52 protein-coding genes are annotated in these 57300 nt (G+C 69.1%); 13 read left to right on the top strand and 39 right to left on the bottom strand.

Annotated features, from left to right (window positions below; all coding sequences use genetic code 11):
* The first annotated feature begins 399 nt into the window (after nucleotides 1-399).
* From OG801_RS17100 to OG801_RS17090, 3 genes are all read left to right on the top strand, one after another.
* Nucleotides 400-573 carry a hypothetical protein gene (locus OG801_RS17100; RefSeq protein ID WP_160158737.1) on the top strand — a complete coding sequence of 58 codons (174 nt, stop codon included), beginning with the start codon at nucleotides 400-402 and terminating at the stop codon, nucleotides 571-573.
* A 161-nt stretch (nucleotides 574-734) separates the two neighbouring features.
* Nucleotides 735-2000 carry an MFS transporter gene (locus tag OG801_RS17095; RefSeq protein ID WP_406029986.1) on the top strand — a complete coding sequence of 422 codons (1266 nt, stop codon included), beginning with the start codon at nucleotides 735-737 and terminating at the stop codon, nucleotides 1998-2000.
* Between the two features lie 158 nt (nucleotides 2001-2158).
* Nucleotides 2159-2524 carry a hypothetical protein gene (locus tag OG801_RS17090; RefSeq protein WP_406029984.1) on the top strand — a complete coding sequence of 122 codons (366 nt, stop codon included), beginning with the start codon at nucleotides 2159-2161 and terminating at the stop codon, nucleotides 2522-2524.
* A gap of 12 nt (nucleotides 2525-2536) precedes the next feature.
* Here OG801_RS17090 and OG801_RS17085 read toward each other — a convergent pair whose 3' ends face one another.
* From OG801_RS17085 to OG801_RS17025, 13 genes are all read right to left on the bottom strand, one after another.
* The gene (locus OG801_RS17085) at nucleotides 2537-3412 is read right to left on the bottom strand and encodes a 1,4-dihydroxy-2-naphthoate polyprenyltransferase (protein ID WP_406029982.1); all 876 of its coding nucleotides are present in this window, start codon (nucleotides 3410-3412) and stop codon (nucleotides 2537-2539) included.
* Between the two features lie 197 nt (nucleotides 3413-3609).
* Complete coding sequence (gene mmsB, locus OG801_RS17080; RefSeq protein ID WP_355020695.1) at nucleotides 3610-4896, bottom strand: multiple monosaccharide ABC transporter permease; 1287 nt, start codon at nucleotides 4894-4896, stop codon at nucleotides 3610-3612.
* 6 nt (nucleotides 4897-4902) lie between these two features.
* Entirely contained in the window at nucleotides 4903-6435 is a 1533-nt protein-coding gene (gene mmsA, locus OG801_RS17075) for a multiple monosaccharide ABC transporter ATP-binding protein (RefSeq protein ID WP_406029979.1), read from the bottom strand.
* A gap of 76 nt (nucleotides 6436-6511) precedes the next feature.
* Nucleotides 6512-7579, bottom strand: coding sequence for a multiple monosaccharide ABC transporter substrate-binding protein (chvE, locus tag OG801_RS17070; protein WP_406029977.1), 1068 nt, complete (start codon nucleotides 7577-7579; stop codon nucleotides 6512-6514).
* Between the two features lie 259 nt (nucleotides 7580-7838).
* Nucleotides 7839-8459 (bottom strand): maltokinase N-terminal cap-like domain-containing protein, encoded by a 621-nt coding sequence (locus OG801_RS17065; RefSeq protein WP_355020698.1) that lies wholly within the window; start codon nucleotides 8457-8459, stop codon nucleotides 7839-7841.
* A 19-nt stretch (nucleotides 8460-8478) separates the two neighbouring features.
* The gene (locus OG801_RS17060; protein WP_406029975.1) at nucleotides 8479-8796 is read right to left on the bottom strand and encodes a DUF4229 domain-containing protein; all 318 of its coding nucleotides are present in this window, start codon (nucleotides 8794-8796) and stop codon (nucleotides 8479-8481) included.
* A complete protein-coding gene (gene ccsB / locus OG801_RS17055) occupies nucleotides 8793-9794 on the bottom strand; it encodes a c-type cytochrome biogenesis protein CcsB (RefSeq protein WP_355020700.1) in 1002 nt (333 codons plus the stop codon). Before ccsB ends, OG801_RS17060 begins: the two co-directional genes overlap by 4 nt.
* Nucleotides 9791-11377 carry a cytochrome c biogenesis protein ResB gene (locus OG801_RS17050; protein ID WP_406029973.1) on the bottom strand — a complete coding sequence of 529 codons (1587 nt, stop codon included), beginning with the start codon at nucleotides 11375-11377 and terminating at the stop codon, nucleotides 9791-9793. The genes ccsB and OG801_RS17050 overlap by 4 nt, the downstream gene beginning before the upstream one ends.
* Nucleotides 11374-12132, bottom strand: a complete 759-nt coding sequence (locus OG801_RS17045) for a cytochrome c biogenesis CcdA family protein (RefSeq protein ID WP_355229711.1) — start codon at nucleotides 12130-12132, stop codon at nucleotides 11374-11376. The genes OG801_RS17050 and OG801_RS17045 overlap by 4 nt, the downstream gene beginning before the upstream one ends.
* Nucleotides 12129-12692, bottom strand: coding sequence for a redoxin family protein (locus tag OG801_RS17040; protein ID WP_406029971.1), 564 nt, complete (start codon nucleotides 12690-12692; stop codon nucleotides 12129-12131). Before OG801_RS17040 ends, OG801_RS17045 begins: the two co-directional genes overlap by 4 nt.
* Nucleotides 12693-12727: 35 nt before the next feature.
* A complete protein-coding gene (locus OG801_RS17035) occupies nucleotides 12728-13390 on the bottom strand; it encodes a histidine phosphatase family protein (RefSeq protein ID WP_355020703.1) in 663 nt (220 codons plus the stop codon).
* Complete coding sequence (gene hemL / locus OG801_RS17030; RefSeq protein WP_406029968.1) at nucleotides 13387-14715, bottom strand: glutamate-1-semialdehyde 2,1-aminomutase; 1329 nt, start codon at nucleotides 14713-14715, stop codon at nucleotides 13387-13389. The genes OG801_RS17035 and hemL overlap by 4 nt, the downstream gene beginning before the upstream one ends.
* A 43-nt stretch (nucleotides 14716-14758) precedes the next feature.
* A complete protein-coding gene (locus OG801_RS17025; protein WP_406029966.1) occupies nucleotides 14759-16543 on the bottom strand; it encodes a LamG-like jellyroll fold domain-containing protein in 1785 nt (594 codons plus the stop codon).
* A gap of 242 nt (nucleotides 16544-16785) precedes the next feature.
* Here OG801_RS17025 and OG801_RS17020 point away from each other — a divergent pair, with 242 nt between their 5' ends.
* Both OG801_RS17020 and OG801_RS17015 read left to right on the top strand, forming a co-directional pair.
* The gene (locus OG801_RS17020; protein WP_355020704.1) at nucleotides 16786-17382 is read left to right on the top strand and encodes a TetR family transcriptional regulator C-terminal domain-containing protein; all 597 of its coding nucleotides are present in this window, start codon (nucleotides 16786-16788) and stop codon (nucleotides 17380-17382) included.
* Nucleotides 17383-17460: 78 nt separating this feature from the next.
* Entirely contained in the window at nucleotides 17461-19497 is a 2037-nt protein-coding gene (locus tag OG801_RS17015) for a discoidin domain-containing protein (protein ID WP_406029964.1), read from the top strand.
* A gap of 27 nt (nucleotides 19498-19524) precedes the next feature.
* Here the strand turns inward: OG801_RS17015 and OG801_RS17010 are convergent, their stop codons facing one another.
* Genes OG801_RS17010 through OG801_RS17000 form a run of 3 tightly spaced genes read right to left on the bottom strand, consistent with a single transcriptional unit; the run spans nucleotide 19525 to nucleotide 23531 of the window.
* Complete coding sequence (locus tag OG801_RS17010; protein ID WP_406029962.1) at nucleotides 19525-20910, bottom strand: GH1 family beta-glucosidase; 1386 nt, start codon at nucleotides 20908-20910, stop codon at nucleotides 19525-19527.
* A 10-nt stretch (nucleotides 20911-20920) separates the two neighbouring features.
* On the bottom strand, nucleotides 20921-22168 hold the full coding sequence (locus OG801_RS17005; protein ID WP_406029960.1) for an MFS transporter: 1248 nt from the start codon (nucleotides 22166-22168) through the stop codon (nucleotides 20921-20923).
* A complete protein-coding gene (locus OG801_RS17000; RefSeq protein WP_406029958.1) occupies nucleotides 22155-23531 on the bottom strand; it encodes a GH1 family beta-glucosidase in 1377 nt (458 codons plus the stop codon). Before OG801_RS17000 ends, OG801_RS17005 begins: the two co-directional genes overlap by 14 nt.
* Before the next feature lie 67 nt (nucleotides 23532-23598).
* Between OG801_RS17000 and OG801_RS16995 the strand changes: the two genes are divergently transcribed.
* Nucleotides 23599-24222 carry a TetR/AcrR family transcriptional regulator gene (locus tag OG801_RS16995; protein ID WP_406029956.1) on the top strand — a complete coding sequence of 208 codons (624 nt, stop codon included), beginning with the start codon at nucleotides 23599-23601 and terminating at the stop codon, nucleotides 24220-24222.
* Nucleotides 24223-24247: 25 nt separating this feature from the next.
* Here the strand turns inward: OG801_RS16995 and OG801_RS16990 are convergent, their stop codons facing one another.
* Genes OG801_RS16990 through OG801_RS16980 form a run of 3 tightly spaced genes read right to left on the bottom strand, consistent with a single transcriptional unit; the run spans nucleotide 24248 to nucleotide 28127 of the window.
* A complete protein-coding gene (locus OG801_RS16990) occupies nucleotides 24248-25741 on the bottom strand; it encodes an aldehyde dehydrogenase family protein (protein WP_406029954.1) in 1494 nt (497 codons plus the stop codon).
* Complete coding sequence (locus tag OG801_RS16985) at nucleotides 25738-26922, bottom strand: MFS transporter (RefSeq protein ID WP_406029952.1); 1185 nt, start codon at nucleotides 26920-26922, stop codon at nucleotides 25738-25740. The genes OG801_RS16990 and OG801_RS16985 overlap by 4 nt, the downstream gene beginning before the upstream one ends.
* Entirely contained in the window at nucleotides 26919-28127 is a 1209-nt protein-coding gene (locus OG801_RS16980) for an amino acid deaminase/aldolase (protein WP_406029950.1), read from the bottom strand. The genes OG801_RS16985 and OG801_RS16980 overlap by 4 nt, the downstream gene beginning before the upstream one ends.
* Nucleotides 28128-28236: 109 nt before the next feature.
* On the opposite strand from OG801_RS16980, the gene OG801_RS16975 reads away from it, so the two are divergent.
* Nucleotides 28237-29571, top strand: coding sequence for a D-arabinono-1,4-lactone oxidase (locus tag OG801_RS16975; protein WP_406029948.1), 1335 nt, complete (start codon nucleotides 28237-28239; stop codon nucleotides 29569-29571).
* Here OG801_RS16975 and OG801_RS16970 read toward each other — a convergent pair.
* Genes OG801_RS16970 through OG801_RS16940 form a run of 7 tightly spaced genes read right to left on the bottom strand, consistent with a single transcriptional unit; the run spans nucleotide 29565 to nucleotide 37006 of the window.
* A complete protein-coding gene (locus OG801_RS16970) occupies nucleotides 29565-30041 on the bottom strand; it encodes an SRPBCC family protein (protein ID WP_355020713.1) in 477 nt (158 codons plus the stop codon). The genes OG801_RS16975 and OG801_RS16970 overlap by 7 nt on opposite strands.
* Complete coding sequence (locus OG801_RS16965; RefSeq protein WP_406029946.1) at nucleotides 30038-31429, bottom strand: flavin monoamine oxidase family protein; 1392 nt, start codon at nucleotides 31427-31429, stop codon at nucleotides 30038-30040. Before OG801_RS16965 ends, OG801_RS16970 begins: the two co-directional genes overlap by 4 nt.
* 3 nt (nucleotides 31430-31432) lie before the next feature.
* Nucleotides 31433-32380: a carbohydrate kinase family protein gene (locus OG801_RS16960; RefSeq protein WP_406029944.1), complete on the bottom strand. Its 948-nt coding sequence runs from the start codon at nucleotides 32378-32380 to the stop codon at nucleotides 31433-31435.
* Nucleotides 32377-33033 (bottom strand): class II aldolase/adducin family protein, encoded by a 657-nt coding sequence (locus OG801_RS16955; RefSeq protein ID WP_406029942.1) that lies wholly within the window; start codon nucleotides 33031-33033, stop codon nucleotides 32377-32379. Before OG801_RS16955 ends, OG801_RS16960 begins: the two co-directional genes overlap by 4 nt.
* Nucleotides 33030-34082, bottom strand: coding sequence for an SGNH/GDSL hydrolase family protein (locus OG801_RS16950; RefSeq protein WP_406029940.1), 1053 nt, complete (start codon nucleotides 34080-34082; stop codon nucleotides 33030-33032). Before OG801_RS16950 ends, OG801_RS16955 begins: the two co-directional genes overlap by 4 nt.
* A 9-nt stretch (nucleotides 34083-34091) precedes the next feature.
* Nucleotides 34092-35024 carry a sphingomyelin phosphodiesterase gene (gene sph / locus OG801_RS16945; RefSeq protein WP_406029938.1) on the bottom strand — a complete coding sequence of 311 codons (933 nt, stop codon included), beginning with the start codon at nucleotides 35022-35024 and terminating at the stop codon, nucleotides 34092-34094.
* A gap of 2 nt (nucleotides 35025-35026) precedes the next feature.
* Nucleotides 35027-37006, bottom strand: coding sequence for a neutral/alkaline ceramidase (locus OG801_RS16940; protein WP_406029936.1), 1980 nt, complete (start codon nucleotides 37004-37006; stop codon nucleotides 35027-35029).
* Nucleotides 37007-37416: 410 nt separating this feature from the next.
* On the opposite strand from OG801_RS16940, the gene OG801_RS16935 reads away from it, so the two are divergent.
* Nucleotides 37417-38673: a lytic murein transglycosylase gene (locus OG801_RS16935; RefSeq protein ID WP_355020720.1), complete on the top strand. Its 1257-nt coding sequence runs from the start codon at nucleotides 37417-37419 to the stop codon at nucleotides 38671-38673.
* A gap of 183 nt (nucleotides 38674-38856) precedes the next feature.
* Here OG801_RS16935 and OG801_RS16930 read toward each other — a convergent pair whose 3' ends face one another.
* The 7 genes from OG801_RS16930 to OG801_RS16900 form a co-directional block, all read right to left on the bottom strand.
* On the bottom strand, nucleotides 38857-39576 hold the full coding sequence (locus tag OG801_RS16930; protein WP_406029934.1) for a TetR/AcrR family transcriptional regulator: 720 nt from the start codon (nucleotides 39574-39576) through the stop codon (nucleotides 38857-38859).
* Between the two features lie 66 nt (nucleotides 39577-39642).
* The gene (hemB, locus tag OG801_RS16925; RefSeq protein WP_406029932.1) at nucleotides 39643-40626 is read right to left on the bottom strand and encodes a porphobilinogen synthase; all 984 of its coding nucleotides are present in this window, start codon (nucleotides 40624-40626) and stop codon (nucleotides 39643-39645) included.
* Between the two features lie 95 nt (nucleotides 40627-40721).
* On the bottom strand, nucleotides 40722-42407 hold the full coding sequence (locus tag OG801_RS16920; RefSeq protein ID WP_406029930.1) for a uroporphyrinogen-III synthase: 1686 nt from the start codon (nucleotides 42405-42407) through the stop codon (nucleotides 40722-40724).
* Nucleotides 42404-43417 (bottom strand): hydroxymethylbilane synthase, encoded by a 1014-nt coding sequence (gene hemC, locus OG801_RS16915; protein ID WP_355021119.1) that lies wholly within the window; start codon nucleotides 43415-43417, stop codon nucleotides 42404-42406. The genes OG801_RS16920 and hemC overlap by 4 nt, the downstream gene beginning before the upstream one ends.
* Nucleotides 43414-44709, bottom strand: coding sequence for a glutamyl-tRNA reductase (locus OG801_RS16910; RefSeq protein WP_406029927.1), 1296 nt, complete (start codon nucleotides 44707-44709; stop codon nucleotides 43414-43416). Before OG801_RS16910 ends, hemC begins: the two co-directional genes overlap by 4 nt.
* A 79-nt stretch (nucleotides 44710-44788) precedes the next feature.
* A complete protein-coding gene (locus OG801_RS16905; protein WP_350665885.1) occupies nucleotides 44789-45514 on the bottom strand; it encodes a redox-sensing transcriptional repressor Rex in 726 nt (241 codons plus the stop codon).
* Between the two features lie 178 nt (nucleotides 45515-45692).
* Nucleotides 45693-45932 (bottom strand): glutaredoxin family protein, encoded by a 240-nt coding sequence (locus OG801_RS16900; RefSeq protein ID WP_091043131.1) that lies wholly within the window; start codon nucleotides 45930-45932, stop codon nucleotides 45693-45695.
* Between the two features lie 57 nt (nucleotides 45933-45989).
* Between OG801_RS16900 and OG801_RS16895 the strand changes: the two genes are divergently transcribed.
* The 3 genes from OG801_RS16895 to OG801_RS16885 all read left to right on the top strand — a co-directional run bounded on the left by OG801_RS16895 (nucleotide 45990) and on the right by OG801_RS16885 (nucleotide 49163).
* Nucleotides 45990-46889 (top strand): HAD-IB family hydrolase, encoded by a 900-nt coding sequence (locus OG801_RS16895; protein ID WP_355021121.1) that lies wholly within the window; start codon nucleotides 45990-45992, stop codon nucleotides 46887-46889.
* A gap of 191 nt (nucleotides 46890-47080) precedes the next feature.
* Nucleotides 47081-47830 carry a sigma-70 family RNA polymerase sigma factor gene (locus OG801_RS16890; RefSeq protein WP_350844849.1) on the top strand — a complete coding sequence of 250 codons (750 nt, stop codon included), beginning with the start codon at nucleotides 47081-47083 and terminating at the stop codon, nucleotides 47828-47830.
* Between the two features lie 142 nt (nucleotides 47831-47972).
* A complete protein-coding gene (locus OG801_RS16885; protein ID WP_406029924.1) occupies nucleotides 47973-49163 on the top strand; it encodes a DUF5667 domain-containing protein in 1191 nt (396 codons plus the stop codon).
* A 100-nt stretch (nucleotides 49164-49263) separates the two neighbouring features.
* On the opposite strand, the gene OG801_RS16880 is transcribed toward OG801_RS16885, so the two are convergent.
* From OG801_RS16880 to OG801_RS16860, 5 genes are all read right to left on the bottom strand, one after another.
* Nucleotides 49264-50220 carry a lysophospholipid acyltransferase family protein gene (locus OG801_RS16880; protein WP_355021123.1) on the bottom strand — a complete coding sequence of 319 codons (957 nt, stop codon included), beginning with the start codon at nucleotides 50218-50220 and terminating at the stop codon, nucleotides 49264-49266.
* A complete protein-coding gene (locus tag OG801_RS16875; protein WP_355021124.1) occupies nucleotides 50213-51262 on the bottom strand; it encodes an NAD-dependent epimerase/dehydratase family protein in 1050 nt (349 codons plus the stop codon). The genes OG801_RS16880 and OG801_RS16875 overlap by 8 nt, the downstream gene beginning before the upstream one ends.
* 14 nt (nucleotides 51263-51276) lie before the next feature.
* Complete coding sequence (locus OG801_RS16870; RefSeq protein WP_008356322.1) at nucleotides 51277-51378, bottom strand: 30S ribosomal protein bS22; 102 nt, start codon at nucleotides 51376-51378, stop codon at nucleotides 51277-51279.
* Between the two features lie 185 nt (nucleotides 51379-51563).
* A complete protein-coding gene (locus OG801_RS16865; RefSeq protein WP_008356311.1) occupies nucleotides 51564-51767 on the bottom strand; it encodes a helix-turn-helix domain-containing protein in 204 nt (67 codons plus the stop codon).
* 210 nt (nucleotides 51768-51977) lie between these two features.
* A complete protein-coding gene (locus OG801_RS16860) occupies nucleotides 51978-53183 on the bottom strand; it encodes an acetoin utilization protein AcuC (protein ID WP_406024721.1) in 1206 nt (401 codons plus the stop codon).
* A gap of 184 nt (nucleotides 53184-53367) precedes the next feature.
* Between OG801_RS16860 and trpS the strand changes: the two genes are divergently transcribed.
* A complete protein-coding gene (trpS, locus tag OG801_RS16855; protein WP_406029921.1) occupies nucleotides 53368-54345 on the top strand; it encodes a tryptophan--tRNA ligase in 978 nt (325 codons plus the stop codon).
* Nucleotides 54346-54436: 91 nt separating this feature from the next.
* Here trpS and OG801_RS16850 read toward each other — a convergent pair whose 3' ends face one another.
* Nucleotides 54437-55888, bottom strand: a complete 1452-nt coding sequence (locus OG801_RS16850; protein ID WP_355021127.1) for an MFS transporter — start codon at nucleotides 55886-55888, stop codon at nucleotides 54437-54439.
* 411 nt (nucleotides 55889-56299) lie between these two features.
* On the opposite strand from OG801_RS16850, the gene OG801_RS16845 reads away from it, so the two are divergent.
* Nucleotides 56300-57256 carry a ScyD/ScyE family protein gene (locus OG801_RS16845; protein ID WP_406029918.1) on the top strand — a complete coding sequence of 319 codons (957 nt, stop codon included), beginning with the start codon at nucleotides 56300-56302 and terminating at the stop codon, nucleotides 57254-57256.
* The last annotated feature ends 44 nt before the right edge of the window (nucleotides 57257-57300 follow it).

Genomic DNA, 57300 nt, shown 5'->3' with positions numbered 1-57300 from the left:
GGCGCAGCCCCATGCGGCACCGGTGGGTGGAGGCGCCTTGCCCCTCCCGCGGGCTGACGCAAACTCCCGGGCATCGGCATTTCTGGACAAACGCCACCGCCATGTGAGACGAGCGTAGTCGCCAGACCGCCGTAGCGCACCTCGTTCCACCTGACGACACGGGCACACCGCGCGCGTACCAGCGCTCGGCGGACCGCGTCACCGGGGCGTCATGCCGCACACCGGACCGCTGGATGCGACACTGTCCCGCTCAGCGGTCTCCTTCGCCGTATTCTTGCGAGTGGAGGCTAACTTCGGGGAATCTATATCCCGGAGCAACCTCGCGAGTTTCGCGCGCTTGCGTCCGGATTCGCGAATTCACTCCACATTCAATCGGATTTCTCGGGAGGACGAGCTCACATGGACAAGAAGAAGATCTTCATCGTCATCGGCGCCCTGTTCGTCGGGTTCTGGCTGTTCACCGATCCGCAGGGACTGACCAACACGGTCTCGGCTATCGCCGGCGGCATCTGGGGCGTCACGACCGACGTCTTCGGTGGCGTCATCGGCACGATCGAGGGCTCCACCCGCTGACCTCGGCCGCAACCTACGCCGACGCACGGGCGTCGGCGCGATGGACTCCTTTTTTCTCGCTGCCCGGTTTGGGGACCGATCAGCACAGATAACTGTTTGACGTCGGACACCGCGATGACAAGACTGCGCCTGTCTCGATGTCAAGATAGTTTGGAGTCGTCTTGTCCCCTCACTTCATCCGGTTGAGGGACAAGGTCCTCTCAGACGACCCGCTCATCCGGGCGATGTCGTACCAGTCGGTGTTGTCGGCCTTCGCCGAAGGCACCTTTCTCACCGGCTCGGCGGTCTTCTTCACTCAGATCGTCGGCCTCTCCGCCGCACAGGTCGGCCTCGGTCTCACGATCGCGGGCGCTGCAACCTTCTTGTTCGCCGTCCCCCTGGGCCGACTCGCGGACCGTCTCGGCACCCGATTCAGCTGGATCGCCGGTGCCGTTCTCCAGGCGCTGCTGTTCGGTGCCTGGGTCCTGGTCGGCAACTTCGCCGCGTACGTCGCCGTCGAGGTGCTCCTCGCACTCGCCTCCTCCTGGCAGAAGTCGGGTCGCGACGCCTACCGGATCTCGGTCTTCCCCGCGGCGACCCGAGTGCGCTCGTTCGCCTACATGCGTGCCGCCCGCAACGTCGGCTACACGCTCGGCGCCCTGGCCAGTGGTCTCGCCCTGGCCGCCGACTCCAACACCCTGATCAAGGCCGTCCCGGTGCTGACCGCCGTGGTGCTGCTGGTCAACGCCTACTGGATCTCGCGCCTCCCCCGCCTCGCCACCGCTGCCTCGCCCGGCGACATGAAGCCAGACGTACGCGATCGCCTCGGCGCCCTGCGCAACCGCGCGTTCCTCGCGACGACCTTCTTCGACGGCGTGCTCGGCACCCATCAGGTCCTGCTCAACGTCGTCATCCCGCTGTGGCTGGTCCAGGAGACCGACGCCCCGCGGGTGCTGCTGGCGTGGCTGTTCGGCACCAACACCGTCATGGCCGTCGGGCTGCAGGTCATCGCCGCCCGCGGGGTCACCGACGTGACGACCTCCCTCAAGGCCCAGCGCCGCGGCGCGCTCTGCTTCCTGGCCTCCTGCGCGATCATCGCGATCACCCACGACACCGTCGGCCTGATCACGATCGCCCTCGTCTGGATCGGCCATGTGACCGTCACCGGCGCCGAGCTCTTCCAGTCCGCCGGCGAGTGGGGCCTGGTCGCCGACCTCTCCGATCCGGAGCACCGTGGCGACTACCAGGGCGCCGCCCAGGTCGGCTACACCCTCGGCACCGTCTGGGCCCCCGCGGCGTACACCTTCCTCGCCATGGAGCTCGGCCACCTCGGCTGGGCCATCATCGCCGGGATCATCGTCATCGCCGCGATCGGCGTCCACCCCTCCGCCCGCGCCGCCGAGCGTTATCTGGCTCGACGGACCCAACCCGTCCCCACGCCGGCGTAGCCGCTCCGGAGGTGACTGCTGCGGCGGCCGCTTCGGTGTAACACGTCGTTCGTAGGACTACTCGCCCTATTAGAACGACCGGATAGTCCTACGAACAGCGTGTTACACGCGACCGTGCCGCCACCTCGGGCCACTCGCTCTCCACAGGCTCACCTCGTGTGGGGCTGGCAGGCATCGAGACCCAGTTCGAGATCACCGACGGAGTGCGTACTGCTCGATTCGATCTCCGGGTGGGCCGCCACATCTTCGAGTTCGACGGCCGGAGCAAGTATGTGCCCACCTCGGATGGAGGCCTGGCGCTCCGGTCGGTCGACGACATCCTCGCCGAGGAGAAGACCCGACAGGACTGGGCCCACGGCTTTCATCTCGGCATGTCACGAGTCGAATGGGCCGATCTCTTCGGCCGGCAGCGCGACTACCTCAAGGACCGTTTGGATCGGGAGTACGTAGCCACCTGCCGAGCCTTCGGCACCGACATCTCAGACCTGGAACGGTTCCGCGTACGTCGTTCGAGAGCCGCCTGAGGGCGCTATGACTCAGACGAACAGCAGAGGTACGCCGACGAGCAGGCCCCACACCAGCGTGGCCAGCCCGGTCTGCTGGAGGACAGGGATCAGGCGCGGGCCGAGGTTGGCGCGGTCGAGGACGGTGCGTACGCCCTGGGCGGCGACGGCGAGGAACCCGAGGCCGAGCAGCGCCCACCAGGACGTCGTCAGGGCCACGAGCACGACGGAGACGGCGGCGACGGCCACGAGGGCGACGTAGAGCCAGCGGGTGCGCGCGTCGCCGAGGCGTACGGCGAGGGTGATCTTCCCCGACTCGGTGTCGCCGGGGATGTCGCGGAGGTTGTTGGCGACGAGGAGAGCGGAGGTGATCGCGCCGATCCCGACACCGGCCCACAACGCGCCCCACTCCCACGACTGCGTCTGGACGAAGGTCGTGCCGATCACCGCGACGAGTCCGAAGAAGACGAAGACCATGACCTCGCCGAGGCCGGCGTAGCCGTAGGGGCGCGAGCCGCCGGTGTAGTACCAGGCCGCGATCATGCAGACCAGGCCCACGAGGATCAGCCACCAAGCGGAGGTCAGCGCGAGCACCAGGCCGGCGACCGCGGCGATCCCGAAGGCGATGAACGCGGCGCGCTTGACCGCGGACGGCGACGCGAGGCCGGAGCCGGTCAGCCGCAGCGGCCCCACGCGCTCGTCGTCGGTCCCCCGGATCCCGTCGGAGTAGTCGTTGGCGTAGTTGACCGCGACCTGCAGCGCCAGCGCCACCACGAGAGCGAGCAGCGCCTTCCACCAGACCATCCCACCGGCGTACGCAGCCACCCCTGTGCCGGCGATGACCGGCGCGAGCGCCGCGGGGAGGGTGCGAGGACGGGCTCCCTGGAGCCACTGAGCGGAGTTTGCCACCCCGCTATTCAACACCGACGGCTCGTTGCAGGTGCCGCGGGGATGTAACACGTCGTTCGTAGGACTACTCGCCCTATCAGAACGACCGGATAGTCCTACGAACAGCGTGTTACACGTCCCCACACCCACCCCGAAAACCCCAGCGACCCCTGCCCGGGGGGAGGCAGGGGTCGAGGGGTGGGGGTGTGGGGGATGGATCAGGTCTTCGGAGGATCGTTGGAGTCGACGCTCAGCTCGGCCTCCATGGCCTCGATCTCCTCGGCCAGCTTGTCGGGCGGCGGAGCGCTGGGCTCGGCAGCCTCGGCACCGGCGCCACCGGACCCGGCGGTGCGGCGCTTGTTCCACACGTCGAAGGCGACGGCGAGCAGGAGCACGAGGCCCTTGATGGCCTGCTGCCAGTCGATGGAGACACCGAGCAGCGACATGCCGTTGTTGAGGACACCCATGACGAGACCACCGATGATCGCGCCGACGACGGTGCCGACACCACCGGTGACGGCCGCGCCACCGATGAAGGCGGCGGCGATCGCGTCGAGCTCGAAGTTGACGCCGGCCTTGGGGTTGGCCGCGGTCAGGCGGGCGGTCGTGACCAGGCCCGCGAGACCCGACAGCAGCCCCATGTTAACCATGACCAGGAAGTCGACACGCTTGGTGTTGACGCCGGACATCGTGGCGGCGTCGACGTTGCCGCCGATCGCGTAGACGTGCCGGCCGAAGACGGTCTTGTTCATGATGAACGTGTAGACCACGATCAGCCCGGCCAGGATCAGCCCGACGATCGGCAGCCCGCGCGCGTCGGCGAGCAGGTAGGCGAAGTACATGATCACGATCGTCAGCAGCGCCAGCTTCACCACGAAGAGCGGGAAGGGCAGGACGTCGAAGTTGTAGGCCGTCTGGGCGTTGCGGCGACGCACCTCGAGGAAGATCAGCACACCGACGGCGGCCACCGCGATGAGAAGCGTCAGGTTGTGAAACCCGGTGTCCGGCCCGATCTCGGGCAGGAAGCCGTTTCCGATGGCCTTGAACTCCTCGGGCAGACCACCGACGGTCGCGCCCTTGAGCACGACCAGCGTCAGACCGCGGAAGAGCAGCATCGAGGCCAGCGTGACGATGAACGCCGGGATCCCGACGTACGCCACCCAGAAGCCGTGCCAGGCGCCGATCGCGGTGCCGATCAGCAGGCCGAGGAAGACGGCGACCCACCACGGGAAGTCGTACTGGGTCATCATGATCGCCGACGCGGCTCCCACGAAGGCGGCCACGGAGCCGACCGAGAGGTCGATGTGACGCGCCACGATCACGATCACCATGCCGATGGCCAGGATCAGGATCTGGGCGTTCTGGACCACCAGGTTGGAGACGTTGAGCGGCTTGAGCAGCACGCCCTCGGTCGAGATCTGGAAGAGGATGACGATCGCCGCCAGAGCGATGATCATCCCGTACTGGCGGACGTTCCCGCGCAGCGTGTTGAGCAGGGCATTCATCGGGGGTTACTTCCTCGCGTCCGCGGTCATGTAGCGCATCAGGGACTCCTGGGTGGCCTCTGAGCGGTCGAACTCATGGGTGATCACGCCCTCGGCGAGCGTGTAGATGCGATCACACAGGCCGAGCAGCTCGGGCAGCTCGGAGGAGATCACCAGTACGCCGCGACCGCTGCGGGCGAGCTCCTGGATGATCCCGTAGATCTCGTACTTAGCGCCGACGTCGATGCCTCGGGTCGGCTCGTCGAGGATCAGCAGCTTCGGGTCGGTGTACATCCACTTGGACAGCACCACCTTCTGCTGGTTGCCGCCGGAGAGCTTGCCGACCCCGGCGGTGATCGAGGGCGCCTTGATGTTGAGGTTCTTGCGGTAGCCCTCGGCGACCACGACCTCCTTGTGCTCGTCGACGACGAGCCCGTTGCGCAGCTTCTTCAGCGCCGCCGCGGTGATCGAGGTCTTGATGTCGTCGATCAGGTTGAGCCCCAGGCCCTTGCGGTCCTCACTGACGTACGCGATGCCGGCATCGATCGCCTGGGTGACCGTGTTGAGCTGCAGCTCCTCGCCGTCCAGCACCAGCGAGCCGGAGGTCCGGGAGCCGTAGGAGCGTCCGAAGATCGACCGCGCGAGCTCCGTACGTCCGGCGCCCATCATCCCCGCGATGCCGACGATCTCGCCGGCTCGCACGGACAGGTTGGCTTGGCGGATGACCTCACGGTGGCTGTCCTGCGGGTGCATGACGGTCCAGTCGCGCACCTGGAAGAGGATGTCGCCGATGGACGGGGTGTGGTCGGGGAAGCGGTTCTCGAGGTCGCGGCCGACCATCCCGCGGATGATCCGGTCCTCGTCCACGCCACCGCCGGCGACGGACAGGGTCTCGATGCTCTGGCCGTCACGGATGATCGTGATCTCGTCGGCGATCTGCTCGATCTCGTTCAGCTTGTGGCTGATCATGATCGAGGTGATCCCCTTCTCCTTCAGCCCCTCCAGGAGCGCGAGGAGGTGCTGGGAGTCGTCGTCGTTGAGGGCGGCGGTCGGCTCGTCGAGGATGAGGAGCTTGACCTCCTTCGAGAGCGCCTTGGCGATCTCGACCAGCTGCTGCTTGCCGATGCCGAGGTTCTTCACCGGCGTCAGCGGGTTCTCCCGCAGGCCGACCCGGGCGAGCAGATCGATCGCCTCGCGGTTGGCGCGGCCCCAGTCGATGATGCCGCGCTTGGCGGTCTCGTTGCCGAGGAAGATGTTCTCCGCGATCGAGAGCTCGGGGATGAGGGCGAGCTCCTGGTGGATGATCACGATGCCGGCGGCTTCGCTCTGCCGGATGTTGGCGAACTTCGCGGTCTCGCCCTCGAAGACGATGTCGCCGCTGTAGGTGCCGTGGGGGTAGACCCCGCTGAGCACCTTCATCAGGGTGCTCTTGCCGGCGCCGTTCTCACCGCAGATCGCGTGGATGTCACCGCGGTTGACGACGAGGTTGACGTCGGCGAGCGCCTTGACGCCGGGGAACTCCTTGGTGATGCCGCGCATCTCCAGGATCGGTGGGGTCATGTCGTTCCTGCTATCTGGCCAGGGGCCGGCGTGGGCCCGGTCCGGAGGGACCCGGGCCCACGCCGCGTACGGGGTGCTACTTGATCTCGTCGGCGGTGTAGTAGTCGGAGTCGACGAGCACCTTGGTGACGTCGTCCTTGGTGACCACTACCGGGTCGAGGAGGTAGGACGGAACGACCTTCTCGCCGTTGTCGTAGGTCTCGGTGTCGTTGACCTCGGGCTCCTCGCCCGCACCGACGGCGACGATCATGTCGACGGTGACCTTCGCGAGCTCGCGGGTGTCCTTGAAGATCGTGGAGTACTGCTCACCGGCGTTGATCGACTTCACCGACTGCACCTCGGCGTCCTGACCGGTCACGACCGGGAGGTCGGCGGTGGTGTAGCCGTTGCCCTTGAGAGCGGCGATGATGCCGAGCGAGAGGCCGTCGTAGGGCGAGAGCACGCCCTGGACCTTCGTGGAGGCGTACGTCTTGGTGAGGATGTCCTCCATGCGCTTCTGCGCGGTGGCGGGGTCCCAGCGCAGGATCGCGGCCTGCTTGAAGTCCGTCTGACCGGAGGGGATGACGATCTCGCCGGACTTGATCAGCGGCTCGAGTACCGACATGGCGCCATCCCAGAAGAAGGTGGCGTTGTTGTCGTCCGGCGAACCACCGAAGAGCTCGACGTTGTAGGGGCCCTCGCCCTTGGCCTTGAGACCCTCGACGAGCGATGTCGCCTGCTGCACGCCGACCTGGAAGTTGTCGAAGGTCGAGTAGTAGTCGACGGCCTTGGTGTCGCGGATGAGGCGGTCGTAGCTGATCACCGGGATCTCCTGCGAGTCGGCGGTCTCGAGGACCTCGCCGAGCGCGGTGCCGTCGATGGCCGCGACCACCAGGACGTCGACGCCCTTGGTGACCATGTTCTCGACCTGGGAGACCTGGGTCGGGATGTCGTCCTCGGCGTACTGCAGGTCGACCTTGTAGCCCTCGGCCTCGAGCTGCTTCTTGATGTTGTTGCCGTCTGCGATCCAGCGCTCCGAGGACTTGGTCGGCATGGCTACACCGACGGTGCCCTTGTCGCCGCCCTCGCCGCCGTCGCCGCCGCCGCATGCCGCGAGGCCGAGCGCAAGCGCTGCCGCGGTGATCGTGGTGAGTACCTTGCGCACTTACCTGCTCCATTTCATCTACGGCCGCGTCGGTAGGCCTACGCGCCGCTGTCGGGGGGTGCCGGGAGTTCGGCGCACGGGCCGGCTCCCAGGTGAGTCACATCACAGATGTGAACGCTCACATCGAGACAATGTGCCTCCTCATGTCCGAATGCGTCAAGTGCAGGACGACGATGTTTCCGACTCGTGACTTACGGGAGGCTCCGTTGATCATCTGGGCTACACAGCGGACTCACAGACAAGCCCGGAGGCCGTCCCGTCACAGATGACGTACGCCGACCAGCGCCCCGGCGCCGTCCGGCCAGGTGACCTGGATCGACTCCGTGCCGTCGGCGTCGGAGCCGTCCACGACCCGCTTCACGACGATCGCGTAGCTGCCCGCGTCCACCCGGGTGTCGGCACCGTGGGAACGGATGGTGACGCCGTCGAAGTGCGGCACCGCATTGCGCGGCCACGAGCCGGTGCCGGTCGCGGTGACGACGCTCTCGCGGCGATCCACCAGGCGGCCCCGGTCGTAGACGTCCATCGGCTCCTGGGTCGCGCCGGTGAGCGCGGCCGTCAGCAGGGCCCGGACCGCCACCGCGTCGGCGGTGGCGTCGTAGACGTAGCGCGTGCCCAACGCCGAGTGTTCGGTGGTCGCCATCAGGAAGTCCTCGGCACCGTCGAGAGGCGCCTCACGGTAGGAGACCGGGAGGTGGACGACGGACCCGCCGACCTCGAGGAGCACGCACTCGATACCGACCCGTCCGGCCGGGTCGTCGAACCGGTAGGAGCCGATCGTGCCGGTCAGGTCACCCTCGCACCACGTCCGGGTGGCGAGCCAGGCGCCGAAGATCTCTTTCTTCGACGGGGTGAGAGTGGCCTTGTGAACGATCGACATGACCGTTATCTACCACTCATCACACCTTGTGGCTATCGCCTTCGCCGTTCGAAGGGGTGTCGGTCTCGGAGCCGGCCTCGGAGTCGATCTCGGCGTCCTCCTTGGCACGGGCCGCTTCGACCGCCTTGGCGGCCCGCGTCTCGACCTTCTCAGCGAAGGCCCGCCGCTGCGGGTCGAGCACGAAGAAGGAGAGCACGCCGCTGATCACGAACGCCAGGATCACCGCGAAGAAGATGTCCACCTCGCCCGCGACGAGCGACCAGATGCCCGCCACGATGCCGAAGGTGGCGACCAGCGACAGCAGCCGCAGTCCGGTGTAGATCCAGAACTCTTTCATCGTGAGGCTCCCTCGGTGAGCTCGACGACCGCCGGGGCTGCGGGCGCAGCGTACGAGTGCTGCGAGGTCGAGGAGAAGTAGTTGATGCCGATGAAGTTGAACCACAGCGTGGCCAGCCCGATCAGCGCGACGATCGCGGCCTTCTTGCCCTTCCACCCGGCGGTCGCGCGGGCGTGCAGGTAGCCGGCGTAGACGACCCAGGTGATGAACGCCCAGACCTCCTTGGGGTCCCAGTTCCAGTAGGAGCCCCAGGCCTCGTGGGCCCAGATCGGACCGGAGATCAGCACCCCGAAGGTCCACACCGGGAACGCGAAGGCGTGGATCCGGTAGGAGACCCGGTCGAGGTTGTCGAGGTCGGGCACCCGCGCCAGCAGAGCGGCGTCGGGGAAGCGGCTCTTGAGGAGGTACGCCGCCGAGGCGATGCCGCCCAGCGTGAACCCGCCGGTGGCGATGATGGCCGCGATGACGTGGATGACGAGCCAGTAGGAGTTGAGCGCCTCGGTCAGCGGCGCGACAGGCTCGTAGAGCCCGACCACGGCCAGCATCAGCACCACGACGGTGAAGCCGAGCACCCACGGCGCCATCCAGGACAGCTTGAGCCGCCGGTAGAGAACGACGTACGCAGCGGCCACCACGAACGAGCCGGAGATCGTGAACTCGTACATGTTGCCCCACGGCACCCGGTTGGGATCGGCGGCCATCCCACGGCCGACCAGCGCAATCAGGTGGCACGCCACCGCGATGGCGGTCAGGAGCAGGCTGAGGCGTCCGAAGAGGGCGGCGCGCTGCTCGCGTACGGCAGCGGCGGGGTTCGCCGCGGCGTCGGTCTCGTCGGCCGGGGCACCGGCGCCGACTAGCTCCTTCTCCGCGACCGCGGCCCTGGCGCGCGACTGCCAGGCCGACCACTCGACCAGCGCGCAGAGCAGCGCCAGGAAGTAGACGACGCCGGCGGCCGTGATGGCCTGGTTGCTGAGAACGCCCCAGGTGTGGTCAGTCATCGGTTCTCCTCCTGTGTTCGCGCGCCTCGTAAGGTCTCCGCAAGGCCGGCGACGACGGCAGCGGTGTCTCCACCGCCGGAGCGGTCGAGGGCGGCGATCTCGACCAGTGTGCGCCCATCGACTCGGCGGGCGCGAACCCACACCCGTCGCGAGCGGATGAAGAGGGACCCGAGGAGCCCCACGAGGGCGAGGGAGACGCCGAGGAGCGCCCACTCCTTGCCGGGCGACTTCGAGATCTGCACCCGGTTCCACTGCTGGACGTCGTCGAAGGAGATCGACCCCAGTCCGTCGGGGAGCTCGGCTGTCTCCCCGAGGCGCAGGTTGAACGCCTTGCCGGTCTCGTCGGGCGACATCATGTTGGCCTTGGAGGTGTCGAGCGCATAGACCGACTGGGGCCCGGCGTCGAGGTTGAGGTCGCCCCGGAAGCCCTGCAGCGAGAGCATCGCGTGCGACCCGTCCCCGATGTCGCCCATCAGGTTGACCGGCTCACCGTCGACCGTGCCCTCGAACGGGTAGAACAGCCCCTGGAAGCCGAGCTCCTCGGGCGAGGCGTACGGCGCCTTCACGACCCCGAAGGAGAGCAGGTTCTGGCTCTGCGGGAGGAAGATCGTCGGGCCGGAGTAGGCCACGTCGCCGTTGCCGTCGCGCACGGTGATCACCGGCGCGTAGCCGTGGGCGAGGAGGAAGACGTCGGTGCTGCCGATGGTCAGCGGGTGGTTGACCCTGAGGTCATAGCTCTTCTCCTCGTTAGAACCCGCGGTGTAGCGGATCTTCGAGTTGAACCCACGCGCGGTCCCGGCACCCGCGCCGGTGCTGAGCCACTCGGCCTTGAAGTCGTCGATCTTGAAGGTGAAGTCGTCGAGGTCCTCGGGGGCGAAGAGCGAGCCGGACTTGAAGTCGTCGTACTGCGACAGCTCGTTGGCGAAGCCGTACTCCTCCCCCACCAGCACGATCACGCCGCCCTTGTAGCCGAACAGGCTCCCGGTCGCGAACGCGACCAGCACGATGATCAGCGACATGTGGAAGATCAGATTGCCGGCCTCGCGCAGATAGCCCTTCTCGGCCGAGACGGACTCGCCGTCCTCGTCCTTGCGGATCCGGTAGCCGCGCAGCTGCTTCCGCGCCGCGGCGAGCACCTCGGCGGGCTCCTCGTCCGTGACGTACGTCGTGGATTCGGGCAGCCGGGTCAGCTTGGCCGGCGTCGCCGGCGGCTCGGCCCGCATGGCCCGCGCGTAGACGAGGCACCGCGGGATGATGCAGCCGACCAGCGAGACCATCAGCAGCAGGTAGATCGCGGCGAACCACGGCGTCGAGTAGACGTTGAAGAGCCCGAGCTTCTCGTAGATCGGCGTCAGCGTCGTGTGCGCCTCGCGCCACTGGTCAGCCTTGAGCGAGTCGACCCCGTCCTGCGGGATCAGCGATCCCGGGACGGCCGCGAGCGCGAGCAGCAGCAGCAGGATCAGTGCCGTACGCATCGAGGTCAGCTGGCGCCAGCCCCAACGGGCCAGCTCGCGGGCGTTCAGCTCGCCCGGGCGGCGTACGGCCTCGTTCTTCTCCTGGTCGGGAGCGGACGTGGTGCTCACAGTGCGATTCCCTCCCAACGCTGGACGAGCTGGACCTGCAACCACTGGACGCCGTTGTCCCACCAGCCGGTGAGCATGGCGATGCCGATCAGGATCATCAGCACGCCGCCGATGATCGTGATCGCGCGGGTGTGCCGGCGGAACCAGGTGAGCGCGACGGTGGCCTTGCGCCACATCACCGCCACGAGGATGAACGGGATGCCGAGCCCGAGCGCGTAGACCGCGAGCAGCAGGCCACCGCGGGCGGCGGTTCCCTGGTCCCAGGCGAGCCCGGCGATGACGCCCAGCGTCGGTCCGGTGCACGGGGTCCAGGCGAGCCCGAAGAGGAAGCCGAGCAGCGGCGCCGCGGCCAGACCGACCGCCGGCACCTGGTGGAACTTCAGGTCGCGCTGCAGCAGCGGGATGAAGCCCATGAACGCGATCCCCATGATGATCGAGAGCACGCCGAGGACCTTGGTGCCGGTCTCCTGGAACGCGAGCAGCTTGTAGGCGATCCCGCCCACGGTGATGCCCATCAGGACGAAGACCACCGAGAAGCCGGCGACGAAGAGCAGCGCGCCCGCCAGCATGCGGCCGCGGCGTACGTCACCGGAGGCGAGGTCGGCGCCGGACAGGCCGGTGGCGTAGGAGAGGTAGCCCGGGAGCATCGGCAGCGTGCACGGCGAGACGAACGAGAGGAACCCGGCCAGCAGCGCGACCGGGATGGCCAGCATCAGCGACCCGCTCCCGGCGGTGCTCGCGAACCAGTCCGTCATGCGGTCTCCCCTGCCGTGGAGATGAGCTCGTCGAGCGTACGTGCCGAGGGGATCTCGCCGCGGATCAGCGCCGCCACGCGCCCCTTGGTGTCGAGGATCGCGGTGGCCGGAATGGCGCGCGGCGCGAGCGAGCCCTTCAGCGCGAGGACGGCGGCGCCGTCGGGCGAGTAGACCGACGGGTACTCCACGCCGTAGTGCCGCTCGAAGGCCAGCCCCTGGGCGGCCGAGGCGTCGCGGGTGTTGAGCCCCACGAAGGCGACCTCGTCGCCCAGCTCCTCGTAGGCGGCCTGGAGCATCGGCATCTCCTTGCGGCACGGCGCGCAGCCGGTCCACCACACGTTGAGCACCGTGACCTTGCCCCGGGTGTCTGCCAGGTCGAACGGCTTGCCCTCGAGGGTCTCGCCGGTGAGCTCGACCGGCTCCCCGCGGTCGGCGACCGGGATCTCCTGGGTGCGGCCGTCACCAGAGATGTAGCCGGCTTCGTTCGTGCCGGTCTGCCCACACGCGGCCAGCAGCCCCACCATCACCACTGTGAGGAGGCCACCCAACTTCTTACGCACGCGCAGGACTCTTCCTGACAAACCTGAGAGACCCGTTAATCTTCCGAGTCGCCGGCCGAGAACGGCGCGTACTTGTCCTTCGCCGGCAGCATGTCGCCGGCCGGCTCACCGTAGGAGAGCGCGACGAACTCGTCGTCGACGAAGTGCAGCGAGGTCAGCGAGCACAGCGCGCACTGGCGGCGGCGCGGGTCGTGCAGGAAGCTGCGGCCCTCGATGTGCAGCCGGGTGGTCCAGATCGGCAGCTGGTGGGAGACGATGACCGCCTCGTGGCCCTTCGCCTGGTCCCGGGCGTCGTGGATCGCGGCCATCATCCTGGCCACGATCTCCAGGTAGGGCTCGCCCCACGACGGCTTGAGCGGGTTGATCAGCTTCGGCCAGACCTTGGGGTCCTTCAGCGGCCCCATGCCGTCCTTGAAGCTCTTGCCGACGAAGAGGTTCTCCGACTCGAGCACCCGCTCGTCGAGCGAGATGTCGACGCCGAGCGCCTTCGCCAGCGGCCCGGCGGTCTGCTGAGCGCGCTCGAGCGGGCTGGAGATGACGTGGGTGATGTCTTGCCCGCCGATCCGGTCGGCGACCCGCTCGGCCATCCGCAGACCGAGCTCGGAGAGGTTGAACCCGGGCCGGCGCCCATAGAGGATCCCCTCCGGGTTGTGCACCTCACCGTGGCGCAGCAGGTGGACCGTGGTCTCGATACTCATGACTTCACCTTTACAGCAGCAGCCTCGGCGGCGTACGGAAGCGCCTCCGTGATCTGGGAGATCGCCCGCTCGTCGTGAGCGGAGGAGAGGAACCACGCCTCGTAGGCGCTCGGCGGCAGGTAGACGCCCTGGTCGAGCATGGCGTGGAAGAAGGCCTTGTACGCCGCCTCGTCGGTGGTCTTGGCCTCGTCGAAGTTGCGCACCGGCCCGTCGGTGAAGAAGACCGAGAACATCGTGCCGGTGGACTGGATGACGTACGGGAGACCGACCTTGGTGAAGCTCTCCTCGATCGCGGCCTTCACGGCGTCGCCGGCCTTGGTGATGTGGTCGTAGACCTCGTCGGTCGCCAGCCTGAGGGTCGTGAGGCCGGCGGTGGTCGCGACCGGGTTCCCGGAGAGCGTTCCTGCCTGGTAGACCGGACCGTCGGGACTGAGCGAGCCCATCACGTCGGCGCGGCCGCCGAAGGCCGCCGCCGGGAAGCCGCCGCCCATCACCTTGCCGAAAGTGACCAGGTCGGGCGTCCAGCCCTCGTGCTTGCCGTCCAGACCCCACTGCCCCTGCTTGCTGGCCCGGAACCCGGTCATCACCTCGTCGGAGATGAACAGGGCGCCGTTCTTCGTACAGGTCTCGCTCAGGAACTCGTTGAACCCGGGCTCCGGCGGCACGACGCCCATGTTGCCCGGCGAGGCCTCGGTGATCAGGCAGGCCACCCGGCCGGCATATTCCTCGAACGCCGCCGTGACCGCGGCTCGGTCGTTGTAGGGCAGTACGACGGTGAGCTCGGTGCTGCTCTCCGGGACGCCCGGAGTGCCGGGGATCGCGTGAGTGACCAGCCCGGAGCCGGCGCTGGCGAGCAGCGAGTCCACGTGGCCGTGGTAGTTGCCGGCGAACTTCAGGATCACGTCGCGCCCGGTGAACCCTCGTGCCAGCCGAATGGCCGACATCGTCGCCTCGGTGCCGCTGCTGACGAACCGCACCTTCTCGACCGGCGCCCGCTCGACGATCGCCTCGGCGAGCTCGACCTCGGGCGTGGTCGGCGTCCCGTAGGACGTGCCACGCGTGACGGCCTCCAGGACTGCGGCCTGGACCTCCGGATGGGCGTGGCCCAGCAGCATCGGGCCCCAGGAGCAGATCAGGTCGACGTACTCGTTCCCGTCGACGTCGGTCAGCCACGCCCCCTTCGCCTCCCGGATGAAGCGCGGCGTCCCGCCCACCGCGTTGAAGGCGCGCACGGGCGAGTTCACGCCGCCCGGCGTCACGGCCCTCGCGCGGGCGAAGAGCGCTTCGGATGCCGCTGCGGACAGGGGTGCGATGTCGTGAGGCACCCGGTCATTCTCTCCGAGGCGTCGCCGAATCCCCATTTCGGCCTCAGCCGACGGCAGTTGCAGCCCCCGGGGGCAGGCCCGGATCGGCGTTGAAGATGTCGTTGGCGCCGAGCGCGCCGGCGTACTGCCACACCCCGACGAGGTCGCCGGCAAGCGGCGCAGTCGGCCCGGCGAGATCAGCTGTCGTGGAACCGTTGCCGACCTCGAACCCGCCCCGAGCAGTCCACGGAGCGCTGAACGACGCTTCCGGCATCTCACCCTCGGTGCTGCCGTCGCCCGGGGCCGGCGGGAACCCGTTGAGGTAGATCTCGATCTGCCGACGTTCGGCGTTGTAGACGCCGATCACGACATTGACCTCGTCCGGCGTCCAGACGTCCGCACGCACCTCGGCGAACTCGGCGTCGGTGCTGTCGCCCGCGGCCATGCGGAAGTAGAACTGCCCACCCGTACCGTCGCTCTTGACGCGATAGCCGAGGGTCCAGGCAGCCACGTTCTCGCCCGCTTGCTGGGCGATCACTCCCGGTCGCGTCGGATCGGTGAGGCGTACGGATGAGGCGACCGAGAACGACACGGCCGAGTCCGTCACCGGATGACTCAGTGCGATGCGCTGCTCGGGCGCGCCCGGCAGCGCCAGGACCCCACCGGGGAGGTACTGGTCGCCGGCGCCGTCGACCTGAAGCTGGGCATCGAAGGAGCGATCGGTCAGCACGCCCGACTCGACGGTGTCGTCGCTCACGCCGAGATTCCATTCGGCGGCCATGCTGGTCGCGTACCCCGTGTTCGTCTCCAGGGCCACACGGTCGGCGATCACGGAACCGGAGGCCGCGTTGTCCCAGATCCCGACCTCGTCCACCATCGCCGTCGCGCAATCTGCCCCGGTGGTCGACGCGCTACCGCAGCCCAGCGTCCAACTGACGCTGCCCCAGGCTTCCGAGGCGTACGTCACGCTGGACCGCGCCACCCCGTCGACCCAGAGTGTGAGCTCGTCGATCGAGGCCCGATACGTGGCCGCGAGGTGCGTCCAGGTGCCCTGGCTACCCGCGGCCGATGCGAGCTCGGCGCTCGTGGCTGAGCGCCGTCCGGCGACCCAGCTGCGGGCGATCGCGTCGTACCCGATCTCGAGCGCGTTGCCCTCCGGAGAGGTCGCCGAGACCAGGGTCATCGACTCGGCGGCATCGACGTGCGCCCACAGCGCAACGGTGAAGTCTGCGGCGGTCGAGATCCCTGATGTCGCAGTCGCAGGCTCTCCCGCGTCGAACCGCAGGCCGATGTCGTTGCGACCGAGCGGCGACGTCGCCGCGCCTCCGAGACTGAGGTCAGCGACGGCAGGATCCTGGCCAGTGTTGGCGCCGGGGGCGTTCGGGTCGTCGAAGGACCAGTCCACCTGGGGAGCGTTGCGGGGCACATAGAAGGTATAGGTCGCCACGGTGCCCCACAGATCTGCCTTGTCGTGAGCCTGGACGCTCACGCTCCGAGGTCCGGACGCGGTCGGCGTGAACGAGATCGAACGAGGCTTGCCGGCATTGGTCGCGACGGGCTCGCTCCACCCCGACGGCTCACCTTCGGCGGCGCCGACGACGGACCATCGGTACGCATCCACATCGACGTCGCCCTTGGCGGCTTCGAACAAGAACGTGCCCGTCTCGCCTACATGGTTGCCGGTGTGGGGACACACCGAGCCGCATTCGGGGAAGTCGAGGCTGGACACGACCGGAGCCAGCGGAGCGGGGTCGAGGGGCGGCGCTGCCATCGCGGCTCCCGGGCCGAACGAGGCGGCGACCAGTGCCGCGCCGAGAACAGTGACGAAGAGCGACGACGCGCGACGCATGGGGACTCCTGACTCCAGAGAAACGAAAGGGGCGAACCGGTCCCGAGGCGGCGCAGCGCATGGAACGTACCAACGCCAAAGCCGACGTTCTTTGCTTTGGTCCTGCTGTTCCCGAGCCGTGACACCACAGTTACCCATCCGACGATCCGCCGTCCGACGTCGGCCCGGGGCCTGGCATCCTGGTCAATCGTCTTGGTCACGTACGCTGGCGGCATGGGCTTCCTGCTGACGAGAGACCTCTGATGGCGCGCGTCTCGGCCGACGTACGCCGCGAACGCCTGGTCGAGGCCGCGATCCGGGTGATGGTCCGTGACGGCGTCGCCAAGACCACGACGCGCTCGATCGTGGCGGAGGCCGACATGCCGCTCGGGGCCTTCCACTACTGCTTCCGCTCCAAGCAGGAGCTGCTGGAGAACGTCATCGAGGCGATCACCGGGCACACGCTCCAGCTGGCGCTGGTGGAGATGCGCGGCGAGGAGTCGTTCGAGGAGAAGCTCCAGGCGGCGCTCAGGGCGTACTGGCAGCACGTCATCGCCAACCCCGAGGAGCACCAGGTGACCTACGAGCTGACGCAGTACGCCCTCCGTCAGCCGGGCCTGGCCACGGTCGCGCGCCGTCAGTACGAGACCTACCTCGAGGCCAACACCCAGGTCCTCACCGTGCTCGCGGAGTCCACCGGGGTGACGTGGGACCAGCCGATCCCCATGCTCGCGAGATACCTCACCGCCAACATCGACGGGCTCACCCTGCTGTTCCTCAACGAGGGCGACGCCGAGGCTGCCGGCGCCGCACTCGACTTCGCCGCGGCGCACGTCGCCTCCATGGCCAGATCGGCGTAGTCACGGGCCTTTGGACCGTTGACCCGGTCATACGACCAACTCTAGGATGCGGCGTACGTCACGCACCCTGGAGGCACTGTGAACGCCATCCGCACGCTGCTCTGTCTCGTCCTCATCGGCTTCGTGGCGTTCGCCCCGCCAGCCTGGTCGTCGCCGCCGGACCAGTGGTGGGAGCCGGCCGACCGGCCGGTGCCCGACTCCCGGGTCAACGTCACCGGCAAGCCGTTCACCGGCACCGATGCCAAGGGTGACGTACGCGGCTTCGCCGACGTCCACAACCACCTGATGACCAACGAGGCGTTCGGGGGCGAGCTGGTCTGCGGCAAGCCGTTCTCCGAGGCCGGGGTCGCCGACGCGCTCGAGGACTGCGCCGCGCACTACCCCGACGGCTCCGGCGCGCTGCTGGAGAACCTCACCGGCGCGGAGCCGGACGGCAAGCACGACCCGGCGGGCTGGCCGACCTTCAAGGACTGGCCGTCGTACCGCACGATGTCGCACCAGCAGAACTACTACGCCTGGCTGGAGCGGTCGTGGCGAGCCGGGCAACGCGTCCTGGTCACCGACCTGACCAGCAACGGCGTGATCTGCTCGATCAACCCCAACCGCGACCGCGGCTGTGACGAGATGGAGTCGATCCGGCTGCAGGCGGAGAAGACCTACGACCTGCAGGACTTCGTCGACAGGATGTACGGCGGCGAGGGCAAGGGCTGGTTCCGGATCGTCACCGATCCCGCACAGGCCCGGCAGGTCATCGAGGACGGCAAGCTCGCCGTGATCCTCGGCGTCGAGACCTCAGAGCCGTTCGGCTGCAAGCAGGTCCTCGACATCGCCCAGTGCAGCAAGGCCGGTATCGACCAGGGCCTCGACGAGCTGAAAGCCCTCGGCGTACGCAGTATGTTCCTGTGCCACAAGTTCGACAACGCGCTCTGCGGGGTGCGCTTCGACTCGGGCACGACCGGGACGATCATCAACGTCGGCCAGTTCCTGTCGACGGGCACCTTCTGGCGGACCGAGAAGTGCCGCGGGCCGCAGCACGACAACCCGATCGGCGACGCAGCGGTCCCCGAGATCGAGGAGAAGCTGCCCGCGGGCACCGAGGTGCCGACGTACGACGACGACGCCCAGTGCAACACCCGCGGCCTCTCCCGGCTCGGCGAGTACGCCATGCGCGGGATGATGCAGCGCGGCATGCTCGTCGAGCTCGACCACATGAGCGTGAAGGCCACCGGCCGCGCGCTCGACATCCTCGAGTCGGCCGACTACCCCGGCGTCATCTCCAGCCACAGCTGGGCCGACCTCGGCTGGGCCGAACGCGTCTACGGGCTCGGCGGCTTCATCGGTGAGTACATGTTCGGACCCGAGGAGTTCATCGGCGCCGCCGGGCGGACCGAGGCGCTGCGCACCGAGTACGACAAGGGCCTCGGCATCGGCAGCGACTTCAACGGCCTCGGCTCCCACCCCGCTCCCCTGGGTGCCGACGGCCCCAGCCCGGTGACCTATCCGTTCCGCAGTGTCGACGGCGGGTCGGTGATCGACAAGCAGGTCACCGGCGAACGGGTCTGGGACGTCAACACCGACGGCGGAGCCCACGTCGGCCTGGTCCCGGACTGGATCGAGCAGATCCGCCGCCTCGGCGGCACGGAGGCCGTTCAGGACCTGATGGGCGGAGCCCAGTCCTACCTCGACACGTGGGGTGCCGCATCCGGCTACACGCTGCCGGGCAACCTCGCGGCCGGGTCGCGCGCCACGGCGAGCTCGTCGGAGTGGAGCGCCTTCACCAGCTTCGCGCCGGGCCGCGCCATCGACGGCGACACCGGCACCCGCTGGGCCAGCGACTGGAGCGACGACCAGTGGCTCGCCCTCGACCTGCGCAGCGAACGGACCGTGGGCCGCGTGGTCGCCGACTGGGAGAGCGCCCATGCGGCGGCGTGGAAGGTCGAGGTCTCCTCGGACGGCACGACGTGGCGCACGGTGTGGTCGACCGACGCCGGGAAGGGCGGGGTCGAGACAGCCACCTTCGAGCCGACCACCGCCCGCTACGTACGTGTCCACGGCGTCAGCCGCGCCACCCGCTACGGCTACTCCCTGTGGGAGGTCGGCGTCTACGACCGCTGACCTGCCCGGGCTGGTCCCGCCCGCCGGTCAGCGGCGGGCGGCGATCAGCTCCTGGTACCAGCGGAACGAGTCCTTGGGAGTACGCCGCAGCGTGTCGTAGTCGACGTGCACGAGCCCGAAGCGCTCGGCGTACCCCTCGGCCCACTCGAAGTTGTCGAGCAGCGACCACGCGAAGTAGCCGCGTACGTCCACGCCCTCGGCGATGGCGTCGGCCACCGCCCGCAGGTGCGCGTCGTGGTAGTCGATCCGGCGCTGGTCGTGCACTCCTCCGTCGTCGGCGACGGTGTCGTGGAACGAGCAGCCGCTCTCGGTGACGTAGACCGGCGGCAGCGCGCCGGCGTACCGCTCCTGGAACTGGGTCAGGATCTCGGTGAGCCCGTCTGGGACGATCGCCCACCCGAAGTCGGTGGTGGGTACGCCGACGATCTGGCGCGGCTCGAACGGAAGCCCCTCCGGCATGATCGCGCCCTCGAGCGCCGGGCCCTCGTCGCCGCCGGATCCAGGGGCGCCGACCAGCACGGGCTGGTAGTAGTTGACGCCGTACCAGTCGAGCGGGGCCGAGATCACCTTCAGGTCCTCGGCGACCGGCCCGGGCATCATCGAGGTGATCAGCTCGTCGGGATACTCGCCGCGCAGGATCGGGTCGGAGAACAGCCAGTTGGTCAGCGTGCCGAACATCTCGGCGGCCTCGCGATCCTCGGCCGAGTCCGACGCCGGCCTCGCCGGCTGGTGGTTGGACGCGATGCCGATGTTGCTCGCTCCGGCCGCTCGCAGCGCGGAGACCGACAGGCCGTGGCCGAGCAGCAGGTGATGGGCCACCGGCAGCGCGTCGAAGCCGAGCGCCAGGCCTGGAGCGTGGGCGCCGAGGGCATGCCCGAACATGGTGACCACGACCGGCTCGTTCAGCGGCATCCACATCGAGACCCGGTCACCGAGGCGCTCGCCGACGATCGCGGCGTACTCGGCGAGACGGAGCGAGGTGTCGCGGTTGAGCCAGCCGCCGGCATCCTGCAGAGCCTGCGGCAGGTCCCAGTGGTAGAGCGTCGCGACCGGCTTGATGCCCGCCTCCAGCAGCCCGTCGACGAGCCGGTCGTAGAAGGCCAGCCCCTCGGCGTTGGCCGGCCCGGAGCCGGTCGGCTGGATCCGCGGCCAGGCGATCGAGAACCGGTAGGCGTCCACGCCGAGGTCCTTCATCAGCGCGATGTCCTCGGGGTACCGGTGGTAGTGGTCGCACGCGACCGCACCGGTATCGCCGTTCCTGATCCGGCCCGGTTCTGCGCAGAACGTGTCCCAGATCGACGCCCCGCGGCCGCCCTCCTCGACGGCACCTTCGATCTGGTACGACGCGGTGGAGACTCCGTACACGAAGTCGGCGGGGAGCTGCAGGCTGGGCAGGTCAGGGTGGGTGGTCACGAGTTGTCTCCTATCGAACGGACTTGATCCGGTAGACCAGGACGGCGCCGGTCAGCGTCACACCGGCGGCGACGGCGTACAGGGTGGAGTACCCGCCGAGCACGCTCACGACCGGCGCGGCCACGACGGGGGCGAGCACCTGCGGCAGCGAGTTGGCGATGTTGACGACGCCGAGGTCCTTGCCGCGGTCGATCGCCTCGGGGAGTACGTCGATCATCAGCGCGAGGTCGACCGAGGTGAACACGCCCATGCCGAGGCCGAGGACGGCCACGCCGATGATCGCGGCCGTCCAGGAGTGGAAGCCGGCCAGCGAGAGGGTGCCGGCGGCCATCACGACGCCGGCGACGGTCACGAAGATACGGCGGCGGTCGAGCCGGTCCGACAGCCATCCGCCCGCAACGACCGTGACCAGCAGAGCGAGGGAGTTGACCGCCGAGAGCAGGAAGACGCCGGCTTCGGGGTTCTCGTGGTGCACCGCGTCGTCGAGGTAGAAGAGCAGATAGACCAGCCCGATCGAGAACCCGAGGTTCATCAGGAAGCGGGTGAGCCACGCCCAGGCGAAGTCGGGGTGCAGACGAGGGCTGATCCAGAAGCCACGGAGGAACGTTCCCCACGAGAACGATGGCCGGTCGGCGGGGTCGAGGACCAGGTCGCGGCGCATCGCGACGTACGGCGCGCTCGCGATCACCAGGAAGACCGCGCACGCGAGGTAGCCACCGACGATCCCACCCGCAGCCGCCGCGAGCCCGGCGCCGACGACGGCGCCGACGGTCTGGGCGAGGCCGAGGAAGCCGCCGATGGTGCCGCGCTGCCGGTGCGGCGCGTGGTCGGGTACGGCGGCGGTGATCGCCGCGAAGTTCGCGTTGAGGGCGATCTGGGCCAGGCACCATCCGATGGTCACCACGACGAGGTTCGGCGCGAAGGCCAGCAGCACCAGGCTGGCCACGCCTCCACAGATGCCGAGGACCGTCCACGGCAGTCGACGGCCGTAGCGTGACGTGGTCCGGTCCGAGAGCGCGCCGACGACCGGGTTGGCCACCGTCGAGCAGAGCGCGCCGATGCCGACGACCCAGGCGAGCGCGGCCTCCTTGTCGTCACCGGCGAACCGCTCCGCCTGCATCCCGAGCAGGGTCAGGATCGGGCCGAACCACGCGGTGAAGAGACCGACGTTGGCCAGCGAGATCGCGGCCACCCATGACTTGGGGGCCGGCTTGGCCGGCTCGTCCAGCGCCGACCGAGTGAGCTCAGAGCTGGTCACGTTGGCCGCCGATCAGCTGCTGATACCAGGAGTAGGAGTCCTTCGGCGTCCGCACCAGGGTGTCGTAGTCGACGTGCACGAGGCCGAAGCGCTGGGTGAAGCCGTGGGTCCACTCGAAGTTGTCGGTCGGCGACCAGACCCAGTAGCCACGGACGTCCGCGCCCTCCTCGATCGCCTGGTGCACGGCGCGCACGTGCGTGTCGAGGTAGTCGATCCGGCCGTCGTCGTGGATCCTGCCGTCTGGACCGGGTTCCTCGGTGCCGGGCTGCTGCGAGGTGCCGTTCTCGGTGACGATCAGCGGCGGCAGGCTCTCGCCGTACCGCTCGGTCAGCGTCAGCAGGACCTCGCGCAGGCCGTCGGGGCTGATCTCGCCGCCGAGCCCGGTCTTGGGCCCGTCGACCTCGACCGCCCGGAACGGCATCTCCGCCGGGATCTCGTGCTCCTGGATCAACGACGGCTCACCGGTCGGGGCGGCAACACGCTGCGGGCTGTAGTAGTTGACGCCGTAGAAGTCGAGCGGGGTCGAGATGACCTCGAGGTCTTCGGCGACCGGACCGGGCATCCCCTCGGCATACCCCTCAGGGTAGTGGCCGAGGAGGATCGGGTCGCCCCAGATCCAGTCGGTGAGGTCGGCGCTGAACGCAGCGGCGGCGAGGTCCTCCGGACTCTCGGAGGCGGGCCAGGTCGGTGCGTGCGGGTTGGCGGTCCCGACGCTGTGGCCGCCGGCCGCGCGGATCGCCTGGACGCTGAGCCCGTGGGCGAGCAGCTGGTGGTGGACGGTCGGCAGCGACTCGAAGAGCAGCTCCTGCCCGGGGGCGTAGCCACCGATCGCGTAGCCGAGCAACGAGAGCACCACCGGCTCGTTGAGCGGGATCCAGTACGCCGCGCGGTCGGCCAGCCGCTCGGCCACGACCGCGGCGTACTCACCGAAGCGGAGCGCGGTGTCTCGGTTCATCCAGCCGCCGGCTTCCTCGATCGGCAGCGGGGTGTCCCAGTGGTAGAGCGTCGGCGCCGGCTTCAGACCAGCCGCCAGCATCTCGTCGACCACCCGGTCGTAGAAGTCCAGGCCCTTGGCATTGACCTCGCCCGACCCGGTCGGCAGGATCCGCGGCCAGGCGATCGAGAATCGGTAGACGTCGGCGCCGAGGTCGCGTACCAGCTCGATGTCCTCGGGGTAGCGGTCGTAGAAGCCGGCGCTGGTCGCCGGCGTCGATCCGTCGGCGATCCGCCCGGGCTGCTCGCAGAAGACGTCCCACGTGGACCGTCCCCGCCCGTCGGCGTCGAGCGCGCCCTCGGTCTGGTACGCCGAGGCGCCGACACCCCACTCGAAGCCAGCAGGGAATCGAGGCAGCGGCCGGGTCATGGCCATGACGATAACTCGAATACCGAATGTCCGCTAGGTTTTCGTTCGGGCCACCTAGACTGCGAGCATGTCCAGCCGAGCCCGTGGTCCGTACGCCAAGTCCGCCGAGCAGCGGCGCCGGATCCTCGACGTGGCTCAGGACGTGTTCGGGCGCCGAGGCAGCCACGGAGCGTCGCTGCGTGAGATCGCGGACCTGGCCGGCATGAGCCAGGCCGGGGTGCTGCATCACTTCGGCTCCAAGACGGGCCTGCTGATGGCCGTGCTCGAGGAGCGTGACCAGGCCTCGCGCCAGCAGGCGGACACCGGCGCCACCTGGGACGAGCAGGCCCAGGTGGCGCGGAGCATGTTCGAACGGGCCATCGCCGACCGCGGGCTGACCCAGCTGTTCACCACCGTCACCGCCGAGTCGATCGTCCCCAGCCACCCGGCCCACGACTTCACCGTCGCCCGCTACCGGCGTACCGTCGCCGAGTTCACCGCAGCGCTGACCGAGGCCGCACCAGCCGAGCTCGAGCCGGCCGCGGCACCCGCTACGGACCTGGAGGGCGTCGCGCGCCTGGTGATGGCGGCCATGGACGGCCTGCAGCTGCAGCACCTGCTCGACCCGGATGCGAACGTGCTCGGGGCCTTCGACATCCTGCTCGAGGCGCTACCCCTCCTCGCCTCGCGCTCACCCGGCTCGACGGACTGACCGACGTTCCTCGGAGAGCTCAGCCCTACGTGTTGCGGGGGTGTCCGTAGAGCGTCTTGATGAGCCGGTTGAGCGCACGGAAGTTCTTGGCCTTGAACGGCATCCCGTGGAGCTCGTTCTTCGTGCCGAAGCGGGTCACCAGGATCGACTGCCGCTTGGTGAACTTCCGGATGCCGTCCCGCCCGTGCCGGGCACCGAGGCCGGAGTCCTTCCATCCGCCCATCGGCAGCTCGAGCGCGAAGTAGTTGGCCAGGGCGTCGTTGACGGTGACGGTGCCGGCCTGGAGCTCGCGCGCGATGCGCTGCCCCTTGGCGAGGTCCTTGGTGTAGACCGCCGCCTGCAGGCCGTACGCCGAGTCGTTGGCCAGCCGCACGGCCTCGGCCGCATCGGCGACCTTCATGATCGGCAGCGTCGGGCCGAACGTCTCCTCGCGCATGCACGCCATGTCCTGGTCGACATCGACCAGCAGCGTCGGCTCGAAGAACCGCCCCTCACCCTCGCGTACGCCTCCTCCGGTGAGGGCCTTCGCACCGCCGGCCACCGCGTCCTCGACGTGCCGGGTGACGGTGTCGAGCTGCGGCGGGAAGGTCAGCGACCCCGACTCCGAGGTGCCGAAGCCGGTCGACTCACCGACGCGCAGCGACTCGAAGCGCTCGGTCATCAGGGCCACGAACTCGTCGTAGACCGGCGCCTCGACGTACACGCGCTCCGAGGAGGTGCAGGTCTGGCCAGAGTTGTGCATTGCGCTGAAGAGCGTCACGTTCGCGGCGCGCTCGAGGTCGGCGTCGGCCAGCACGATCACCGGGTCCTTGCCGCCGAGCTCGAGGCTGCACGGGATCAGCCGCTCGCCGCAGCGCCCGGCGACCTTCTTCCCGGTCCGGGTCGAGCCGGTGAACATCACCGCATCCACCTGCTCCACGAGCGCCGCACCCGCCGCCCCGGTCCCGGTCGCGACGCCGAAGACGCCGTCGGGCAGCCCGATCTCGCGGGCCATCTCGGCCATCAGCACCGACGTGAGCGGAGTGACCTCCGACGGTTTGAGCACGGCGGTGTTGCCGGCCGCGAGCGCCGGGATCACGTCGCCGAAGTTGTTGAGGAGCGGGTTGTTCCACGGCCCGATCACGCCGACGACGCCCACCGGCTGGTAGCGGACGACCAGCTTGCGCCCGAGCACGAACGGAGACCGGCTGGTGATCTTCTCGTCGGCGAGGTACTCCGAGGCGTGCTTGGCCCAGAACGCGCTCGCGACAGCGCCGTACATCACCTCGATGTTGGCCTCGTCGAGCGACTTGCCGTTCTCGGCGTGGATCGTCTCGGCGATCTGGTCGGCGTTGTCGAGGAACCACTTCTGCATGCGGCGCAGGTAGCGGCCGCGGCCGGCGTATCCGAGGGCGGCCCAGGCGGGCTGCGCGGCCCTGGCGGTGGCGACGAGCGCCTCGACCTCGGCTGCACCGAGGTCGGGAACGCTCTCGATCGTCTTGCCTGTCGACGGGTTCTCGACCTCGATGACAGCACTCATGCCTTGCTCCTTACCTGGGGGGCGAACCGGGATGCCATCAGCAACAGGACCGGGCTCAGCAGCAGCGGCAGCACGAACATCGCGCGGTGGCTGACCTGCTCGGCGACGGTGGCGATGGCGACGGCGGCCACGAGGTAACCGACGTAGTTGGACACATTGACCCGGGCGACGGCCTGACCGCCACCGTCGGCGTCGAGGTGGCCGGCCGCGACGAACGACAACGGCGGGATCATCGCCAGGCCGGCGCCGAGCAGACCGAAGCCCACGATCGCGACCCACGCCGACGGCGCGGCGACGACCAGCGCCATCGAGACGATCGCGACGAGCCCGCTGATGCGCACGGTCCGCACCGGTCCGATGCGGCGTACGACCTTGTCACCGAACAACCGGGTGACCAGCAGCACCGCCTGGTACGCCGTGAACGCCAGGGCCGCCGCGCTCTGCGTCGACGACAGCCCGTCGACCAGGTAGATGCCACCCCAGGCCGAGATCGACGAGTCGAGGAACCACATCACGAAGGTGGGTACGGCGAGCAGCAGGACCGGCAGCCACGGCACCTGCGGTGCGCGCGGCGTGTGGTCGCCGGCGTCGACATGGCCGTCGATGGGGTCGACCACCAGCAGGTCGCCCAGCAGCGCGGCGTTGAGCACGAGCCCGACCGCGCAGACGATCGCGAACGACAGCAGGAGCGACCAGCCCAGCTCCAGGGTCAGCGCCGCATAGCCGCCGCCGACGACCGCGCCGAGGCTCCACATGCCGTGGAAGCCGACCATGATGCTGCGGCCGTAGAGGTCCTCGATGCCGACTCCCTGCATGTTCATGGCCGCATCGATCTGACCGACGAAGAGCCCGTACGCACACACCGCGACGACCAGGCCCGCGACGCTGTCCGGGAGGGAGACGAGCAGCGTCGCCACCGACGCGCCGACGAGCGCGACCCTGAGGACCCTGGCGCTGCCGAAGCGCGCGGCGGCGTACCCGGTGATGACGCTGCCGACGGCCGACGCGATCGCAACCCCGCCCAGCAGCAGGAGCACCTGGTAGTCGCTCAGGTCGTGCTCTGCCTTGATCGTGGGCAGCCGGGTGATCAGGGAGGCGAAGGTGAAGCCCTGGATCGCGAAGGCCGCGAAACAGGCCCGGCGGGCCGCACGTGGCGGCGCGGGGGTGACGGTCGTGGTCATAGGAACGTCTTTCCTTCTCCTCGGTAGGTCGGGACGGCGTCGACGACGCTGCCGCCGTCGACGAGCACCAGCTCGTCGACGTGCTCGCAGAGCTCGCCGGCCTTGGTGTGCCGGAACCACACCCGGTCGCCGATCCCGAGGCGGGCAGCCGCAGCACCGGTCAGCGGCGTCTGCACCTCGCCCGCTCCCTCGGACGGCACCAGAGCGAGGCCGCGCGGCCACACCGGGATCGGGAGCCGGTCCTTGCCGGCCGCGCCGGAGGCGATCCAGCCACCGCCGAGAACCGTCGCGTGGCGCGGTGAGGGGCGGCGTACCACCGACAGGACGAAGTACGCCGCAGGTTGAGGATGGAAGCGGGTGTAGTGGTCGAACTGGTGCGGAGCGAACAGTCCCGATCCGGCAGCCACCTCGGTCACGGCGTCCTCGGCGACAGTCGTCTCGATGCTGCCGGTGCCACCGCCGTTGACGAACTCCAGCGGCGCCACCCGTCGCACAGCGGCCACGGCGACGGCCCGTCGTTCGGCCAGCTCGTCGACGGACCTCCGCTGCAGCGCACGGATGACGTGCTTGGACAGGCCCGGCTGGTTGTCGCCCATCCCCGCGATCTGGCCCTCGTAGGCCATCACGCCGACCAGCTCGCAGCGCGGGTGCGCCACGACGGCCCGGGCGAGCGCGGCCGCCTGCTCGGGCGCATGCACGGGCGAGCGGCGGGCGCCGAGGTGCACTCGGCCGGAGGCCAGGCGGAGCGAGGCGTCGAGCTCGATGCAGATCCGGATCCGCGGACCGCTGGCGCCGGCCGCGGCGGCGATCAGCTTCAGATGCTCGACGCTGTCGATCATCAGCGTCACCCGAGAGGCCAGCAGCTCGTCGTCGGCGAGCCGCCGGATGGCGGCCGTGTCGGCGGTCGGGTAGCCGACCACGACGTCCTCGACCTCACGCGCGAGCCAGAGCGCCTCGGGCAGGGTGTAGGCGAGCACACCCCGGAAGCCCGGCATCGCCAGCGTGCTCCGCATCAGGGCACGACAGCGGACGGACTTGCTCGCGACGCGGATCGGCTTGCCGTCAGCCCGGCGAACCAGGTCGGCTGCGTTGGCGCGCAGGGCGGCGACGTCCACCACGGCGTACGGCGTGGGGAGGTCGGCGGTGGCGGCTTCGAGGTCTTCGAAGGAGGCGCGCGCCCGCGTCGGGACAGTGAGATCCAGCATTCACCGAGCATGGACCGACCACCGAATTAGGTCAAGTGTCCAAGACTATTGACCTTTGGTGTGACCTGGGTCATCCTGAGGCCCGACTGCCCACAGAAGGGACCCATCCATGAGCACTCGATGGCGCAACTGGGCCGGTACCGAAGAGGTGACCCCGGCACGCGTGGCCACGCCCGCGACGACCGATGAGGTCGCGGCCGCCGTGACGGCTGCCGTCGCCGACGGCCTGACCGTGCGCGCGATCGGATCCGGGCACTCCTTCACCGGCGCGGCCGTCGCGCCCGGGCTCCAGCTCCGGCCGGACCGGCTGGACGGCGTACTCGCCGTCGACGCGGACTCGGGTCTGGTCACCGTCGGGGCCGGACTCCCGCTGCACCGGCTCAACCCGATGCTCGCCCAGCACGGGCTGGCGATGGAGATCCTCGGCGACATCGACCGGCAGACGGTCGCCGGCGCGGTCTCGACCGGCACCCACGGCAGCGGCGAGAGATTTCGGAGCATCTCCAACCAGATCCGCGCGCTCGAACTGGTGCTCGCCGACGGCTCGGTGGTGACGTGCTCGCGCGAGGAGCGGCCAGAGCTCTTCGAGGCCGCACGGGTGTCGATCGGATCCCTCGGCGTGATCACCAAGGTGACGCTCCAGTGCGTGCCTCTCTACGCCCTGCGCGCGGTCGACGCGCCGATGCCGCTCGACGAGACGCTCGACGGGCTCGACGAGCTGGTGGCGGGCAACGACCACTTCGAGTTCTTCTGGTTCCCGCACACCACCACCGCACTGACACGCCGTTTCGAGCGGCTTCCGGGCGACGTCGAGCTCAACCCGATGAGCGCGCTCGCCAGGACGATCGACGACAAGATCGTCACCAACATCGGCTTCGAGGCGCTGTTGCGCCTCGGCACCCGATTCCCTGACCTGGTGCCCGGGATCACCCGGTTCGTGACCCGTGCGGTGTCGTCCCGCGACTTCACCGACCTGGCCCCGAACGTGTTCGCGTCCCACCGCGACGTACGTTTCCGCGAGGGTGAGTACGCCGTCCCGCGGGCCCAGGTCGCAGACGTGCTCCGCGAGCTCCGGCAGTGGGTCGACACCCATGACGAGAAGGTGTCGTTCCCGCTCGAGGTCCGATTCGTGAGGAGCGACGACATCTGGCTCTCGCCGGCGTACGACCGCGACGTCGCCTATGTCGCCTTCCACCAGTACCACCGGATGCCCCACGAGCGCTGGTTCTCCGTCTGCGAGGACATCCTCGGCGCTGCCGAGGGGCGTCCGCACTGGGGCAAGATGCACCGGCTCACCGCGGCCGACCTCGCCGAGCGATACCCGCGGTTCGGCGACTTCACCGCGCTACGCGACGACCTTGACCCGACCGGCGTCTTCGCCAACCCGTACGTCGACCGGGTCCTCGGCCTCACCAAGCACCAAGCGTCGCCGACTCGTCACTGACCTTCGGCGACGATCAGGTCCTCCAGGTTGCGCATCGACTGCTGGAACGCCTTCCGCAGCCCGGGCTGGGTGACCTTGTCGATCACCGCGCCGAGCGGGCCGAGGCCGACGCGGTAGCGGACGGCGTACGTCATCTCGGTGCCGGCGCCCTCGACGCCGTCGACGGCGACCGGCCGGAACCGGAAGACGTTGGTCATCTCGTGCAGCGGGGCGAAGCCCTCACCGGTGTCGATGCGGGTCGTCAGCGGCTCGATCTCCCTGACCGTCCAGGTCGACCGCGTGGACAGCGGTCCGATGGTGCGGTTGCGTTCGGCGTAGGTGCGGCCGACCTCGGCCTCGCCGTGATGGTCGGTCACCTCGAAGACGCCGTCCACCCACTCGGCGTACCGGTTCGTCGCCGACACCACCTGCCAGACCCGCTCCACAGGGACGGCCAGCACAGCGGTCTCGCTCAGCTCGGTCATGCTCATCTCTCAGTTCCTTCCAGTACGTCGATCACGGCAGCCGCGGCGTCGCGGCCGGAGCGGACGGCGCCGTCCATGTAGCCGTTCCAGTAGTCGGCGTGCTCCGCGCCGGCCCAGTGGACGAGCCCGAAGGGCCGGTCCCGCCAGGCACCGAGGGCGGTGAGTACGCCGGGGGCCAGGACCGAGGTCGGCCCGCCCCGGGTCCACTCCTCGCTCGACCAGTCCTGCTCGAAGTAGTCGCGCGGGCGCAGCGCCTCCCGGCCGACCGCCCGCGCGAAGGTACGCAGCACGGCGGCCCGGCGCTCGCGGGGCGGCCGGTGGGCCAGCGCCCGCCAGGCACGGCCACCGAGGAACCCCATCAGCACACCGGGTCCACCGCTCGGCGGGGTGTTGTCGAACATCGAGCAGATCGCCGAGTCGGACGAGCGGAACGTGGCCTGTCCGGAGAGCCCGTCCGCGCGCCAGAACGGCTCGTCGTACACCGCCTCGCACTTCATCAGGTTGCCCATCGGCATCCGGTCGAAGAGAGCCGCCTGCGGCGCCGGCAGCAACGGCGACCAGGAGATCTTGCCTGCGAGCGGGGGCGGGACGGCGACGATCGCGTGCCCGGCCTGCCACACCCCCGCGTCGGTACGCAGCTTCACGGTGCGGCCGTTCTGCTCGATCGCGCGCACCGGGGCGTTCAGCACCACCCGGTCGCCGAGCTGTTCGGCCATCGCCAGCGAGACCCCCTGCGACCCGCCGACGAAGCGATCCTGCTGGGCTCCGCCCTCCACACCGATCCCACGGGCGATCGAGCCGTGGTGGTCCTCGTCGCCCATGCCGGCGACGTAGTGGAGGCTGAACAGAGCCGAGGCATCCGCCGCGGTGCCGCCGTAGGCCGAGCCGAAGAAGATGTTGACCAGGTCGACGCCGGCGGCGCTGACCGTGGTGTCGCGGATCCACGAGTCGAAGGTGACCGCGTCCAGCCGTGCGGCGTTGCGTGCCTGCCACGGTGCGCCCAACGGGATCCGCCGGGCGAGCCGGTCGATACGGGCCATCGTCACCGCAACGTCCGCCAGGGCCGTCGGGTCCGGGGGTACGTCGCCGGCGTAGCGCTTGGCGCGGCCGCCGCGGACGTAGACCGCCTCACCCTCGGTGTACGCCGGGAAGGTCTTGACGTCCAGCTCGGCGGCCAGACCGAGGATGTGGTTCTGGGTCGGTCCGACGAACTGCCCGCCGGCCTCCACGACCTGACCGTCGCCGAGGTCGTGGTTGAGGGTACGGCCGCCCACCCGGTCGCGCGCCTCGAGCACGACGACGCTGCGGCCTGCGGCCACCAGGGCACGAGCAGCGGTCAGCCCGGCCAGGCCGGCGCCGACGATCGCGACGTCGACCCGCGCTGCGCGCGGCACTCCTCAGACCTCCTTGAGCGCCGCGGCGGCGGCGGCGAAGCTCTCGACCGAGGCGAGATCGAAGCTGCCGAAGTCGGACCCGAGGCCGCCGGCGACCTGAGCGGCGGTCGCGCAGCCCAGCTTGGCCGCCTCGGCGGGCGTCCGGCCCAGCGCGAGACCCCGGATGTAGCCCGCCGAGAACGCGTCGCCGCAGCCGGTGGTGTCGACCACCTCGGTGTCGTACGCCGGCACCCGAACGGTCTCGTCCGCAGTCACCACGACCGCGCCCTGGGCGCCGGCGGTCACGGCCACGCAGCCGGCGCCGGCCTCGACCAGCGTGCGGCAGGCCGCCTCCAGATCGGCGGCACCGGTCCAGCCGAGCGCCTGCTCGTCGTTGACCAGCAGGTGGTCGACATAGGGGAACGCGGCCGCGATCCACTCGAACATGCCGGGGTCGCTGGGCGCGAGGGAGTCGAGCGAGGTGGTCACGCCGTTGTCGCGCGCGTGGGCGAGGATCTTCGCCGCCGCGTCGCCGCCCATGAACTCCGGGCCGCCGAGGTGCAGGTGGTCGGCCGCGGCGATCACGTCCAGCGGCGCGTCGTCGGCACCGTAGGCGCCGTTGGCCCCGATCACGTGGAACGCCGGCCGCGAGCCGTCGGGGCGGATCGGGAGCACGCTCGCGGAGGTCTGGTGGTCCTCGCGGCGTACCAGATGCTCGGTGTCCACGCCGTCGCGCTGCAGCAGCGAGAGCAGCTGATCGCCGACCGCGTCGGTCCCGATGGCGCCCGCGCTGACCACGGTCGCGCCGAGCTTGGCGAGCACCAGCGCGGTGCCACCGGCGGGGCCGGCCGCGGTGACCCGGATCTCGTCGACCAGCTGGCCGTCCTGTCCTTCGGGGATCGACTCGACGTGGCGTACCAGCGTGTCGAGCACGTGTGCGCCGAGGGTGACGACGGTGGGGGAAGTGGTCACGAGTTCTCCTGTGATGAGGGTCGGGTGGTGCCGTAGCTGCGGGTCAGGGCGGCGTGGATCACCGCGGCCTGTTGGTCTTCGTCGAGGACGCGCGGGGTACCGATGGCGGCAGCTCGCCAGTAGACGGTGCAGCCCCACTCCAGGAGCAGGGCCAGCTCGACCGCCTTGGCCAGGTCGGCCGCCTGGGTGATCGCGCCGTGGTTGGCCATGAGCGCGCCGCCGCGGCCCTCGAGCGCCTCGATGACCAGCTCGGCGAGCTCCGGCGTGCCGAAGGTCGCGTACGGCGCCACGCGGACCGTGCCGCCGAGCGCCAGCAAGCCGTAGTGGACGCACGGCAGCTCGGTCAGGACGCATGACAGCGCGGTGGCCATCGGCGCGTGGGTGTGAACGATCGCGCCCGTCTCCCGGCGGCGGTAGAGCCCGAGGTGCAGGTCGACCTCGGAGGTCGGCGCGAGCTCACCCGCGACGACCTGCCCGTCGAGGGCGAGGACGGTCACCTGGTCTGCGGTCATCGTGGCGAACGACGCCCCGGTCGCGGTGATCGCGACCATGTCACCGGAGCGCACGCTGACGTTGCCTGCCGTACCGATGACGAGCCCCTCGGCCGCCAACGCCCGGCAGGCATCGGCGACCGCCTCTCGCTCCGGCGTCATCGTGCCCCTACCGGAGCGTCGTCGGTCGGGAGCACGGCGTCCGGGTGCTCGCGGAGCCAGCGCTGCTGTTCGCGGTCGCTCCGCACGTTGTCCGGCCGCGTCTTCGGCGCGGTCGTCCCGGCCACCGACTGCTCGCCGAGAGCATCGAGCACGATCTTGCTGATGGCCCGCATCCCGGCGCCGTTGGGGTGGAAGGCAGCGGCGGCGAAGAGGTCGGTCGAGTCACCACGGACCCACGCGGCATCACCGGCACAGGCGTCGTGACCGAGAGCGGGCCCGTAGGTGTCGACGTACGTCGCGCCCTCGTCGGTCGCGGCGCGCTTCATGACCGCGTTGAGCTTGCGGTTGAGGGAGTCGGCCCAGGCGTAGTCGCCATCGGCGAACGGGACCACGTCCGGGCAGTAGCCGGTCGGCGGCAGCAGTCGCGGGTAGCCGACGAGGACGACCTTCGCGCCGGGTGCGCGCTCCTTGATCAGGGCCACCGAGCGCCCCAGGTTGCGGCCGGTGTTGTCGAGCGCGGCCGAGAGCGTGTCGACCCCGCCGACCGTGTAGTGGTCCCGGCACGGCGTACCCGTGGGGTTCTGGTCACGGAAGTCGCCGCAGCCGATGAGCGAGCCGAAGACGCCGTAGTCGTTGCCACCCATCCCGAGCGTGACCAGGTCGGTGTCGAGGGTGACGGCGTCGAGCTGAGGCGACTGGTTCGCCAGGTTGAGCTCCGGCGTGGGCGTCGGCTGCGGCAGGGTGAGGTTGCTCGTGTCCGCCGACGAGCAGCTGACGTCGTGGAACGCACCCGGCTCGTAGTAGATCCCGAGATCGGTGGCCAGCCACGCCGGATAGTTGTTGTTGGAGCGGAAGCACCAGGTGCTGTTCCACGGGATCAGCGGGCCGGCGGTGTAGGAGTCACCCAGGGCGACGTACTTCTGGTACGCCGGTGCGGCGCTCGGGGTGCGTGCCGGATCGGCGACGGCGGGCGCCGCGGTGGCACCGAGCACGGCGCCCACGGTCAGAGTCGCTGCGATGACGCTCCGCAGTCGGGGTGTGACGGTCATTGGAGCTCCTCAGCTGCCTGCGACGGGATAGTGGTCGGCGTAGTCGGTGTAGGTCGTCCCGGCGTACTCCCAGGGCGGCGACGTGGGCGTGAGCACCGTGTTGGTCCACACCCGCGGGCGTACGTGGCCGCGGCGATGCAGCACGTAGTCGAGGTGCTCCTGCCCGCCCGTGGCGAGCGGGTTCGTCGTCGGGTCCCAGCTGAACGGGTGTCCGTCGTACGACGTCGGGGCGACGGTGTCGGTGGCCGCCAGCAGGTCGGTGTACTCGGGCGAGGCCCTGTCGACGTTGAGGTCGCCGGTCACGATGACCTGTTCGTCGGACGGGATCGCCAGGCCGTCCAGGAACTCGTCGATCGTCGCGAACTGCTCGGCGCGGACGGCGGCCCCGCGACCGAAGCAGAGCGGGTCCTCCGCCTGGACGTGGGTGCCGACGACGTGGACAGGAGTGCCGTCGACATCCAGCTGCACGTAGACGAAGCCCTTGTTGGACAGCGCGTCGGCGCCGCAGCCGCCGCTGTAGACGTACTGCACCTTGTGGGCGATCGGCCACTTGCTCAGGATCGTCACACCGCCGTCCTCGGGCGCCAGCGGCGAGTAGGCACCCAGGGTCTCGTCCCACCCGGAGGTGGACCTGCCGAGGACCGGTGTCTGGTAGGGGTACTGCGTCGCTAGCCGGCTCTTGAGGGTGTTCGACGGCCGGTTGTCGAAGGCCTCCTGGAACACCACGACGTCATGGCCCTTCACGTAGTCGGCCGTCGCGATCAGGTCGGCGCGGGTCGCGTTGGCCTTGCCACCGAGGATGGGCGGCAGCATCTGAACGTTGTGTGAAAGCACCTCGATCGTCGGCGTACCACCCGAAGGCGCTGCGTACGCGGGCGACCCCGAGGTGAAGCCGGAGGCAAGCAGGGCCCCCGCGGCCAAGGTGATCGGCAGCGTCTTCATGGTCAGCTCACCCCGAAGACGGGCGAGGTGCCGGTGAACGACGAGACCGTCCCGAGCAGGTTGCGCGCATCGCCGAAGTAGCGGATCCGGTAGCTGCCCGACGCGGTGCCAGGTGGGACGTCCCACGTGATCGTCACCTTGGAGGCCGCGATGCCGTCGCGCGCCCAGCGGAACTTCGTCGACCAGTCGCCGTCGTCGGCGACCCGCTGCCAGGTCGTACCCACCTTGCGCTCGACGGCCAGGTAGCTGCCACCGAGATGGAGGTTGTTGTTGGGGTGCGCACCGGCGAAGACCACGCTGACCTGCTGCCCGGGGCGGTAGATCGAGCCCGGCGCGGTCAGCACGTCGCCGAACCTGCGGCCGATCTGCGGCGCATCGACGAGCACGGCGCCACTGGGCGACGGCAGCTGCCAGGCGCTGCGGTCGGCCTCCTTCTCCCCCTGCGGTACGTCGACGCCGGCGCGCATCGCCGTGCCGAGATCGGAGGCCACCTGCATGAACGCCGGCAGCTCATAGCGACCGAACAGGGTGCTCGCGCCCTCGTACTCCTTGGAGTCGTACTCCTCCGGCGTCGTCAGGTAGTGCCCGTAGGCGTTGGCGTAGCCCTGGACCAGGACGTTCTCGAGATCGGTGCCGACGGCCTCGGCGACCGCCCGTCGGATCCGCAGACCCGACACCACGGTGACCTCCGCCGGCATCCCGACCATGTAGAAGTCGCCGATCTTCATCAGCTGCACCGGCAGCTTCTGCTGCACCAGGTCGAGGTCGCCGACGGGGAGCAGCACCTCCTTCGGCGCCTGGCAGGCCTTCAGCTCGGGCGACGCGGTGTAGAGCGCGCCGGCGATCAGCTCGACCAGCGGGTTGCCGCCGTCCTTGCCCTCCTTGAAGATCGGCAGTCCGCCACCGCCGTCCTCGGTGCTGCCAGCGGCGAAGGAGGCGCCGAGCGCAGCCGAGCAGGTGTTGTGCGGCTTGCCGTCGGGGGTGAACTCCGGCCGTACGGCGACCTCGGAGAAGTCGACGTACACGATGCGCGAGTCGATGCCGCCCTCGAGCGACCGCTTGTCGGACTCGAGTCCCTCGCGGGCCGCGTCGACCATCCGGGTGCCGATGATGCGGGTGTTCTCGAACTCGTCCGTGGTCGGGCCGTCGGTCGGCTGCAGGTTGAGGTTGGGCGACATGTCCCCGGCGTTGGACTGCGCGAACGACGCCACGAAGTCGGGTGCGGTGTCCTCGATGTAGTCGACGCCGCGCACCTGCCGCTCCCAGACGTACTCCGCGTAGCCCTTGTTGTCGGGACTGATCAGCGTGTTGTCGGTCGACATGCTCGTGGCGTGGACGGGAAACCAGTTGATGATCCCGTCGAGACTGGTCGACCCGTCAGGGGCCTTGCGGCGTACCTGAAGAGTGGTGCTGCGGGTATCGGTGCCGCTGGGGAAGTACGCCCTGTCGGCCTCCGGGTTGCGGTCGAACGCCTGCTTGGAGCGGTTGACGTTGGCGTTGGTGAGCTGGCTGGTCGACAGACTGAGGTCGGCGGGCGCGAGGTCGGCGTCGGCGCGTCCGATCGAGGACACGATGCCGTCGACGACCGCTCGGAAGGTCTTCTCGTGATAGCCGAGCGTCGTGAGGTTGTAGAGGTTGTGGTGCGAGAACCCACCTGGCCCGGCGTGGGTGTGGGTCGCGGTGAGCATGACGTTGCGCTCGGAGTAGAGGTCCCCGTACCGCTGCTGCAACTTTGTGAGTACGGCGTCGCGCAGGCCCTGGAAGATCATCCCGATGTCGGCCACGACGTGGACCACGCGCTCACCGCTCGCCGCGTCGGCGATCACGAAGGCGCGGGCGCGCTGACGCATGTGGATGCCGGTGGTGCTCTGCGCGAGGTCGGCGTACCCCATCATGCCGTTCTCCCCCGGCTCGCCGGTGACGTCGGCGATCCCACGGCCGACGAGGTACGGCGACTCGGGCGCGGCACTCGCACTGTTCATGGCCGGTCCGGGCGAGGGCCCGAACAAGAGTCCGGTGGCGACGACTGAGGCGACGAGCAGACGGACACACATCGTGGTTGAACGCTTGTGGCGCATTCGATCGGATCCTCTCGAGGAGTTCCACCCGGCCCTCCCGTGGCCCGGCAGTGTGATGAGGATTACCTTTTTCACTCGTTCGGTCAATCGTCCTGGTCAGATGACCCACATTCTGGGACCGCAACAATTCGGAGCGGAGTTCGGCATCACGAGGTGCAACTTCGTACGTCTCATCGGCGTCTCGTTTAGTGGAACGCAATGTTCCGGTAAAACGTGACGCGCGTAACTTCGACGTGAGACGGTTCGTTTGAACGTTGCATGAGGGAGCACGACCTCCGTACGATTTCAGTGCGGTGATCACCAGGGGAGATTCGATGTCCGCTTCGCGCTACAGCCGCCTTCAGAAGGCGACCGCGCTCGTTCCGCTCGCGCTGCTGAGCGCGGCCTGGACGGTCAACGTCACCGGTCTGACGCAGTCGAGTGCCACCGCATCAGGGACCAGATACGACGACGCGTTCAGCCTGCCCGACGGGACATCGGTCCCGGCCGAGGCGATCGAGGCGCCGGCCAGCGTGTCGGCCTCGACCAACGAGGGCGACAAGTCGCTGCCCGGGACGGCCAGTGCCGCCGGGATCCCGTCCGCCGCGCTCGCCGCCTATCAGCGTGCGGCCACCGTCATCAACGCCGCGGACGCCGCCTGCAAGATCGACTGGCCGCTGATCGCCGCGATCGGGCGGGTCGAGTCCAACCACGGTCGCGCCAACGACAACCGTCTCAGCGCCGAGGGCGTCTCCACGCCCGGCATCTACGGAGTGCCGCTCAACGGCAAGGGCAACGTCTCCCAGATCACCGACACCGACGGTGGACAGTACGACGGCGACACCAGCTACGACCGCGCGGTCGGCCCGATGCAGTTCATCCCCTCCACCTGGGCGATGGTCGGTGTGGACGCCGACGGTGACGGCAAGCGCAACCCCCAGGACATCAACGACGCCGCCCTCGCCTCCGCCGTCTACCTCTGCTCCGGCAACGACGACCTCTCCACCGACCAGGGCGCGCGAGCAGCGGTCTTCCGCTACAACCACAGCCAGTCGTACGTCACGACCGTGCTCGGTGTCGCCGAGGCCTACCGCTCCGGTGACTTCACCTCGATCCCGAACAGCACGGTCCCGGTCGACTACGCGATCCCGCGGATGGAGGCTCCCAAGTCTTCGAAGCAGAAGGACCGCGAGCTCCGGGCGGGCGGCCAGCAGGCCGGCCCGCGCGGCGGTTCCTCGCAGGCTCCCTCCGGCCCCTCCAGCGAGGCTCCTTCAGGGGAGACTCCCGGCGGGAGCACCGGTGGTGGCACCGGCGGCGGTGACGACGGCGGCGGCACCACCACCGACCCGGGGAAGGCGCTCGAGCCGGTGACCCAGCCGGTCGAGAAGGTGGTCGCGACCGTCGCCGAGCTGACCACGATCTGCACCAACGCTGTCATCGACCAGGTCGGCTCCGTCCTCGCCCGCACCGTCCCGCAGAGCACGATCACCGACTGCGTGGCGCAACTGCAGGGGAAGACCCTGAACGAGGCGACCGGCGCTGTCGGCGGCATCCTGACTGGCCTGCTGAAGCTGCTCGGGCTCGTCAAGTAGTCCCACGCCATACGCGTAGGGCCCCGCCATCTGGCGGGGTCCTTCGCGTTCGTGAGCAGGAGCCGCGGGCCGCCGCACGTGTAACACGTCGTTCGTAGGACTATCCGGTCGTTCTAATAGGGCGAGTAGTCCTACGAACGACGTGTTACACCCCGCGCGGGCGGCCCCACGAGTTCGCGACAGTCAGGCGGCGGGCTCGTCGTCCTCGTACTCGGTGACGAAGGCTCGGCCGAGCTCGCGGACCGCATCCAGGGAGGATGCGTCGGCCAGCAGGGAGCTGAGGTGGTAGTCGGCGACCGACTCGGCCAGGGCGTCGGAGCTCGCCGGGGCCTTCTCGTCGTCGCGCCGGCCGTGCCAGAGCCGGTGCTGGGCGCCTTCGTTGAGCGAGAGCAGCATCAGCGCGGTGGCGGCGGGGTCGGTCTGACGCAGCTCACCGCTGGCGACGCCCATCTCGAGGAGCTGGGCGGCCGCGTCACGCAGCTTGTCGCCGTCCTCCTCGAAGCCCGCGAAGACCTGCGGCTGCGCCAGGGCGGCCACCTCCAGCTCGTAGAAGTCGAGCGGCGCGGTGCACAGCTGGCGGACGTCGGTGTAGAGGAAGGCGTAGAGCCGCGGAGCAGCCGGGCCGGCCTCCTCGAGAAGCTTCTCCGCGAGCGTGAGCGACTCGCGGTTCTTCTCCATCAAGGCGGAGAGGATCTCCTCCTTGGATTTGTAGTAGTAGTACATCGAGGACTGGCGCAGTCCGACGCACTCGGCGATCTGGCTGATCGTCGTCGCCGCGACCCCTTGAGCGGTGAAGAGGCGGGACGCCTCTTTGAGAATCTCTTCCCGCGGGTTCGCCGAATTCCGTCCACTGTTGCGCGGCCGACCGGTGCGCTTCGTGCTGCCCAACTCTCGATTGGTCACAGGCTCGAGTCTACTCTCAGGATATGTTCCACGTCACAGAGGTGCTCGGCTGATCAAGCGAGAACGTCAGCCTCGCAGCCAGCCAGCTGCTTCGGTGGCCCAGTAGGTCAGAATGACGTCCGCGCCCGCCCTCTTGAAGGCGGTGAGTGTCTCCAGGATCGCCGGTTCGCGGTCGATCCAGCCGTTCGCGGCGGCGGCTTCCAACATCGAGTACTCCCCTGAGATGTTGTAGGCAGCCACCGGAACATCGACAGACTCACGCACTCGCTGCAGGACGTCGAGATACGGGAGCCCGGGCTTGACCATCACGATATCGGCACCCTCAGCGACGTCAAGGAGCGCCTCGCGGACACCCTCCAGAGCGTTGGCCGGATCCTGCTGATAGGTCCGCCTGTCACCCTTGAGGGCGGAGTCGACGGCCTCGCGGAACGGGCCGTAGAACGCCGAGGCGTACTTCGCGGAATAGGCGAGGATCGAGACGTCGGTGTAGCCCGCGCCGTCGAGGGCGTCGCGGGTCACCGCGACCTGGCCGTCCATCATCCCGGACGGGCCGACCATGTGGACGCCGGCCTCGGCGTGGGCGATCGCCATCTGAGCGTAGATCTCGAGGGTGGCGTCGTTGTCGACCGAGCCGTCCTCGGCGAGCACACCGCAGTGACCGTGGTCGGTGAACTCGTCCAGGCACAGGTCGCTCATCACGGTGAGCCCGTCGCCGACCTCGGAGACGACGTCGGCGATGGCCACGTTGAGGATGCCGTCGGGGTCGAGCGCGCTCGAGCCCACGGCGTCCTTCGTCTCGGGGACACCGAAGAGCATGATGCCGCCGATGCCGGCGGACGCAGCCTCGGCCGCGGCCTTCCGCAGCGACTCCCGGCTGTGCTGGACCACGCCGGGCATGGTCGAGATCGGGACGGGCTCATCGATCCCCTCGCGCACGAACGCGGGCAGGACCAGGTTGGCGGGACGTACGGCCGTCTCCGCGACCATCCGGCGCATGATCGGCGTGCGGCGCAGCCGGCGGGGACGGATCACGGGCTTCTCGATGCTCATCTGCACTCCAACGCAAAAGGGGTACGTTCCACGGTAATGCAACAGCCGCGTGCACCCACACTCGGGAGCACGCGGCAGTTGCGGTGGAACTCGGTTCAGGAGGTACGCGAACGGCGGCGGGAGGCGGGGCGCCGGTCGGACGGCTTGGTGACCGGCAGGCCCTGCTCGACCAGCGAGGCACGACGCGCGGCACCGAAGGCGGCGAGCGCCTCGGTGAGCGCCTCGATCGACGGCTCGGGCGACATCACGTCGACGCGCAGGCCGTGCTCCTCGGCGGTCTTGGCGGTGGCCGGACCGATCGCCGCGATCACCGTGGAGGTGTGCGGCTTGCCCGCGATGCCGACCAGGTTCCGGACCGTCGACGAGGAGGTGAAGACCACCGCGTCGAACTTGCCGGTCTTGATCGCGTCGCGGGTCGGCGCGGGCGGCGGGGCAGCCCGGACGGTGCGGTAGGCGGTCACGTCGTCGCACTCCCAGCCGAGGTCGACCAGGCCGGCGATGAGGTTCTCGGTGGCGATGTCGGCGCGCGGGAGGAAGACCCGGTTGATCGGGTCGAGGTCCGCGTCGTACTCCGGCCACACCTCGAGCAGGCCGGCGGCCGACTGGTTGTCGGTGTTCGGCACGAGGTCGGGGCGCAGGCCCCAAGCCTCGAGCGCCTGCCCGGTCTTCTCGCCGACGGCGGCGATCTTCAGACCGGAGAAGGCGCGGCAGTCCAGGCCGTACTCGTCGAACTTCTCGCGTACGGCGCGCACCGCGTTGATCGAGGTGAAGGCGATCCAGTTGTAGCGGCCCTCGACCAGGCCGCGTACCGCCTTGTCCATCTGCTGCGGGTTGCGCGGGGGCTCGACGGAGATCGTCGGCACCTCCTCGGGCACGGCACCGAAGCCCTTCAGCTTCAGCGACAGCGCAGGCGCCTGCTCCTTGGTGCGGGGCACCAGCACGCGCCAGCCGAACAGCGGCTTCGTCTCGAACCACGAGAGCGTCTCACGCAAGTTGACCACCTTGCCGATCACCACGATCGCCGGCGGCGCCATCCGTGCGGCACGAGCGTCGACAGCGATGTTCTCCAGCGTCGACTCTACCGTCGACTGCTCGGTCGTGGTGCCGACGCGGGTGATCGCGACCGGGGTCTTGGCCGAGCGGCCCGCCGCGACGAGCTCCTTGGCGATGTCGCCGATCATGCCGACGCCGGAGAGGAGAACCAGGGTGCGGTTGTCGGCGTACTGGCTCCAGTCGATCTTCTCGTTGCAGGTGACGACCGCGACCTCTTGGTGGTCCTTGGTCGTCAGCGGGATGCCGGCGTAGGCCGGAACGGCCGACACCGACGAGACGCCGGGAACGATCTCGAAGCCGATGCCCGCCTTGGCGCAGGACTGCGCCTCCTCGGGGCCGGAGGCGTAGAGGAAGGGGTCGCCGGTCATCAGGCGCACGACGCGCTTGCCCAGCTTCGCCTGCTTGACGACGGCCTTGGCACGGGCGGCGTTGGCCAGGGGCTGGCCGTCGACGCCGAACCCGCCGTCGATGAACTCGGGTCCGACCGGTTCCGGGGTCTCTTCACCCTCGGTCGGCTCGACGGGCTCGGGGATGCCGAGAACGCCGCGCACCATCGAAGCGTGCTCGGGGGCCTCGGTCACGACAACATCGGCCTGCTTCAACAGGTCGATCGCCCGTACCGTCAGCAGCTCAGGGTCACCAGGACCGCTGCCGACGAAGGACACCCAGCCCAGTGGGGTGGCCGAGCTGTGCTCGGCCGTCTGCTCGGTGGTCTTTGCTCGGGTCATGCGTTGTGCACCTTGTCCTGCTCGGGAGCGGTCTGGGGGGAACCGCCCGTGTCCATGACAGCCTGGCCGGGGTCAGTGGTGGGGTCGTCGGTCAGGTCTGCTGCACCCTCGGCGAGCATCTCCTCGGCGAGCCGGCGTCCGACGCCTGCGGCGTCGTCGAGCGGCCCGGATGCGGAGAGTCGGATCGAGAGCGAGCCATCGAGTGAGAGCGCGACTGCCCGCACCCACAGCTCTGGTCCTTCCTCACCCTCAACCACGTCGGCGAGGGTCCCGATGGGCGCGGCGCAGCCACCTTCGAGGGTGGCGAGCACCGCGCGTTCTGCCTCGACAGCCGCTCGGGTGGGCGAGTCGTCGAGGGAAGCCAGAATCTTGCGTACGTCGGCATCGGCGTCGCCTGCGCGGCACTCGACCGCCAGGGCCCCCTGACCAGGAGCGGGCAGCACCTGGATCGGGTCGAGGACCTCGGTGACCTCGTCGAGCCGGTCGATGCGGGCCAGGCCGGCACGCGCGAGCACGACAGCGTCGAACTCGCCCGAGCGGACCTTGCCGATGCGGGTGTCCACGTTGCCGCGGATGCCGGCCAGCTCCAGGCCGAGGCCGAGGGCCTTGATCTGGGCGACGCGTCGCGGCGAGCCGGTGCCTACCCGCGAGCCCGGCGGGAGCTCACCGAGGGTCAGGCCGTCGCGGGCGACGATCACGTCGCGCGGGTCCTCGCGCGGCAGGATCGCGACCAACTCGATGCCTTCCTCGGGGTAGGTCGGCAGGTCCTTGAGGGAGTGGACCGCGAGGTCGATCTCCTTGGCGTGGAGCGCGTCGCGCAGCGCGCTGACGAAGACGCCCGTCGAGTTCGCGCTGGTCAGCGGGGTGTTCGCTGCCTGGGTGCGATCGCCGTCGGAGACGATCTCGACCAGCTCGACGATGTGGCCCTGGGCGCGGAGCACCTCCGCGACCAGGGTCGACTGGGTGACGGCGAGCTGGGAACGGCGGGTGCCGAGACGAAGAGTTCTCATGAGTGGTCTCCTGGGACGTCGGCCCGGGTCACCGCGGAGACGGCCTCGGGGTCGAGCGCGAAGAGCTCGGCGAGCGCAGCGGCGTAGGACACCGCGCCGGTCTCGTTGGCGAGCTCCTTGACCCGGACGGTCGGTTCGTGAAGCAGCTTGTCGGCCACGCGGCGTACGGTCCGGAGGACCTCGGCACGAGTCACCTCGTCGAGGCCGGGCAGCTTGTTGTCGAGGCGCTCCATCTCGGCGGCGACGACACCGGTGGCCATGCTCCGCAGCGCGACCACCGTCGGGGTCACCGCGGACTGGCGACGAGCGTTCAGGAACGCCGCGACCTCCTGGGTGACGATGTCGCGGACCGCGAGCACCTCCTTGCCGGCGGGCGAGGCGTGCAGCTCGTCGGCGAGGGCGGCCAGGTCGATCAGGGTGGCCCCCGGGAGCGACCCCGCAGCGGGGTCGATGTCGTGGGGCAGGGCCAGGTCGATCAGCGCGATCGGGCGGCTGCTGCGGTCACCGACCATGTCCGCCGGGACGAGCAGCCCGTTGGCGCCCGCGCAGGTGATCACGACGTCGGCGGCCGCGATCTCGTCGGCCAGCGTGTCGAGCGAGGCCGAACGCGCGGAGTACTCCTTGGCGAGGCGCTCGGCGTTGGCCGTGGTGCGGTTGACGACGACCACGTCGGCGGCCCCCAGCCGGGAGACGGTCGCGGTGGCCAGCCCGGCCATCGCGCCGGCGCCGACGACGGCGACCCGCTTGCCGCGTACGTCACCCACGGCGCGCGCGGCGCGGTCCAGCGACGCGGTCACCAGCGACGGGGCGGCCTGGTCGATGTCGGTCTCCGCGCGCGAGCGCTTGCCGACCCGCAGCGCCTGCTGGAACAGGCTGTTGAGCGCCGGCCCGACCGTGCCCATCTCCTGGCCGAGCTGCAGCGCCGCGCGGGCCTGCCCGAGGATCTGGCCCTCGCCGACGGCCATCGAGTCGAGCCCGGCAGCCACCTTGAACAGATGGGAGACGGCACCGTCGTCGTAGTGGACGTAGAGGTGCGGCAGCATCGTCTCGAGCGTCTGACCGGCGCCCTCGATGATGCGGCGGGAGAGCTCCTCGACGGAGCCGTGGAACCGCTCGACCTCGGTGTAGATCTCGAGACGGTTGCAGGTCGCGATGACCGCTGCCTCGCTGACGTGTTCACAACCAGCCACGTCGGTGAGGAGCTTCTGCAGGCCGTCCGCGTCCACCGATGCCGCCTCGAGCAGCGAGACCGGCGCAGAGTTATGTGAGATGCCGACAACAAGGACGCTCATGCCGGCACCTCCGTGGAGGAGAAGCAAGGATACGGAGCCGCCGACATGTTGAGTCCGTGATTCGCTCGCTGACGCTCGCTCATGCGGTGATCCCTTCCTCGGAACCATTGTCCACCGTCTCGACAGCTTCTGCAGCCTTGCGCGACTCGTGATACGCGAGGATCTGCAGCTCGATCGAGAGATCGACCTTGCGTACGTCGACACCCGGCGGCACGTTCAGGACGGCGGGCGCGAAGTTGAGGATGCTGCTGATGCCGGCCGCGACCATCGCGTCGGCGACGTCCTGGGCAGCGGTCGCCGGCACCGAGATGACTCCGATCGAGACCTGCTCGGCCGCGACGATCTCGGCGAGGTCGGCGAACGGCCGGACCTCGAGCCCGGCGACCGTCTGGCCCTGCATCGGCGCGGCCGCGTCCAGGAGCGCGACGGTGCGGAACCCGCGGCTGCTGAAGCCGGAGAAGTTGGCGAGCGCCTGACCCAGGTTTCCGATACCGACGATGATGACCGGCCAGTCGTGGGTGACGCCGATCTCGCGGGCGATCTGGTAGCTCAGGTAGTCGACGTCGTAGCCGACCCCACGGGTGCCGTAGGAGCCCAGGTAGGAGAGGTCCTTGCGCAGCTTGGCCGAGTTCACCCCGGCGGCCGTCGCGAGTTCCTCGGAGGAGCAGGAGGCGATGTTGCGCTCGGCGAGCGAGGTCAGCGCCCGGAGGTAGACCGGAAGCCGGGCGACAGTCGCCTCGGGGATGTCCCGGTGGGGGTCCTGGGCACCGCTGCCCTCGCCCGTATTCGTACTCCGTGCCGTCACGCTCTGCTCTTTCAATGCCGGCGCCACAGACGGGGGCTTTTTAGCCCGGGATCGCCCTGCGGCTCAGCCACCATACGGAGTTTGTGACCGCGAGAACAAACTCGCAGAGCGTCGGCTAGCACACGTGTTTGCGGAGTTGTCAGAGGGGGGCTGTTCGGGGTAATGGGCCGATCGACAGCTATTCTGGGGAGCGCGCGAGCGCTGCCCTCAGCCGCTCCTCGGAGACACGCCAGAAGTCGTGCTGCTTCCCGTCGACGTACGTCACGGGCACCTCGTTCGTGAAACGCTCGCGCAGTTCCTCGTCGGCGTCGATGTCGACCTCGGTGTAGTCGTCCCCGACCACCTTCTCGAGGACCAGCCGAGCCTCGTCGCACAGATGGCAGCCCTGACGGGAGTAAAAGGTCACACGCGGTTCCATCCGACCATCTTGACACCTGGGTCCCCTCACGGCGTCCGGACCACTACTGTTGGCGAAATGAGCAGCGCCAGCGACCGCCGCCGCGCCGAGCTTCGGCGAAAAGACCTCAAACGCCGCTCGGCTCTCGCCGGCGAGGCATCGGCCGCGGCCGCGGAGATCGAGGCCTGGCTCTATCCGACGGCCGGAGACCCGACGGCGGCAGCCTTCTTCGACGTCGACAACACGATCATGCAGGGCGCGACGATCTTCCATCTGGCCCGCGGCCTGCACCGGCGCAAGTTCTTCCGTACGCGGGACATCGCCTCGGCTGCGTACAAGCAGGCCTATTTCCGGGTGGCCGGGGTCGAAGACCCGTCCCACATGGAGTCGGCGCGCTCGTCGGCGCTGTCGTTCATCCGCGGCCATCGCGCCGAGGAGGTCGAGAGCCTGATGGAGGAGATCTTCGACGAGGGCATGGCCCACCGGATCTGGCCCGGCACCAGGGCCCTCGCGCAGACCCATATCGACCAAGGACAGCGGGTGTGGCTGGTGACCGCGGCGCCCGTCGAGGCTGCGCGGGTCATCGCCCGGCGGCTCGGGCTCACCGGCGCGCTCGGGACGGTGGCGGCCACCGAGGACGGCGTCTACACCGGCGATCTGGTCGGCGAGATGCTCCACGGGCCGGCCAAGGCGGAGGCGGTCAAGGCGATCGCCGCCCGGGAGGGCCTCGACCTTTCTCGCTGCGCCGCCTACTCGGACTCCTACAACGACCTGCCGATGCTGTCGCTGGTCGGACATCCGTGCGCGATCAATCCGGACGCGCGCCTACGCGCCCACGCGCGCGTGAAGGGTTGGCCGATCCGTGACTACCGCACCGGCCGCAAGGCCGCCCGGGCCGGCGTGGTCACCGCGGCGCTGGGCGGGGCGGCCACAGGGGCGATCGCGGTGGCGATCGCGCTCCGCGGACGGCGGGACTGATCGCCCTGTTGGCGACCTGTATGCAGTGGCGGGTATTCGCCGCTCTGTCAGGAAATTGCCAACACACGCCGAGGCAACTTCGGCTCGGGACCTGACATCGGGATGCCCTAACCCGTAAGGTTGGGCTCGCTCAGGGGGAGTCTTCGGGAGGGACCCACATGTCGCGCCGCGCCAATGACGTCCATCGTCGCTTGGATGCACTGCGTGCTGCGGTCGAGCTCTTGATGAACGAGGGCTACGAGCCCGCCTACGCCGGTGTTGCCGGTGCGTCCGGTCCGCTCGCCGAGCCCGAGCGTCGCGGCTCGGGTGGCACTCACGAGTCCAAGCCCCGCTCCGACAACGAGCCGGACGACGACGCCGAGCTCGCCACCTCCTCGGAGGAGAGCGAGGCCGACCGCACCCGGCTGATCGCGCTCGTCGAGCTCGCCCGCAAGGGTGACAAGGAGGCGTTCGGCCTTCTCTACGACCACTACCACGGTGCGGTCTACCGGTTCCTCTTCTACCGGACCCGTTCCACCCAGGTCGCCGAGGACCTCACCTCGGAGACGTTCTTCCGCGCGCTCCGCTCGATGACCGGCTTCCGCTGGCAGGGCAAGGACTTCGGCGCCTGGCTGATGACCATCGCGCGCAACCTGGCCACGGACCACTTCAAGGCGGGACGTACACGCCTGGAGATGACCACCGAGGACATGGGTCAGCACGACTCGTCCTCGGACGGGCCGGAGAAGATCGTGATGGCCGGGATCACCAACGAGATGCTGCTCGGGGCTCTCTCCAAACTGCCCGACGAGCAACGCGACTGCATCATCATGCGTTTCCTCCAAGGGCTGTCAATCGCGGAGACAGCCGCTATCCTCGGGCGCAGCGACGGAGCCGTGAAACAGCTCCAGCTGCGCGGGATCCGCAATCTCGCCAAGCAGATGCCTGACGGGATCCGCTGATGACTGTGTTCCGCACCACCTTGAATGCTCGACCGGTTGCCGTAACCCGCGGCCGGGGCGACTCGTTGTCTGACATGGCAGCACCTTGTGCGCAGCTGTTTCGACGAATCCCTGACAGCCGATACCGAGTAGGAACCCCCCGATGAGCCCGGCATTCCCGGCGCGAAAGCGTGCCGACGAGTTCGACCGAATGGTCGCGGCTGCTGCCGCGACGGATCGGCGTGCCTCGCAGTCTGCCGACGAGCTTCGTGATCTGGCCGTCTTCGCTTCGTCGCTCTCCACTCTCAGCGACTCCGCCGTCCCCAGTCGCGACTTCTCCGTCTCCCTTCGCGAGCGCCTCATGGAGGCCGCCGACACCGAGCTCGTGCCCGCGCCGCGCACCGAGAAGACGGTCGAGCGCAAGCTCACCGTCGGTCCCGTACGCAGGCCGCGCCGGCAGCGCAAGCTCGCCGTCGCCTTCGCCGCGATGGCGATCGTCGGCGGCACTGCAGGTGCCGCGGCCGCGTCCCAGACCGCTCTGCCCGGTGACTCGCTCTACCCGGTCAAGCGTGCCGTGGAGAACGTCTCCGCCGGCTTCACCGTCAGCACCCAGGCCCGTGGCATCCGGATCCTCGAGGACGCCGGCACCCGCCTGCGCGAGGCCAAGTCGCTCGTCGCCGATGCGCCGATGACCGACTCCGAGCGGGTCACCACGACGCTCGAGACCTTCTCGCGACAGGCCGCGCACGGCTCCGACCTGCTGATCAGCGACTTCGAGCAGTCCCAGGACAACGACTCGCTCGCCCAGCTGCGTACGTTCGCGGCCGATGGCGTCGAAGAGCTGGCCGAGCTGAGCCCGAAGGTGCCCGAGCGTGCCGAGCCGGCCGTCTCCGACGCCGCGCAGACCCTCGTGCTGATCGACCAGGCCGCCGCCCAGCTCTGCCCCACCTGCGAGGGTGGCATCACCGAGCTTCCCGCGACGCTGGTCTCCAGCCTCACCTCCGACATCGACGGGCTGCTTCCGGCAGACACCGTCGTCGAGGCCGAGGCGCTGCCGCCGCTCACCCAGGACGACAACGCCCTCGATCTGCCCTCCATCGACCCCGACAAGATCGGTCCCGGCTCGGTGACCGACCCCAAGGGCGAGAAGGACGACCAGGAGAAGCCCTCCGAGGAACCGGAGGAGGACGGCAGCATCCTGCCGACCCCGTCCACCCCCTCCGACGGCGATCCGTCCGAGGACCCGGACACCGACCCCGGCACCGTGACGGACCCCGTCACCGGTCTGGTCACCGGCGTCACCGGTCTGGTCGGCGACGTGCTCGCCGGCGCCACCGGTCTCCTCACCCCGTAACGCACGGCCGAAGCGTCACTGGCGCTGGTCGAGTTGGCACAGGCGTGCCGTCTCGGCCGGCGCAGCTGACTTCTCGACCGGCGGGGGTGACCTCTCGGGATCAGCCGAAGACGGAGGCGCGCTCGCCCAGCAGGCGGTAGAGCGTCTGCTGGATCGTCTCGCGCACCTGGTCGGTGACGTTGAAGACCAGCATCGGGTCGTCGGCCTCCGAAGCGTCGTACGCATCGGTGCGGATCGGCTCGCCGAACTCGATCAGCCACTTCGAAGGGAGCGGGATGAGACCCAGCGGCCCGAGGAGCGGGAAGAACGGCGTGATCGGCAGGTAGGGCACGCCGATGACCTTGGCGAGGGCCGGGATGTTACCGACCAGCGGGTAGATCTCCTCGGCGCCGACGACGGAGAGCGGCACGATCGGGACACCGGTGCGCAGCGCGGAGGAGACGAAGCCGCCGCGGCCGAAGCGCTGGAGCTTGTAGCGCTCGCTGTAGGGCTTGCCGATGCCCTTGAAGCCCTCGGGCCAAACGCCGACCAGCTCGCCGTTGCGCAGCATCCGCTCGGCGTCCTCGCTGCAGGCCAGCGTCGCGCCCGCCTTGCGGGCGATGTTGCCGACGATCGGCATCCGGAAGACCAGGTCGGCCCCGAGCGGGCGCAGGTTGCGACCGAGCTCGTCGTGGATCGAGACCATCGTCATCAGGCCGTCCATCGGGATGGTGCCGGAGTGGTTGGAGACGATCAGCGCGCCGCCGTCGGTCGGGATGTTCTCGATGCCGCGCACCTCGACCCGGAACCACTTCTCCTTGATCGGCCGCAGCACGGCCAGCATGAAGCGTTGGGTGAGCTCGCGGTCGAAGCCGTATTCGTCGACGGAGTATTCGCCGGAGATCCGGCGGCGCAGGAACACGATGAACCGAGCGAGCTGCTCCTCCCACTCGGCACCGAAGACCTCTTTGGCGGCGCTCTCCAGAGCCGCTGCCCAGTCGGCCGCCGGGATCGCCCGCAGCGGGTGGCGCTCGCGCGCCGTGGCACCGGTGAAACCCTGGGCGGGGGACTCAGTCACCGGGCGCTCCTGTCAGTCGGCTCTCCAAGGCGGCCAGCGCACGGTCGGCACGGTTCGCGGACGGCATCACGCTGTCCGCGAAGTCTACGACCGTGTCCTCGGTCGTGTATCGGGGTTCGAAGCCCAACAGCGAGCGCATCCGCGTGGTGTCGACGCCACGACCGTAGGTCAGCAGGGCCCGGAGCTCGGCGGGATACTCGCCGCCGCCGAACCTCGCCAGGCCGAACATGGGCTCGGGGATCGGCACCGTGACCCGCTGCAGCCGGCGCGCGACCTGCGAATGGGTCAGCACGCCGTCGCCGGCGACGTTGAACGTCCCGGGGACCCCGGTGCGTACAGCATGCTCGAGGACGCCGTAGAGGTCCTGCTCGTGGAGGAACTGAAGGCGGGGGTCGAAGCCGAGCACGTTGGGCACGACCGCACGCCGGAAGTGGGACGCGATCGGGCTGACCACGCTCGGCCCGAGGACGTTGGCACAGCGCAGCACTGTGACCGCGATGTCCGGGCGACGGCGGGCGAAGCCGCGTACGTAGGACTCGATGTCGGCCGCGTCGCGGGCATAGCCGGAGGACGGGGTGCGCCGCGGCTCCATCGACTCGGTGAACATCGCCGGGTCGCGGCTGCTCGCCCCGTAGACCTGGGTCGTCGACTTCACCACGACCTGACGCAGGGACGGCGCAGTCTGACAGGCCGCGAGGAGCTGCATCGTCCCGATGACGTTGAGCTCCTTCATCGTCGAACGACCCCCGGTGGTGCCGGGGGTCGCGATGACGCTGAGGTGGACGACGGTGTCGACCTCCTCCTTGGCGATCACCTTGGCGATCACCGGGTTGCGGATGTCGGCTCGGACGAATCCGACCTTGCCGATGTCACCGCGAGGCGGTGCGACATCGACTCCGATCACCCGCTCGACGTTCGGGTGGCGGGCGGCAGCGCGCGCAAAACGGCGACCGAGGTCACGCGAGACCCCGGTGACCAGGAGGACCCGACCCTGCTGCCCGCCTCGGGCTTCGCTTCGGCCAGGTCCGGTGCGTTCCGCCACCTACGCCACGAACGTCACTTGCCGAGCTTGCGGCGCTGGACGCGAGTCTTCTTGAGCAGCTTGCGGTGCTTCTTCTTCGCCATGCGCTTGCGACGCTTCTTGATGACAGAACCCACGGGGAACCCTTCACGATCGTTGCAGAGAATGCCGGCCCGGTGCCGACGCGGCCACTCACCGCAGCGCGCGGCAAACAGACCTAGGGGGTAAGACTAACGAAGCCAGGGCACCCAGAGAGAATCGGTGACCCGATGGGACCGGTGTTGCCCCCGCGCCCATTGTGCCTGGGCGCGGGGTCCGACAACTAGCCCGCGTTGTAGAACGAGCTCTTGAGGTATTCGTTCGCGTCGTCCTCCCGAACCCGGAAGGAACGACCGACACGCACCGCAGGCAGCTCGCCCGAATGAACCAACCGGTAGACCGTCATCTTGGATACGCGCATCATCGACGCAACCTCGGCAACGGTCAGGAACTTGCTGTCAGAGATGTCTCCAGAAGGAGTAACCATCTGCTTCCACCGTTCTCTCTCGAGTGATCGCGACGCCGGCGGCTTCCCCACCGCCGGTCCAAAAACGCGATCCCAAAGTGAGAATAGGGCCTGATGTGACTGATGGGGAAGGGGACACCCCTGAGAATCTCACATACCACCGGCGTGTCGAGTTGCATTTGGGCGCGACGAACTGCGGTTTCTAGACCGTCCCGAAACTATCTGCACGGGCTACGGCATCGGGTCGAGCCCGTGCAGCGGGAACACCGCTGTGCGAGTCGCGTGGACCTGCCGGTCCAGCCACGTGCCGGGGTCATATCCGCTCCCCCAGTCGCGGTAGGCCGGTTCACGTCCGTCCGTCATGCGCAACGGTGCGACCCTCCCGAGGCGCGTCTGCACGTGCTCACGCCAGCCACCTGGCACGTCGAGCGTCGGCTCCAAGGGATTCCCCGACACTAGCGCAAGAAGGTGGGTCCATGCGCGTGGCACGACGTCTACGACCGCATAACCGCCGCCTCCGAACGCCACCCACTTGCCGCCGCACACCTCGTGGGCGAGCTCGTGGAGCGCGACGTAAGCCGCCCGCTGGCCGTCCACGCTGAGCGCCAGGTCGGCGAGGGGGTCATCGGTGTGCGAGTCGCAGCCCTGCTGGGTCACCAGGATCTCCGGCTGGAACTCCCGGATCAGGTCGGGCACGACGGCATGGAAGGCGCGCAGCCAGCCGTGGTCGGCGGTGCCGGGCGGCAGCGCGACGTTGACCGCGCTCCCCTCGGCCTCGGGTCCGCCGACCTCCTCGGCGAAGCCCGTGCCGGGGAAGAGCAGCTGGCCGGTCTCGTGGAGGGAGATCGTCAGGACGCGTGGGTCGTTCCAGAAGGCCCGCTCGACGCCGTCACCGTGGTGCACGTCCACGTCGACGTACGCGACCTTCTTCACGCCCTGGTCGAGGAGCCACTGGATGCCGGCGGCGACGTCGTTGTAGATGCAGAACCCGGCGGCCCGTCCACGCATCGCGTGGTGGAGGCCGCCCATGATGTTGGCGCTGTGCAGGCTCTCGCCGGAGTAGACCTGGCGGCAGGCCTCGATGCTCGCGCCGACGATGTGGGCGCTGGCGTCGTGGATGTGCGCGAAGACCGGGTCGTCCTCGGTGCCGAGGCCGTGGGCGAGGTCCGACTCGCCGCTCCTGCCGGCCTTGATGACCGCCTCGATGTAGCTCTCGTCGTGGATGGTGAGCAGCTGCTCCGGGGTGCCCATCGGCGCCTCGACGACCTTCAGATGGTCGAGTACGCCGAGCTCGCCGGCCAGGCGCATCGTCAGGTCCACCCGGATCGGCGCCATCGGGTGGGTCGGACCGAAGTCGTAGTCGGCCAGGCTCTCGTCGAAGACGACCGTCGAGTGCCCCTGGCACGAGGTCGGCCACGTGGTCGGCGGAGTCGTCATGGGCCACACGGTATCTGTGACGTGTGAGACACTGGAGAGGTGTTCAGCATTCGTTCCACCCAGTGGTGGTCCGCCTCCTAGGCGGTCCACCCGATTGTTGAGCACTCACATCAGGCCGCCCACGGGCGGCCTTTCTCGTTGATCGTCGCTGACCCGTGGGCCTCACCACCCCGAAAGGTCCACCATGACCAGGCGACTCTCTCTCATCACACCCTCCGGCCGACTCACCATCGGCAACCTGCTCGGCGCGCTGCGACCGATGCGATGTATCGAGCCTGTCGAGATGGCCGCCACGGCCGACTCGGACGCCTTCTACGGCCTCGCCGACCTGCACGCACTGACCCTGCCGCACGAACCGTCGGTGCTGCGTACGCGGACGGAGGAGATGGCTCTCCTCCTGATGGCGTCCGGGCTCGAACCGGCCACGTTGTTCATCCAGTCCCACGTCCCCGCGCATCGCTCGCTCAGCTATCTGCTCGAGTGCGTCGCGCACACCGGCGAGCTGGGTCGGATGATCCAGTTCAAGGAGAAGTCGCGCCGGGTCGGGGCATCGGTACGCGCCTCGCTGTTCACCTATCCGGTGCTGATGGCGGCCGACATCCTGCTCTACGGGGCGACCGAGGTGCCCGTCGGTGATGACCAGCGCCAGCACGTCGAGCTCGCCCGGGACATCGCGATCCGGTTCAACACGACGTACGGCCGTGTCTTCTCGGTCCCCCAGGCGGTGCATCCCGAGGCCGGGGCCCGGATCATGGATCTGGCCGAGCCGACCCGCAAGATGTCGAAGTCGGCCGGCGACGCGCACCCGGGCTCGATCTTCCTGCTGGACGATGCCGATGTCGTACGTCGCAAGGTGGCCCGTGCGGTCACCGACTCCGCCGGAGACGTCTCCCGCGACGAGGAGCGGCCGGGTGTCACCAACCTGATCGACATCCTCGAGGCCTGCGGCGGATCGGCGGCCGAGCTGTCGAGCTACGGCAGCCTGAAGGCCGCGGTCACCGACGCGGTCGTCGCCGAGCTCGAGCCGATCCAGAAGCGCTACCACGAGCTCGCCGCCGACCGGGCGTACGTGAGGCAGGTGTACGCCGCCGGAGCCGAGCGCTGCCGCGAGGCGACCGCTCCGGTCCTGGCCGCGGCGGAGGCGGCGATCGGGCTGGGCTGAAACGCGTGTAACACGTCGTTCGTCGGACTTATCGCCCTATCTGATAGGGCGATAAGTCCGACGAACGACGTGTTACACGGGGACGGTCCGCTCAGATGCGCACGTCGGCCAGCTCTCCCACCCGCGCACCTTGCGGCCGCAGGTAGACCACGAAGGTGACCAGGGCGCAGATGGCGTAGAAGATGGTGAAGGCGATGAACGCCGACTTGGTGGCGTCGAGGGGGTTGTCGACCCACGGGCTGTTGAAGGCGATCGGGATGAAGAACCCGCCGATCGCACCGACGGCGCCGATGATGCCGACCGCGGCGGAGGACTTCTTGGTCGCGCCGACGAGTGCGGCGTCCCGCTCGGCGGTGCCTGGCGTGGTGGCCATCTCGGCCTCACGACGGAAGATCGACGGGATCATCTTGTACGTCGACCCGTTGCCGATGCCGGTCGAGGCGAAGACCAGCATGAAGAAGCCCAGGAAGGCCGGGAACCACGACTGGTTGTCGAACGCGATGGCGGGCGTGGCGTCCGGGTTCGGGGTGAGCTGCATCAGCGTCCACAGCACCCCGAGGGTGAAGACGACCAACCCGATGAACGCGCCGAGCGTGACCTTCGCGCCGCCCCAGCGGTCGGCCAGCCAGCCGCCCAGCGGCCGGGTCGCGGAGCCGATCAGGGCGCCGAGGAAGGCGAAGTAGGCGAAGTAGATGCCGGTGCCGAGCGGCGCGGGCTCGGGCACCCAGAAGTTGAGCTTGATCAGCAGGGGCATCGCGGCGGAGTAGCCGATGAAGGACCCGAAGGTGCCGATGTAGAGGAACGACATGATCCAGGTCTGCTTCGACTTCACGACCGAGAGCTGCTCACGCACGGGCGACTTCGCGGAGCTGAGGTTGTCCATGAAGAAGAAGGCCGAGAGGGTCGCTATGACGGCCAGCGCCGCGTAGACGAACGCGGCCCGCTCGAGGTGGATGCCGCCTTCGGAGGCCTTGATCAGCCCGAAGATGCCGGCACCACCGACGATGACCGGCAGCAGGAACTGGATGAGCGCGACGCCGAGGTTGCCGCCGGCGGCGTTGAGGCCGAGCGCGGCGCCCTTCTTGGCGGAAGGGTAGAAGAAGTTGATGTTCGCCATCGAGGAGGCGAAGTTCCCGCCGCCGAGGCCGGCGGTGGCGGCGATGACGCAGAAGACCCAGTAGGGGGTGGACGGCTGGGTGACGGCGTACGCGAAGCCGAGGGTCGGCACCAGCAGCAGCGCGGCCGACATCATCGTCCAGTTGCGGCCGCCGAACTTCGGCACCGCGAGGGTGTAGGGCACCCGCAGCAGCGAGCCGACCAGGTTCGGGATGGCGATCAGGAAGAACAGCTGACTCGGGGTGAAGTCGAAGCCCTGGGCGACCAGGAAGGCCGAGGAGACCGACCAGATCAGCCAGACCGAGAAGCCGAGGTGCTCGGCGAAGATCGACCAGATCAGGTTGCGGCGGGCGGTCTTCGCCCCGGTTTCCTCCCAGAAGGTGGCGTCCTCCGGACGCCAGTCGTCGATCCAGTAGCGGCGGCTCATGGTGGGCTCCTCAGATGCGGCAGTCGGCGAGATATCACTCACCATCGCCAGTCCACGTTTCAGCCGGCGCCAACCCTCGCGCGCAGGCCCGTCAACTTCCTCTCACGACCTCACAGGGCTCACAACCTCACCGCTGCCACCGAGAACGGCGTTACCCAAACCGGGCGATTCGATCGCCACCAGAGGCAATGAGACTGAAGAACGACCGGCGACGACGCGGTCGCTGGTCCGTACAGACAACACAAGGGGGACACGCAATGTCCAGACTTCCACGGTGTCTGACGGCGGCCGCCGCACTGATCCTCGGTGCGGCGCTCATCGCCACCACCCCAGCAGCGCAGGCCCATTCCAAAACCTCGTCTGCCCACCGGCGTACTCGCATCCGGCCTGCTCTCCCCGCTCAGCGCGGCGGTGGGCGATGACGGGACGGCGTACGTCTCCTCGAACTTCGCCGGCCAGATCCTGAAGGCCCGGCCGGGCAAGTCGCCGAAGGTCGTCTACACCGATCCGAACGGCTACGAGGTCGGCGGGCTGTCCGTCCGCGACGGCGTGGTGACCTTCGTCGTCACCCGCTCCAACCGCGAGACCTTCGAGAACACGGGCAGCTGGCTGAAGCGGCTCTACCCGTCCGGCAAGGTCAAGACCGTCGCCGACCTGCACGCCTACGAGAAGAAGCGCAACCCCGACGGCCGTACGTCCTACGGGTTCCGCAAGAGCGATCCCAAGTGTGACGCGAAGTGGCCGGCCGAGATCGGCGCACCCGCGTCGTACAAGGGCGGGGTCGACTCCCACCCGTACGCCACCGCGACCAGGAAGGGGAGCACCTACGTCGCCGACGCCGGCGGGAACAGCATCCTGTCGGTCTCCTCGTGGGGTCACGTGAAGACCGTCGCGACGCTGCCGGGGATCCCGTACAAGTTCACTGCGGAGGTCGTCGAGGGATTCGGGCTCGACCCGTGCTTCGTGGGTCGGACCTACTACTTCGAGGGCGTTCCGACCGATGTCGAGACCGGCCCTGACGGGCGGCTCTACGTCTCCAGCCTGCCGGGCGGGCCGGAAGGCCCCGAGCTCGGATCTCGCGGAAGCGTCTTCAAGATCGACGCCCGCACAGGACACCAGAAGCAGGTCGCTCGTGGCTTCCTGGGTGCCACCGGCGTCGCGGTGAGTCCGCACGGCACGATCTACGTGGCCGAGATGTTCGGGAACAAGATCACCGCCGTACGCCACGGCCACCGTTGGACAAAGGCGTCACCGCCGACTCCTGGGGCCGTCGAGTGGACCAAGTGGGGCGTGGTCGCCACGACCGACGTCCTGTCCGGCACCGACGGCACCTCGCCGCCGGCCGGTCAGCTGGTCAACCTCGGCTGATGGCGGTACGTGGCGGGCGGCCCGAGCCGCCCGCCACGTACGTC

The sequence above is a fragment of the Nocardioides sp. NBC_00163 genome (assembly GCF_045206295.1).
Taxonomy (GTDB): domain Bacteria; phylum Actinomycetota; class Actinomycetes; order Propionibacteriales; family Nocardioidaceae; genus Nocardioides.
This window is presented reverse-complemented; position numbering and strand designations above follow the sequence as displayed.

What these genes read in the sequence shown, in the direction of transcription:
- OG801_RS17100 (WP_160158737.1), top strand. Translation starts at nt 400, where the DNA reads ATGGACAAGAAGAAGATCTTCATCGTCATCGGCGCCCTGTTCGTCGGG.
- mmsB (WP_355020695.1), bottom strand. Translation starts at nt 4,896, where the DNA reads ATGAATGCCCTGCTCAACACGCTGCGCGGGAACGTCCGCCAGTACGGG.
- mmsA (WP_406029979.1), bottom strand. Translation starts at nt 6,435, where the DNA reads ATGACCCCACCGATCCTGGAGATGCGCGGCATCACCAAGGAGTTCCCC.
- OG801_RS17065 (WP_355020698.1), bottom strand. Translation starts at nt 8,459, where the DNA reads ATGTCGATCGTTCACAAGGCCACTCTCACCCCGTCGAAGAAAGAGATC.
- OG801_RS17060 (WP_406029975.1), bottom strand. Translation starts at nt 8,796, where the DNA reads ATGAAAGAGTTCTGGATCTACACCGGACTGCGGCTGCTGTCGCTGGTC.
- ccsB (WP_355020700.1), bottom strand. Translation starts at nt 9,794, where the DNA reads ATGACTGACCACACCTGGGGCGTTCTCAGCAACCAGGCCATCACGGCC.
- OG801_RS17045 (WP_355229711.1), bottom strand. Translation starts at nt 12,132, where the DNA reads ATGACGGACTGGTTCGCGAGCACCGCCGGGAGCGGGTCGCTGATGCTG.
- OG801_RS17035 (WP_355020703.1), bottom strand. Translation starts at nt 13,390, where the DNA reads ATGAGTATCGAGACCACGGTCCACCTGCTGCGCCACGGTGAGGTGCAC.
- OG801_RS17025 (WP_406029966.1), bottom strand. Translation starts at nt 16,543, where the DNA reads ATGCGTCGCGCGTCGTCGCTCTTCGTCACTGTTCTCGGCGCGGCACTG.
- OG801_RS17020 (WP_355020704.1), top strand. Translation starts at nt 16,786, where the DNA reads ATGGCGCGCGTCTCGGCCGACGTACGCCGCGAACGCCTGGTCGAGGCC.
- OG801_RS17000 (WP_406029958.1), bottom strand. Translation starts at nt 23,531, where the DNA reads ATGACCCGGCCGCTGCCTCGATTCCCTGCTGGCTTCGAGTGGGGTGTC.
- OG801_RS16995 (WP_406029956.1), top strand. Translation starts at nt 23,599, where the DNA reads ATGTCCAGCCGAGCCCGTGGTCCGTACGCCAAGTCCGCCGAGCAGCGG.
- OG801_RS16990 (WP_406029954.1), bottom strand. Translation starts at nt 25,741, where the DNA reads ATGAGTGCTGTCATCGAGGTCGAGAACCCGTCGACAGGCAAGACGATC.
- OG801_RS16985 (WP_406029952.1), bottom strand. Translation starts at nt 26,922, where the DNA reads ATGACCACGACCGTCACCCCCGCGCCGCCACGTGCGGCCCGCCGGGCC.
- OG801_RS16980 (WP_406029950.1), bottom strand. Translation starts at nt 28,127, where the DNA reads ATGCTGGATCTCACTGTCCCGACGCGGGCGCGCGCCTCCTTCGAAGAC.
- OG801_RS16975 (WP_406029948.1), top strand. Translation starts at nt 28,237, where the DNA reads ATGAGCACTCGATGGCGCAACTGGGCCGGTACCGAAGAGGTGACCCCG.
- OG801_RS16970 (WP_355020713.1), bottom strand. Translation starts at nt 30,041, where the DNA reads ATGAGCATGACCGAGCTGAGCGAGACCGCTGTGCTGGCCGTCCCTGTG.
- OG801_RS16955 (WP_406029942.1), bottom strand. Translation starts at nt 33,033, where the DNA reads ATGACGCCGGAGCGAGAGGCGGTCGCCGATGCCTGCCGGGCGTTGGCG.
- OG801_RS16950 (WP_406029940.1), bottom strand. Translation starts at nt 34,082, where the DNA reads ATGACCGTCACACCCCGACTGCGGAGCGTCATCGCAGCGACTCTGACC.
- sph (WP_406029938.1), bottom strand. Translation starts at nt 35,024, where the DNA reads ATGAAGACGCTGCCGATCACCTTGGCCGCGGGGGCCCTGCTTGCCTCC.
- OG801_RS16940 (WP_406029936.1), bottom strand. Translation starts at nt 37,006, where the DNA reads ATGAACAGTGCGAGTGCCGCGCCCGAGTCGCCGTACCTCGTCGGCCGT.
- OG801_RS16935 (WP_355020720.1), top strand. Translation starts at nt 37,417, where the DNA reads ATGTCCGCTTCGCGCTACAGCCGCCTTCAGAAGGCGACCGCGCTCGTT.
- hemB (WP_406029932.1), bottom strand. Translation starts at nt 40,626, where the DNA reads ATGAGCATCGAGAAGCCCGTGATCCGTCCCCGCCGGCTGCGCCGCACG.
- OG801_RS16920 (WP_406029930.1), bottom strand. Translation starts at nt 42,407, where the DNA reads ATGACCCGAGCAAAGACCACCGAGCAGACGGCCGAGCACAGCTCGGCC.
- hemC (WP_355021119.1), bottom strand. Translation starts at nt 43,417, where the DNA reads ATGAGAACTCTTCGTCTCGGCACCCGCCGTTCCCAGCTCGCCGTCACC.
- OG801_RS16910 (WP_406029927.1), bottom strand. Translation starts at nt 44,709, where the DNA reads ATGAGCGTCCTTGTTGTCGGCATCTCACATAACTCTGCGCCGGTCTCG.
- OG801_RS16900 (WP_091043131.1), bottom strand. Translation starts at nt 45,932, where the DNA reads ATGGAACCGCGTGTGACCTTTTACTCCCGTCAGGGCTGCCATCTGTGC.
- OG801_RS16895 (WP_355021121.1), top strand. Translation starts at nt 45,990, where the DNA reads ATGAGCAGCGCCAGCGACCGCCGCCGCGCCGAGCTTCGGCGAAAAGAC.
- OG801_RS16885 (WP_406029924.1), top strand. Translation starts at nt 47,973, where the DNA reads ATGAGCCCGGCATTCCCGGCGCGAAAGCGTGCCGACGAGTTCGACCGA.
- OG801_RS16865 (WP_008356311.1), bottom strand. Translation starts at nt 51,767, where the DNA reads ATGGTTACTCCTTCTGGAGACATCTCTGACAGCAAGTTCCTGACCGTT.
- OG801_RS16860 (WP_406024721.1), bottom strand. Translation starts at nt 53,183, where the DNA reads ATGACGACTCCGCCGACCACGTGGCCGACCTCGTGCCAGGGGCACTCG.
- trpS (WP_406029921.1), top strand. Translation starts at nt 53,368, where the DNA reads ATGACCAGGCGACTCTCTCTCATCACACCCTCCGGCCGACTCACCATC.
- OG801_RS16850 (WP_355021127.1), bottom strand. Translation starts at nt 55,888, where the DNA reads ATGAGCCGCCGCTACTGGATCGACGACTGGCGTCCGGAGGACGCCACC.